Here is a 57,671-nt window from a genome sequence, read left to right as displayed (position 1 = left end):
TGCGCTCCCACAGGGTTATCGCCGCGTTCAACCACTACTTGCGGTCGCATACGACATCGCTTCCGAATACTTTCCGGCTTCGCACAGCAACCACTCGCGGAACGTGCGCAAACCGGCATGATCCTTCGCATGCTCGGGATAGACCAGGAAGTACGCCTCGGGGATCTGTTGGTAGCGATCGCCCAGCACCTTGAGCTGGCCGGCTTCGATCAGCGGACGCGCCAGCACCATGCGGCCCAGCGCCACGCCCATGCCTTCCATGGCGCCACGCTGCAGGGCGTCGGTATTGTCGAAGTGCGCCACGTAGCGACGCGGCAGCTCGGCATCGCCATCGGCGAACCAGTCACGCCAGCGGTCGCCCGGATCCCCCAGCAGCGGCCACTGGCTGAGGTCGTTAGGATCGAGTTCGCCCATGCGTTCCATCAGCGACGGCGCCGCCACCGGCGCGATCCATTCGCCGAACAGCCGTTCGGTGATCAGGCCGGGCCACGAGCCACGCCCATAGCGCACCGCAGCGTCCACCGGATCGCGTTCGAAATTCACCAGCTCCACGCTCGACTGCAGGTTGAGCTGCAGCTCCGGATGCGCGGCCACCAGTCGCGCCAGCCGCGGCACCAGCCAGCTCGACATCATGCCGGGAATGGCGCTGAGCGTGAGCACGTCGTCGCGGCGACAGCGGAAGCCGACCAGCGCCCGATCGATGCCCTCGAAATGCGGACCGACCGATTCCAGCAAGCGCCGGCCCTCGGCGGTGAGATGCACGCCACGCGGGCCACGTTCGAACAGCTTGCGCTCCAGCCGCTGCTCCAGCTGCTTGACCTGATGGCTGAGCGCGCTGACGGTAAGGTTGGCCTGTTCCGCGGCACGCGAAAGATTGCCCAGCCGGGCGACCTGGACGAACTGTTGGAGAAGATCCAGCGACACGCGTGCCATCTTGAATTTCCCTCAAGGCTGGCTTGCGAATATATCGCTTTTTCGCGGCCGGTGACGCCTTTACCTTGAGCTGGTGCTCAAGCGAGAGCGCCACGGGAGGATGTCATGAGCTCGATCTTCACGAACTTGCTGTTCATGCACGGCCACATCACCAACCTGGAACTGGCACGCCGCCTGGCAGAAGCGCCGGCGCCGACCGACAAGCCCACCGGCAAGCGCAAGCGCGCGTCCACAGCGGCCGCCACGGTACGCGGCCCGGAGGCGCCGTTGGCTCACGGCGGTTGCAGCCAGATCAGCGCTGCCGGCCCGCGAGCCGGCAGCGTGATCGTTACGGCCTTGCGGTGGGCAACTGCACGTTGACGGGTGCGCCGAGGTCCGCGGACGAGGGGCCTTCGGACACGCTGTACTGGCCGCCGCGAATGACCCATTCATGTTTGCCGGCATCGAAGTCGGCCAACAGGCGCGGCTCAAGAGGAATGGTGAGCGTGCGATGCTCGCCGGGCTTCAGGAAGACCTTGGCGTAACCGGCAAGACGCGCCGACTTGGCGCCGGGCACGTGCACATAGACCTGCGCCACGTCGGCACCGGCACGCGAGCCCGTGTTGGTCACGTCCACGGTCGCCTGCAGTTGCGTGCCCTTGGCATCGACCTTCAGGTCGCCGTGTTTGAACTGCGTGTACGAGAGACCGAAGCCGAACGGGAATAGCGGCTTGATGCCCTTGGCCTGGTACCAGCGATAACCCACATTGGCGCCTTCGATGGCGTAGTCGACCGTCTCGGGCGGCGTGCCGCCCGTCACTCCGGGAATATCCCGGCGTGGCAGTTGCGAGAGATCGCCGGGCCAGCTCACGGGCAATCGCCCCGAGGGATTCACCTTGCCCGACAGCAGGTTGGCAATCGCCTTGCCGCCGTCGCCGCCGGGGTACCATGTCTCCAACACCGCACCCACCCGTTCGAGCCATGGCATGGCGACCGGACCGCTGTTTTCCAGCACTACGATCGTATGCGGATTGGCCTTGGCGACGGCCTCGACCAGCGCGTCCTGGTTGTCCGGCAGTGACAGGTCGGCCGTGTCGATCGATTCGGCCTGCCACTTCTGCACGAACACCACCGCCACCTGCGATTTCGCGGCGAGCGCAGCGGCAGCGGCCACGTCATTGCCCTCGGCGTATTGCACGCTGGCCTTGGGCGCCGCATCGCGCAGCGCTTTCAGCGGCGCGTACGGGTGGTACATCACCGGACCCGGCCAGGTCGTGGGTGCAATGCCCGGCACGGCATTGCCGCCCATCGCCGTCACCAGCGACGAACCGCCACCGGCAAGCACGCCCTTGTCGGCATGCGCGCCGATCACGGCAATGGATTGCAGCTTGTTGACGTCCAGCGGGAGCAGTGCGTTCTCGTTGCGCAACAACACCGCGCCGTCTTCGAGCGTTTCACGCGCCACCTTGAGGTTGGCTTGGGAATCGATCGGCGCCTTGCCCGCGGGATACTGGAACAGGCCCGCCGCGAACATGCTGCGCAGGATGCGTTGCACCATGTCGTCGAGACGTGCCTGCTTCACCTCGCCCTTGGCGAGCGCGGCGCGCAGCGGTGCATCGAAATACACTTCCTTGTCGAACACCTCGCCCGCCGATTCCTGGTCGAGTCCCGCATTCACCGATTTCGCCGCACTGTGCACGCCGCCCCAATCGGACATCACGAAGCCGGGGTACTTCCAGTCGCGCTTGAGCACCTGGTTCATCAGGTAGTCGTTCTCGCACGCCCAGTCGCCGTTGATCTTGTTGTACGAACACATCACCGAACCGGGCTTGCCGATCTCGATCGCCAGTTCGAACGCGAGCAGGTCGGATTCGCGCATGGCCTGTTCGCCGATCTGTGCGCTGATGGTGTTGCGGCCCGTCTCCTGGTCGTTCAACGCGTAGTGCTTGATGGTGGAGATGACGTGCTGATCCTGGATGCCCCTGATCGCCTGGCCGACGATGGTGGCGGCCAGCAGCGGATCTTCGCCGGCGTACTCGAAATTGCGACCGTTGCGCGGCTCGCGGGTGAGGTTGATGCCGCCCGCCAGCAGCACGTTGAAACCCTTGCTGTGCGCTTCGCTGCCGATCATGGCGCCGCCGCGATAGGCCACCTGCGGATCCCAGCTTGCCGCGGTCACCGGACCGGCGGGCAGCGGGGTGGCGTGATCGCCGGGACGCATGCGGTCGGAGCTGGCCACGCCCAGGCCCGCATCGCTTTCTTCCAGCGCGGGAATGCCGAGTCGTTCGATCGGCGGCACGTAGCCCGCGGACGCGATGGCACCCTTCGGGAACGGCGCGGTGGCGGGACGATCGGGGCCGGCGTAATAGCTGCGGATCAGCTGGAATTTCTCGTCCTGCGTGAGTTGCGCAAGCAGGAGCTTGGCGCGCGCATCGGGCGAAAGCGTGTTGTCGTTCCATGGGCGGGTCGTTGTCTGCGACGCCGCCATACCGGCCCACATGCACAAACCCATCACAATGGCGCTCTTCAGAACCGTGCACCGCAGTGCTGCCGCCTTGCTTTTCATCCGTCCTCCTTCGCTGTCGCCGTCGGTCTACGCTCGCCTGGGCATCACAGACGGCGCGTATACTCGCGTCTCTCGGGACTTCGAGTATGCACCAAGAAGTTCTGTCCCACATCGAACACGGAGCACATCCATGCAACTGCGTCCTCTGGGCCGATCCTCGCTTTCCGTCGCACCGCTGGCCTTCGGCGGCAACGTCTTTGGCTGGAGCGCGGATGAGCAGCGCTCGTTCGAGCTGCTCGATGCGTTCGTCGATGCGGGCTTCAACCTGATCGATACGGCGGACGTCTACTCGGCGTGGGTGCCCGGCAATGGCGGTGGCGAATCGGAAACGATCATCGGCAAGTGGCTCAAGCGCAGCGGCAAGCGCGACAAGGTGGTGATCGCGACCAAGGTGGCGAAGTGGGCCGAGCATCCCGGCCTGTCGCCGATGAACATCAACCAGGCGGTGGAAGGCTCGCTCAAGCGCCTGCAGACCGACTACATCGATCTGTACCAGGCGCACGAGGACGACGCCACCGTGCCCTTGCACGAAACGCTGGGCGCGTTCGGCAAGCTGATCGAACAAGGCAAGGTCCGCGTGATCGGCGCATCGAACTACGGCGCTGATCGCTTTGGCGAGGCCTTGAAGGTATCGGCCGAACACCATTTGCCGCGTTACGAGACGCTGCAGCCCGAATACAACCTGGTCAGCCGGGGCGTCTACGAGAAAGAACTCGAACCGCTGGTGGTGGCCGAGACTATCGGTGTCATCAATTACTACGCGCTCGCCAGTGGTTTCCTGAGCGGAAAATATCGCAGTGAAACCGATCTCTCGAAGAGTGCGGCACGCAGCGGCTCGGTGCAGAAGCTCCTCAACAAGCACGGCTTCGGCGTGCTTGACGCGCTCGACAAGGTGGCCAAGGCGCATGGCGCGACGCCGGCGCAAGTGGCGCTGGCATGGTTGATCGCGCGGCCAAGCGTCACGGCGCCGATTGCCAGCGCCACCAGCGTTGCGCAGCTGAAGGAATTGCTGGGCGGCGTGGAGTTGCAGTTGAGCAGGGAAGACATCGTCGCGCTGGATCGGGCGAGCGCTTAGGCGATTCTCTCGTTGCCAAAGAAAAACGGCCGCGAAAGCGGCCGTTTTCTTACATGATGCGGTGCCTTTGTGGGAGCGCACTTGTGCGCGACAGCCACCTGGCAGCACCCGACTCGATGGGGCCGTCGCGCGCAAGTGCGCTCCCACAAGGGTGAGGGCGGGAGTGCGGTTACGGTTGCGGCGAAGCCACGCCTTCCGCATCGCTGCCATCCGGCGCTTCGACCTGGTAACCCTGCGCCTTCAGGCGGCTAAGCAAGCCCTTGGGCGAAAGCAGCTCTTCCATCGACAACATGGCGAAGGTCTGCGCATTCGTGTTGATGGCCTGTTCCGCCGCGCTCAGCCACATCGCTTCGGCCTTCTGCTTCACGTCGTTGAAACCGAGCTGCTTGGCGAAGCCCGCTTCGGTGACCGCGGCAATGCACGCCTCACGCTGGTCGTTCATCGGCAGGCTGCGCAACATGTCGATGTCGCCGGTGGCCCATGCATTCGCGCGCTCGGTGAGGCGCCCCAAGTCGCGTTCCACCGTGTCGAGCGTGCGGCCGAAGCACGAGCGATCGTCCATGGGCGACGACTTGAAGGTCTTCAGCGCCGTGCGCGGCTCTTCCACCATCATGGTGTAACGCACCGTTTCGAACTTCACGTTGTGCTTCTTGGCCAGGTCGCGCACGGTGTCCTTCACGCCACCCGACGAAGTGAGCCCATAGCGCTTGATCGCCTTGTCGTACAGTTCGACCGCCGCGAAGATCGGGCGCCAGTTCTCGATGCCGCTGTCGTTGCCGATGTATTGCTTCTTCAGCGTCAGCCAGCGCGCGTAGTCGGGTGCTGGCACCATCTGCTGCAGCGTCTGCCCGTCCGGATTCTTTCGCGCGCCCACCAGCGAGGGCAGCAGGAACAGCTTGCCGAAGAAGTTGGTCTTGGGCTTCAGCGCGATCGATGGCGGCCCCAGCACCTCCTGCGATTGCGCGATGGTCTGCTCGACCTCGTCGGTTTTCCATTGCATGCGATTGGGCAGCGGCGACAACGTACCGAGCACCCACATCACATGATCGCCCCTGCTGACCCGCCACAGACCGGGACCGGGCTGGATGCCGCTCACGGTCACCGCCTCCAGGTCCTGCACCTGGCCCGGCGCGCTGCTCGCCGGCGCGGGTGCGTTCTGCGCGGCAGCTGTGCCAGCCACGGCAAGCAAACCCGCAAGAAGGGCGGTGGATAACGATCGAGCCAGGCGGGTGGATGTCATCGCTTCGAATTCCTTGCAAGGTTGCATTGAGACACGCACGCGGCAGCCGGGTTCCTGGAGCACGGCCACACATTCGGCGAGCTGAAGCCGCCATCCGCGCGTCATTCTAGAACGGGTGCACATGTAGGCTGACGACAGACGTCGGATCGCTATGCAGCTGGCATTCGGTTTCGCAGCAACACAACGTTCATCCAGTGCCGCGCGCCGACGACGACTCCAGGCAGGGCGTGACTACGCGCTTCAACACGCCACTGTCGTCAGGCCAGCGAAAAACCACCTTCAGCGTCTTGCCACCTTTGGCTGCTGGCAGGTCTAGCGATAGCGTTCCGCCTCCGGCCAGCCCCTGGCGCACCAGCGCATCCACGTTGCCCGTGGATACGCCGAAGATGAACGGTGTGCCGACATTGAACGCACCGCCGTCGCCGTACCAGCCGCCGACGGCAAGCTTGATGGTTGGTGCTGCCGATTGAGTCACGCGCATCGGTCCGTGCGCCGTCGCATCGGGCCCCTCGTAGGGATCCGTATCGAAGCCAAGCGCCTTCGGATCGATCACCAGTTCCATCGACACATGGCCGCCATCGCTACGGCAGGCAAATGCCAGGGTCGCGTTCGCGGAGTATTGCTGATAACTGGCGGTGCCAGCGATGCGTGCGCGATACAGCGGCGCGGCCTGCTCAGGCTGTTCGAACAGCCAAAGATTGGCTGCACCCTGAGGGCTTGCGCTCAGCGCGAGTGAGGGGCACAGGGCCAACCATGGCAGCAGGCGCCAGATCCTTCGGGAACTCGTTGCGCAGCTTCGAATGCTGGATAGGGTCGGCACGGGCGTTGTTCTCCACTGGGCGAGTATCCGGACCTAGCGGTCGAACTGTCGTCCGGGGATAGACGTGCTTGCAGCGATCAAAGATCCGCGAATTAAGCGACGAGGCAAGCCCGTCATACACCAGCACCGCTGTAGGGACCGTCTTCATTTCTGAAGGGCCGACCGATCATTCGCAAAAATTAACGACTTCCCTGGATATACGCCAGAGATTGGGCGCGAGGCGCGATGGCCGGAGTGCACATCGTTTCGCTCCGTTCGTCGCGAAACCTCGACTGGTTTCAATTCATGGAGGAATTATGCGTCGCTACCCGAACCACCAACGAATCCTTGCAATTCTCATTGCCGCAAGCCTCGGCACCATCGCCGCGGACCGCGCCCAGGCGGCCGATACAGCAGCATTCTGGAAAGACCGCACGCCCACCAACCTGGCCGCCAAGACAGCCGCCGCCGTGGCGCCCGCAAGATACCGGGCCGTCGTACTCGATCTTGGCGCATTGAAGACCGAGCTCGGCGCTGCTGCAACGTCGATCCGGCAGGGCCGCAGCAATAACCTGGCTCTGCCCCTGCCCGAAGGCGGCGTCACCTACTTCACCTTGAGCGAATCGAATGTGCTGCCCGCCGCGCTTGCCAGTCGCTATCCGCAACTGAGGAGCTACAAGGGCGTCGACGAAAAGGGGCGCCACGTACGTCTCGACATCACGCCTTACGGTTTGCAGGCCATGGTTTATGGCGACGACGGCGGCGCCTGGATCGTGCAGCCGGCGGTGCAGTTGTCCGGCAAAGCCATCCGGGCCAGCGACCGCGGGGACGAGTACTGGAGTTTTCGCCGTGCGGATCTTTCCGCATCGGCGCCGTTCAACGAGCAGGGCTATCCGTCGGGCATGCTCAACCGCAGTGCCATGCGGCCCTACGTGGCGGCTTCCAAAACGCCAGAATCACGCGCCGGCGGCTCGGTGATGTACGACTACCGTTTGGCGATGGCTGCCACCAGCACTTATACGGAAAGCTTCGGCGGCACGGTGGCCGATGGTTTGGCGGCGATCGCCACCATGGTCAATCGCCTCAACGAGGTCTATGAGAATGACCTGGGCGTGCATTTCACGCTGATCGCCGATGCGGACAAGATCATCTACACCGCGCCCGCAAACGACCCCTATGCGGAGCTTGAACCCGGCGGCGAAGGCATCAACGAAGAGAACGTGACGAACCTGGCTCAGGTCATCGGCAACGCGAACTTCGATGTCGGCCACGTGGTGGCGGGCGAGGGTGGCGGCGGCATGGCCTGGATCGCCAGCACCTGCGATGACGAAGTGAAAGCCTATGGCAGCACGGGACGCACCAATCCCGTGGGCGATGCATTCGCGGTCGACTTCGTCGCGCACGAGCTGGGCCATTCGTTCGGTTCGTATCACACGCACAATGCGCAGCAGAGCACGCTGCCCGACAAGGCGGTCGAGCCGGGCGAGGGTTCGACGGTGATGGGCTACGCCGGCGTCATCGGCGGCGTCTTCTCCTATCAGCCGCACAGCGATCCGTACTTCAACGGCAGCAGCATCGATTCGATTCAGGACTGGATGGCCGGGGCGGGCGGCGTATGTGCAAAGCGCAAGCTGAACCTCGGTGCGGCACCGTGGATCGCGCCGGAATCGCTGCTGCCACCCGATATCTTCAGTTCTTCGGCCGGACGCTCCCGCTACACCCTGCCCGCGCGTACTCCCTTCGCGCTGACGGCGGCCGTCACCTCCAACAACGCGAGCAAGCTGACCTACACCTGGGAGCAGTTCGACTTTGGCCCCGCACAAGCCGGCAAACTGAAGGACGACGGACGTAGCCCCATCTTTCGCTCTTTCAAACCACACGCCAGCATCGAGCAGACGTTCCCCAGCCTGGCGGCCGTACTTGGCAATGAGCCATTGGGCAATGGGCAGGTGTATCCGGCGACCACGCGCCAGCTCAGCTTCCACCTCACGGTGCGCGACAATGCATTGCGCTCGGGCACAGCCAACACCGGCCCCCATACCGCGACCGGGAATATCTACCTCAATGTGCTCGACACTGGCAGCGCCTTCGCCGTCACCGCACCGAAGACGGCCGTCACCTGGAAGAGCGGCTCCGAACAGACCGTGACCTGGAATGTCGCCAAGACGGACAAGGCGCCCATCGCCTGTCCCAAGGTCGACGTGGGACTCTCGCTCGATGGCGGCTATACGTGGGGCACTGCGGCCTTGGCGCGCGTCGTACCCAATACGGGAAGCGCGAAGATCAAGCTGCCAGCCAATACGGTCAGCACCAAGGCGCGCATACGGGTGAGCTGCAGCAACAACGTGTTCTTTGCGGTGTCGCCGGTCAACCTCAACCTGTCGCGTTGACCGCCGGATAGCTGCGTTGCGCGAAAAGCAGAAGGGCGCCGAGGGCGCCCCTCTGTCGTGTTGCCTGGGCGACGGCCGACTCAGCCCTGCAACGGCGCCAGCGCGTCGTTGAAGGTCTTGCTCGGGCGCATGGCCTTGGTGATGAGCTCGACGTTCGCGTGGTAGTAACCCTTGATGTCGACGGCCTTGCCCTGCGCACCGTTGAGTTCGCCGATGATCTTGGCCTCGTTCTCGGTCAGCGCCTTGGCGATCGGCTCGAACTTTGCCTTGAGCTTGGCATCGTCGTTCTGCGCGGCGAGCGCCTGCGCCCAGTACATGGCGAGGTAGAAGTGGCTGCCACGGTTGTCGAGTTCACCGACCTTGCGTGCCGGCGATTTGTTGTTGTCGAGGATCTTGCCGTTCGCTTCGTCCAGCGTCTTGGCCAGCACGCGGGCATCGGCGTTGTCGTAGCGGTTGGCGAGATGTTCCAGCGAGGCGGCAATGGCGAGGAATTCGCCCAGCGAATCCCAGCGCAGATAGTCCTCTTCCACGAACTGCTGCACGTGCTTGGGCGCCGAACCGCCGGCACCCGTCTCGAACAGGCCGCCGCCGGCCATCAGCGGCACGATGGAGAGCATCTTGGCGCTGGTGCCCAGCTCCATGATCGGGAACAGGTCGGTGAGGTAATCGCGCAGCACGTTGCCGGTCACCGAGATGGTGTCCTGGCCCTTGCGGATGCGCTCGAGCGAGAATTTGGTGGCGTCGACCGGCGACAGCACGCGGATGTCGAGGCCCGACAGATCGTGATCCTTCAGGTACCGCTCGACCTTCTTGATCACCTGCGCATCATGCGCGCGGTTCGCATCGAGCCAGAACACGGCCGGCGTGTTGGACAGGCGTGCGCGCGAGACGGCGAGCTTCACCCAATCCTGGATCGGCGCGTCCTTGGTCTGGCACATGCGCCAGATGTCGCCCGCTTCCACCGGCTGCTCCAGCAGCACCTTGCCGGACTCGTCGATCACCTTCACCACGCCATCGCCGGCGATCTCGAAGGTCTTGTCGTGCGAGCCGTACTCCTCGGCAGCCTGCGCCATCAGGCCCACGTTGGGCACGCTGCCCATGGTGGCCGGATCGAATGCGCCGTTCGCCTTGCAGTCGTCGATGACGACCGCGTACACGCCGGCGTAGCTGCGATCGGGGATCACCGCCTTGGTGTCCTGCAGCTTGCCTTCGGTGTTCCACATCTTGCCGGAGTCGCGGATCATCGCCGGCATCGAGGCGTCGATGATGACGTCGCTGGGCACGTGCAGGTTGGTGATGCCCTTGTCCGAGTTGACCATGGCCAGCGCCGGGCGCTTGGCGTATTCGGCCTTGATGTCGGCGAGGATTTCGTCCTGCTTCGGCTGCGGCAGCTGGCCGAGGCGCGCGTACAAATCACCGATGCCATTGTTCGGTTCGAAGCCCACGCCCTTGAGCGTGTCGGCGTGCTTGCCCAGCACATCCTTGTAGAACTCGTTGACGGCAAAACCGAACATGATGGGGTCGGAGACCTTCATCATGGTGGCCTTCAGATGCAGCGAGAACAGCACGCCTTGTTTCTTGGCGTCTTCGATCTGTGCGTCGATGAAACTGGTAAGGGCCTTCTTGCTCATCACGGCGACGTCGATGATCTCGCCGTCCTTCAGCGCCGTCTTTTCCTTCAGCACGGTGCTCGAGCCGTCCTTGCCGAACCACTCGATCTTCACGTTGGTGGCTTTCTCCACCACCGTCGACTTCTCGCTGCCGTAGAAGTCGCCGCCGTCCATGTGGGAGACGTGGGTCTTCGAATCCTTGCTCCACGCACCCATCTTGTGCGGATGCTTGCGGGCGTAGTTCTTCACCGAGAGCGGGGCGCGGCGATCGGAGTTGCCTTCGCGCAGCACGGGGTTCACGGCGCTGCCCTTGACCTTGTCGTAGCGCGCCTTGACGTTCCACTCGCTGACGTCCTTGGGATCTTCCGGGTAGTCCGGCAGCGCATAGCCCTGGCTCTGCAGTTCCTTGATCGCGCTTTTCAGCTGCGGCATCGAGGCGCTGATGTTGGGGAGCTTGATGATGTTGGCGTCCGGCGTGGTCGCCAGCTGGCCGAGTTCGGTCAGATCGTCGGCGATCTTCTGGTTGTCCGGGAGGATGTCCGGGAACTGGGCGATGATGCGGCCGGCCAGCGAGATGTCGCGCGTTTCCACCTGGATGCCGGCGGTGGCGGTGAAGGCCTTGATGATCGGCAGCAGCGAATGCGTGGCCAGGTACGGGGCTTCGTCGGTGAGCGTGTAGATGATCTTTGGCGTGTTCGACATGGTCTGCTAGAGCCTCTCTTGCAACGGCAGTTCAGGATGGATGCACGCCACCGGCCCAGGGCCGCCTGGCGGGACACCCGCAGTTCTTGTGACGCCCGGCCTGGCTGAGCCAGTCGGACGATGCCCGCGAAATCTTCCCATTGTCGCGTTTTCACCGAAGCGGGAAAAGTTGCCAAGGGTCCGCGCCTCGCGGCACGAAGCCTTCAACCATGGGGACACTGGCCGGCGAAAACCAGTAGCCAGGCGCGACGTACGCTTACGTATGGCCGATTGCCGACAAGAAAAGGGCGCGGCATCGCCGCGCCCTTCGTTTGCCTCACGGCCCGCAGCCTTACTTCACCGAGAAGTCCTTGCTCCCCGCGGGCTGTCCGTTCAACGAGATCTCCACCTTGTAATTGCCCGCCGGCCAGCCGTCCGGCTTGCTGATCTGGAACGAGGTGGTGGCAGGGCCCGTCGGTGCGATGGACTTGCTGTCCTCCTTCACCGTCTGGCCGTCCTGGTAGGTCCATTTGGCACCGATGGTCGCGGTGCCGCTGCCGCTGGTGCTCACCGCGGCATAGATCGGATCCATCGGGGTGAAGCTGCTGGTCGCGGTGGTGACCTTCTGGTCCGCACCGACGGCATTGCCCAGGTCGATGGAGGCAACGCTGACGGCTGCAGGGGCCGTCGGCGCTGCGGCTGCCGGCGGCGGGGTGGCGTCCGCGGCGGGCGTGGCGGGCGTGGCGGCTTCTTCCTTCTTGCCGCAGGCGGCGAGGGCGAGGCTGGCTGCCAGCGCGAATACCATCACGGTGGAAATGCGGTTGAGCTTCATGCGTTGTCCTCCTATCAGGCCTTGGCCGGAATCTTCAGGACCTGACCCGGCTTGATCCGGTCAGGGTTGCTCAGCTGGTCGCGATTGGCGTCGAAGATCTGCTGCCACGCATTGGCGTTTCCGTAGAAATGCTTGGCGATCTTGGACAGGTTGTCGCCGGACTGGACCGTGTAGGTCTCGGCGGGCGCGTCGGGAGCGGTCGAGACGACCTCGCTCTGCACGTTGCTGAAATCGGCCTTGGGTGCATCGGGCGCCGTGGATTGGACGGTGCTTTTGACGTTTGAGAAATCAGGCTTGTTCGTTTCGTTGCCCATCGAACGCTCCTCCATCCCAAAAGGAGCGACCAGTGTTACCGGCGGCAGGGTTAACGAGCTGTGATCGTAACGGCCGGTTTCAACGACTTTTCCGCTACCGCAGGGCGCCCATCACGACCGTGACAGCGCCTGCTGGGTACGATGGAAGGCTCGGCGGCGGGCGCGCCAGCTGCTCCAGCGGTCGGACAGGCAGGAGAAAATGACATACAGCGCCGGCGTGCTCAGCAGGGTCAGGGATTGCGAGATCAGCAGGCCGCCGATCAGCGCGATACCCAGCGGGCGGCGCAGATCGGAGCCTTCGCCCAGGCCCACCGCGATGGGCACCGCGGCGAGAATGGCCACCATGGTGGTCATCATGATCGGACGGAAACGCACCATGCTCGCCTCGTAGGCGGCATCGGCCGGACTCAGCCCATGCTCGCGTCGGGACACCAGGGCGAAGTCGATCATCATGATCGCGTTCTTCTTGACGATGCCGATCAGTAACACGAGCGCGATCTGCGCGATCACCGACAGCTCGGTATCGGTGTACCACAGCGCCAGCAACGCGCCCACGCCCGCCGCCGGCAGCGTGGAGAGAATCGTCACCGGATGGATCAGGCTCTCGTACAACATGCCCAGCACGATGTAGACGGTGATGACCGCGCCGAGCAGCAGCCACAGCATGCCGCTCTGCGACTGCTGGAAGCGGCGGAAATCGCCGCCGATGTTGATGCGGATGTCGCCCGGCAGGCGCATCTGCGCACCGGTCTGCTGGATGATCTCCAACGCTTCGCCCATGCTCACGCCGGGGGCGAGGTTGAAGCTCATGCTCATCACGGTGTACTGGTTTTCGTGCGAGATCTGGGTCGGCGCCAGGCCGGGTTCCTGGTGCGCGAATGCGGTGAGCGGCACCATCTTGCCGCTGTTGCTGGAAACGTAGACCGAATTGATCGCAGCCGGCGTGGCCGTTTGATTCGGCAACGCGTTCACCACCACTTTGTATTGGTTGAGATCGGAATAGATGGTACTGATCTGGCGCTGGCCGAACGCGTTGTAGAGCGCGCCATCGATGGTGCCGATGCCTACGCCCAGGCGCGCCGCCTTGTCGCGGTCGATCACGATGTTCTGCTGCAGGCCGGCGTCGTCCACGTCGCTGCCCACGTCCTTGAGCTTGGGGTTCTTCTTCAGCTCGGCGACCAGCTTGGGCAACCACAGCGTCAATTCCTGCGGGTCGTCGCCCTGCAACGAGACCTGGTATTGCGCGCCCTGGCTGGTGCCGCCACCGCCGAAGCTGGGCAGATCCTGGATCGGACGCAAGCGCACATTGAGATCGGGATAGCGCGCCGCCTTGGCGCTCAATCGCGCCAGCACGGCGAAGGTGTCGTCCTTGCGGCCCTGCGCGTGCGTCTTCAATTCGATGTCGAACGTGCCCGACGCGCCCTGGCGGCTGCTGCCCAGGCGCGAACCGACGCGCGCCACGTCGTGATCCTTCTTCAGCATGTCGATCAGGCGTTGCTGGCGGCTCACCGCATCCTGGAACGACACCGTGGCACCCGAGGTCGCACGTCCGCGGATAAGCCCCGTGTCCTGCTGCGGGAACAGGCCGGTCTTCACCTGGCTGAACAAGAAGATGGTGACGACGATCAACACCAGCGGCGTCAGCGAGAACGCCAGCGCGTGCTTGATCGAGAACTTCAGGCAGCGCGAATACACGCCCAGCATGCCGGCCTGGAAACCTTCCAGCGCCTTGCCGATGCGCGTAGTCGGCTTGTCCTGCTCATGGCCGCTGAGGAATTGCCCGCACAGCGAGGTGGTGAGGGTGAGCGAGACCAGCGCCGAGACGATGATCGCCGCCACCAGCGTGATGGTGAATTCCTTGAAGAACAGTCCCGTGATGCCGCTCATGAACAATAGCGGCAGGAACACCGCCACCAGCGAGGCGGTGATCGAGACGATGGTGAAGCCGATCTCCTTGGCGCCCGCCAGCGCAGCTTCCATGCGCGTCATGCCCTGGTCGATATGGCGCACGATGTTCTCGATCACCACGATCGCATCGTCCACCACGAAGCCGATGGCAATCACCAGCGCCAGCAGGGTGAGGTTGTTGAGGGTGAAGCCGAGCACGTACATCACCATCGCGGCACCGGCGAGCGACAGCGGCACCGCGGCGGTGGCGATCAGCGTGGGTGCGAGGCGGCGCAGGAACACCGCCATGGTCAGCATCACCATCAGCAGGCTGATCAGCAGCGTGGCCTGCACTTCATGCAGCGACGCGCGGATGGTCGGCGTACCGTCGAAGTACGGCGTGAGCGTGGTGCCGGGCTGCAGGTAGTCGCGCAACAGCGGCACGGCGGCCTTCACGCGATCCACCGTGCCGATGATGTTGGCGGTCGACTGGCGATACACGTACATCAGGATCGCCGGCTTGCCCTGGAACCACGCGGCCTGATACGCGTCCTGCAAACCGTCGTACACCTTGGCCACGTCGGAGAGGCGCACCGGCGTACCGTTGTTGGAAGCGATCACCAGGTTGGCGAAGTCGGCCGCGCTATGCAGCGAATCGTTGGCGGTCACCGCCATGGTGGTCTTGCCGTCGGACAGGAAGCCCTGCGGCGAGGTGACGTTGGCGGCGGTAAGCGCATTGCGCAGCTGGTCGGGCGACAGGCCCAGCGCATTGAGCTGGCGCAGGTTGACGTCGACGCGGATGGCCGGCGTCGCGGCACCGAGGATGTCCACTTCCGACACGCCGTCGAGCTGGCGGATGCGCTGCGCGAGCAGCGAATCGGCGATGTCGTAGAGCTCGCGTGCCGACTGCGTTTCCGAGGTGAGCGCGAACGCGATGATCGGATCGTCGTTGGGGTTGGCCTTCTGGTAGCTCGGTGGCGCGTTGAGGCCGCTGGGCAGGTCCGACTGCGCGGCATTGATCGCCGCCTGCACGTCGCGCGCCGCGGAGTCCAGGTTGCGCCCCGCCTCGAACATCAGGAACACCTGCGTGCTGCCCAGCGAACTGGACGAGCGCATGGTGTCGATGCCGGGCACCTGGCCGAGGTGGCGCTCCAGCGGAGCGGCCACGGTGGAGGCCATGGTGTTGGCGCTCGCGCCGGCCTGGCTGGCCTGCACGAAGATCACCGGGAACTGCATGTTCGGCAGCGCGGCCACGCCCAGCAGCACGTAGCAGATCAGGCCCACCGCGAAGACGCCCATGGCAAGCAGCGAGGTACCGATCGGGCGGCGAATGAAGGGGCCGGAAATGTTCATGCCGTCAGGAAGCCAGGAGCAACGCGCGGGGCGCGAAGGTATTCAAAGAAGCCGCGCGCCACTCAAGAGACGCACGCACGAAGGTACGTATATACCGCACATTGACGCAAGAACGCATGACGGCCGGTTTGGTTGATGAGGTTTTGCGACGCGCAGACCCTTTCCTCGCCATCATTTCCGATGATGGCGGGGCCAGGAGACACGATGAAGAACAATTCGTCTCTTAGACGTCTAAATGCGTACTAGGTTCAGCGACTGCAGCTGCGCGTCCAGCGTGGCAATGGAATCCCACGGCAGGATTGGCGAGTTGCCGCGCTCGTCCGGCGGATTCTGCAACAGCCCGTCCGACCAACCGCCGCAACCCGTCAGCGGCAGCAACGGTCGATGATGCAGCCAGGCCAGGCACACTTCGGAGATCGTGCCGGCGCGGCCGCCGATCACCAGGCAGGCGTCGCCCGCCAATGCCATCAACAGGTTGCGCGCATCGCCCATGCCACAGGGAATGACGACGCTGGCGGGCCAATCCTCGGCCGGCATCGCGTCGGCGGGAAGGATGCTCACGACCAGACCGCCTGCGTCGATGGCTCGCTGAGCGGCATGCCGCGTGGCCGGACTGCCGCAACCGCTGACCACGGTGATGCCTGATTTCGCCAACAACTCGCCGGCCTGACCAGCCAGCTCATACGCCTTCGAGCCCGGCTCGGCGCTACCCAATACGCAGACTTGCGGCTTTCTCGACATGCTCATGCCTTCACTCCGGTGATGTGGAAGTCGGAAAATGAAAAGGGGCGCGCCATCATGGCGCGCCCCTCGATCTTCGTGGCCGCCGACCCGGTACCGGCCGGATCGTGCCTGCTGCCATTACATGGCGCCCCGCGTTTCCGCGCGCAGCAGCGCACGGCGTTCGCGACGCACGCGCAGCCAATCGGAGAAGCGCTCCATGTACAGGTAGATCACCGGCGTGGTGTACAGCGTCACCAGCTGCGAGAGCAGCAGGCCGCCGACGATGGAGACGCCCAGCGGACGGCGCAGCTCCGCGCCGATGCCGTTGCCCAAGGCCAGCGGCAAGGCACCGAGCATGGCCGCGGCGGTGGTCATCATGATCGGGCGGAAACGCAGCAGACACGCGCGACGGATCGCCTCGTGCGGCTTCATGCCTTCGCGCTGCGCCTCGATCGCGAAGTCGATCATCATGATCGCGTTCTTCTTCACGATACCGATCAACAGCACGATGCCCACGATGCCGTCCACCGACAGGCTCATGTCGCACAGGATCAGCGCCAGCAACGCACCGACACCCGCCGGCGGCAGCGTGGAGATGATCGTCAGCGGGTGGATGTAGCTCTCGTACAACACGCCCAGCACGATGTAGATCACCACGATGGAAGCGATCAGCAACAGCACTTCGTTGGTCAGCGAGGTGGAGAACTCCGCCGCCTTGCCGATGAACTGCCCACGCACCTGCGGCGGGAAGTTGAGCTTCTGCTCGACACCGCGAATCGCCTCCACCGCCTCGGACAGCGAATAGCCCGGCGCGAGGTTGAACGACACGGTCACCGCCGGCAGCTGCTGCTGATGGCTGACCACCAGCGGCGCGGTGGTGACTTCGGCCGTGGCCAGCGAGGCCAGCGGAATGGTGCCGCCGCCGCCGATGATCACGCCGGTGTTGGCCACGCCCAGACCCGTGCTGGTGGACGAATTGCTCGAAGCGACCTGGCCGAACGCGGTGGCGTTGCTGCCGGTCAGTGCGCCGCTGCCGTTGCTCTTCACCGTTAGCTGGTTGAGCAGCGCGGTGCTGGAGCGGAACTGCGGCGCCACTTCGAGCACCACGCGGTACTGGTTGAGCTGGGTGAAGATAGTGGAGATCTGGCGCTGGCCGAACGAGTCGTACAGCGTGTCGTCGATGGTCTGCACCGGCACGCCGAGCCGGCTTGCCTTCTCGCGGTCGATGGTCAACTTGAGCGAGCTGCCCTGGTCGGCGAGGTTGTTGTCCACGTCGGCCAGTTCGGGCAGTTCGCGCAGCGCCTGCGTCATCTGCGTGGCATAACCGGAAAGCTCGGTCGCGTTCACATCGGACATCGAGTACTGGTACTCGGTGGCCGACACGCGGCTATCCAGCGTGACGTCCTGCACCGGCTTGAGGTACAGCGCCACGCCCGGAATGCCGGCGGCTTCCTTCTGCAGGCGCGCCAGCACTTCGTCGAGGCCGTCGCGATCGCCGCGATCCTTCAGCACGATGCTGAGCTGGCCCTGGTTGAGCGTGGGATTGATCGAACCCGCACCGATGAACGCGGCCACGCCGGTCACCGCCTTGTCGCGGCGCAATGCATCGGCCACGGCCTTGGTGCGCACTTCCATCTGCGGGAACGCCACGTTCTGGTCGGCCTGCACCACGCCGGTGACCAGGCCCGTGTCCTGCTCGGGCAACAGGCCCTTGGGGATCACGATGTACAGGAACACGGTGAACACCACGGTGGCCGCGGCGATCAGCATGGTGAAACGCTGGTGGCCGAGCACCCAGTCGAGCGAGCTCTCGTACACGTTGACCAGGCGCGTCCACCAGGTCTTCTTGCCGGCGGCGGCGTGGCGCTCGTGCGCATCGTCGCCTTCGGGCAACGCATCGGGCTTGAGCAGGTAGGCGCACATCATCGGCGTCAGCGTCAACGACACCAGCATCGAGATGGCCACCGCGATGGTCAGCACCCAGGCGAATTCGTGGAACAGGCGGCCGGTGACGCCCGGCATCAGCAGCAGCGGCAGGAACACCGCGATCAGCGACACGGTCAGCGACAACACGGTGAAGCCGATTTCCCTTGCGCCGATCTCGGCGGCTTCCTTGCCGTCCTTGCCCTGTTCGATGTAGCGCACGATGTTCTCGATCATCACGATCGCATCGTCCACCACGAAGCCGGTGGCGACGGTGAGCGCCATCAGCGAAAGGTTGTCCAGCGACATGCCGGTGAAGGCCATCACGCCGAACGTGCCCATCAGCGACAGCGGCACCGCCACCGACGGAATGATGGTGGCCCACAGGCGCCGCAGGAACACGAAGATCACCGCCACCACCAGGAAGATGGTGAGGATCAGGGTGAACTGCACGTCCTCCACCGAGGCGCGGATGGTGATGGTGCGGTCGGCGAACACATCCAGATGGACGTCCGCCGGCAACACCGCCTGCAGCTGCGGCAGGATGCTGCGGATCTGCTCCACCGTCTGCACGATGTTGGCGCCCGGCTGGCGGCGGATGTCGAGCAGCACCGCCGGCTTGCCATTGGCCCACGCGGCGAGCTGGTCGTTCTCCACGCCGTCGACCACGCTGGCGACGTCGGACAGGCGCACCGGCGCGTTGTTCTTGTACGCGATGATGGTGCTCTGGTACTCGGCTGCCGTGGCTAGCTGATCGTTGGTACCGATGCTGTAGGACTGCGTGGCGCCGTTGAGCGTGCCCTTGGGCGCGTTCACGTTGGCCTCGGTGAGCGCGCTGCGCACGTCCTCCATGGTGAGGCCGAGGTTCGCCAGCTGCGACGGATTCACCTGCACGCGCACGGCCGGACGCACGTTGCCGGCAATCGACACCAGGCCCACGCCCTGCACCTGCGAGAGCTTCTGCGCCAGGATCGAGTCGGCGTAATTGTTTACGTCGCGCAGCGGCAGGCTGTCGGAGGTGAGCTTGAGCGTGATGATCGGCGCGTCGGCCGGATTCACGCGGTTGTAGACGGGCGGATACGGCAGCGTGCTCGGCAAGGTGCCGCGCGCCTGGTTGATGGCCGCCTGCACGTCCTGCGCCGCGATGTCGATGTCACGGTCCATCGCGAACTGCAGCACGATGGTCGAGAGACCCGCCGACGAATCGGAGGTCATCATCGAAAGGCCGGAGATCTGGCCGAAGTTGCGCTCCAGCGGCGTGGTGACCAGGGACGCCATGGTCGATGCGCTGGCGCCCGGGTACTGCGTGGTCACGACCAGGCTGGGCGCGTCGATTTCCGGCAGCGCCGACACCGGCAGCTCGCGGTAGCCGAGGATGCCGAGCAACAGCACCGCCACCATCAACAGCGAGGTGGCGATCGGTCGGCGAATGAAGAGTGTGGAGAAGCCCATGGGGTCAGCCGTCGATGTGTGTGGCGGGCGCCTGTCCTGCGGCGCCCCGTGTCGTTGATGGAGGGGTCGGGGACGAGTCGCGAGGGCGCAAGTTCATGCCTGTCTGCCCACTCGATGCGTGGCGAGCAGCCCGGTCGTCGCGCGCGCTCCACTCATCCCTCGTCCCTCGCCCTGCTCCAACCATCATCAGCCGCCGCGGCGACCGCCCTGGCGTCCCTGACCGTTCTTCTTGGCCTTGTCCACGTCGGCCGCGGTCGGCGCTGCCGGCACTTCGCCGGGCTTGAGCGCCTTGACCTTGCTGCCCGGCTTGAGGCGGAACTGGCCTTCGGTCACCACCAGATCGTTGAGCGCCAAGCCCGAACCGATCATCACGTGACTGTCGCCCACTTCGCCGGCCACCACGACCGGATTCATCTTGACCGTCTGGTCCTGCTGCACCAGGTACACGTAGTCGCCATCCGGACCACGCTGCACCGCCTGCGCCGGGATCACCAGGCCGCCCTTCACCGTGCGGACCTTCAGGCGCGTGTTGACGAACTGGCCCGGCCACAGCTCGCTCTTGGCGTTGTTGAACACCGAGCGCAGCCTGAAGGTGCCAGTGGTGGTGTCGATCTGGTTGTCGACCACATTGAGCGTGCCGTCGTCGGCAATGGTGTGCGCATCGGCGCGATCCAGCGCCAGCACTTCCAGCGGATCGCCCGAAGCGGCCGCATTGCGCACCATCTCCAGGTTCTGCTCCGGCAGGGTGAACATCACGTAGATCGGATGGATCTGGGTGAGCGTGACCACGGCGGTGGTGGTGGTCACCACGTTGCCCGGGTCGACGTTGCGGATGCCGGCCACGCCATCGATCGGCGAGACGATACGGGTGTAGTCGAGGTTGACCTTGGCCGCGCGCACGGCCGCCTTGTCGGCCGCCACCAGCCCGACCAGGTTGGCCACGTTGTTGCGGAAGGTGTCCATGTCCAGCTGGGCCACATAGCCCTTGGCCACCAGCGCGTCGTTGCGCTTGAGCGTGCTCTGCGCGGTGTTGAGCTGGGCCTCGTCCTGCTGCTGCTTGGCCGTGGCCTGGTCATAGGCGGCCTGGAACGGACGCGGGTCGATCTGCGCCAGCAGGTCGCCCTTCTTCACTTCCTGGCCTTCCTTGAAATTGATGCTCAGCATCTGCCCGCTGATCTGCGGGTTGATGGTGACGGTGTTGAGCGCCTGCACGGTGCCCAGCGCGGTGAGGTAGACCGGCACGTCCTGCTTCACCACCGGCTCGACCGTGACCGGCACCGGCGGCGTGTCCTTGTCCTTATCCTTGTCCGACGCGTCGCCCTGGCCCTCACTCTTGTGCTGGCCGCGGTGCTGGCCCTGTGCGCCTTGCTCGGCGGCGGGCTTGTGCAGCAGACGGAAGCCGACGGCTCCCACCACGATCACGACCACAACGATCAGCGCGATCTTCCAAAAACGCGACATGAAAAACTCCCAGAATGAAAGACAGGTCACCCGACCCCACCGGTGCGCTCGCAAGCGCGCCTGCCCTATGTTGTCGAGTGAAAGGATAGGGTCAGATCAACGAAAATAGACAATGCCAGTTGACAGGGGTGGCCCATGACCGATGGCAGGGTTTTGAAGCGTATCGCGTCCAGATGACGAAAGTTGCATGAAATCAGGCGGTTTTCGGGCGCGACACGCTGTCCGCCCGTTCCGACTAAAACTTGCCGCGGCCTTCGTCTATACTCGGCTAATTGTTGCCTGAACCAAAGCTAATTTGGCCCTTTGTGGCTGTCCTTTGATCTGTCCATTGAATTGGAGTCATTGCGTGAGCGGTTCCATGACGAAATCCGACCAGAGCTTTATGCGCAGCTTTTCGATGCTGATCGCGGGCCTGAGTGTTCTGACCCTGTTGCTGATCGGCGGCGCCTGGTGGATCTACGACCACGAGCCGAAGGAAATAAATCCCCAGACCACCGCACAGACGCAGGCCCGCATCGCGCCGGCCGGCGCGGTGTATGCCGGCGACACCGGCCGCGCCGCCATGCAGGCCGCGCAGGAAGCCGCCGCCAAGGCCGCCGCCTCGCAGGTCGCCTACGGTGGCAGCACCGACGGCAAGACGATCTACGACAACCTCTGCCACGCCTGCCACACCGCCGGCGTCGCCGGTGCGCCGAAGCTGGGCGACAAGGCCAACTGGGGTCCGCGCGTGGCCGAAGGCATCGACACCCTGGTCAAGCATGCGATCGAGGGCTACAAGGGCCCGGATGGCAACATGATGCCGGCCAAGGGCGGCAACCCGGCGCTCACCGATGAGCAGGTGAAGGCCGCGGTGCACTGGATTGTGGATCAGGCGAAGTAAAAAGCGCTCGGCCAGGCTTGTTCGATACAGAAGCGTCGCCTGCGGGCGGCGCTTTTTTTGCCCGTCATTCCGGCGCAGGCCGGAATCCAGCGCCTCAGGTTCCGATCGTCGGGACATCGTTGACGAGATGTAGCGTGCCGCAACAACCGAGCACAGCGTCTCTGGATTCCGGCCTGCGCCGGAATGACGAGCTAGAAGCGCAGGCCTCAGCACGAGGACTGTTGCGGCTTTGACGCTACTTCAGCAGCCGAATCGGGCCCGTCTTGTATGCCGCGACCGCTTCGTCGTTGGTCAGCAAGGTGATGCCTTCGACGGTCGCTTGCGCGATCAGCAGCCGGTCGAACGGGTCCTTGTGGTGGTCCGGCAGGGTGGCTACCGCCGCCGAATGCGCGCTGCTGATGGCCAGCTCGCTATAGCCGTTGTCCAGCAATCCCCGTCGAAACAGATGAGGGTCCACCCGGAAGTTCGGCCGCCCGAGCGCGTTCTTGATGGCCACTTCCCACACGCTGGCCGCACTGAACAGCAGCTGGTTGTCCTCGTCCTCGAGCAGGACGCGCGCCTTGTGCGAGAGCGACGCCCTGGACTTCCTGTCCTCGCCGGCAATTGACGCCCACAGCAGCAAGTGCGTATCGAGCAGGAGCTTCATTCGTCGCCGCCGAACATGGCGGCGATCTCGTCGTTGCCCAGTTCGTTGAACGCCTTGGCATCGGGCACGGTCACCTGGCCGGCCAGGAAGCCGATGCGCTTTTGCTTGGCCGGTGCGATGGTGTCTATGGGAACGATCCGGGCTACCGGCTTGCCGGCTTTGGCAATCACCACCGATTCGCCCCGGGTGGCTTTCTCCACCAGCCGGGATAAGTTGGTCTTGGCTTCGTGCATGTTCACGGTCGTGGCCATGGAGGGACTCGCATTTAGCTTAGCTAGACGGGCTTAGCTTATCACGTAGTCCCTTTGCTCACGTTCGCGTCAACCCACTCCTTCGCAAACCCTTGCAACTGCGGGAAAAACACCTCGAAATGCGCCTGCAGCGGACGCTCGAGCGAAGCGAGCACGGGCATCGCCTCGCCCACCGGATTGGCGCGGCTGAGGCGATGCGAAATGCCGTCGAAGGCGGCGGACATTTCCTCGGGACGCGCATAACCCGCCGGCAACGCATGCGCTTCCATGTAATGGCGAAAACGCAGCAGCCCAGGCGGCAGCAGCGACTCGTAGCGATGCAGCAGATGGCGCACGTCCAGCGAATAGGCTTCCAGCGGCTGGTCGCTCCAGCGCGGGAAATCGCGGGCCAGCAGGTGGTCGAACCACATGTCCAGCAGGATGCCGCCGTAACGGCGGAACGGCGGCGGCAACAGCGCACGCGCGTCGGCCACCACCGGATGGCTGTCGGTATAGACGTCGATGGCGCGATGCAGGCGGATGCCCGTGATGACGCCCGCAGGCAAGGCCGGATCGGGCTGGCCATGGACGAAATCGCCCATGAAGCCGCCTAGCCGCAAGAAGTCGTCGTCACCGGCCAGCAACGTGTGCGCAAGATGATTCATGCCGTTCTGCCCGAACGCCGGGGGCACGCGGCGGTTATCATCTTGCTTATGAACCCCGTGATCATCCCTACCCCACCCGACCGTTTTCCGGAGCAGGCCTCCAGCTTCGCGCTGGAAGGGCCCGCCGGCAAGCTCGAATCCGTGAGCGACGTGGCCGTGCCCGAAGAGGCCCGCCGCGGCACCGCCATCATCTGCCATCCGCACCCGCTGCAGGGCGGCACCATGCACAACAAGGTGGTGACGATGGTCGAGCGCTCGCTGCGCGAGTCGGGGCTGGATACGCTGCGCTTCAACTTCCGCGGCACCGGCGAATCGGAAGGGACCTACGACCATGGCAACGGCGAAGGCGACGACCTGGCGGCTGTGGCCGCCTGGGTGCGCCGGGTTCGTCCGCACGATGCGCTATGGCTGGCCGGTTTCTCCTTTGGCAGCTACGTCTCGATCCGCAATGCGGTGCGCCTGCGCGCCGATGCGCTGGTCAGCATCGCGCCGCCGGCCGGCCGCTGGCCGTTCGAGGAGATCGAACTGCCCACCTGTCCCTGGCTGATCGTGCAGGGCGAGGAGGACGAAGTGGTCGAGCCGCAGGCCGTGTTCGACTGGATCGACGGCATGGAGCACAAGCCCGAACTGGTACGCATGCCCGAGACCAGTCATTTCTTTCATCGCCGCCTGATGGACCTGCGCGGCGCCATCAAGCACGCCGTGCAGCCCTGGCTGCCACCGCTGCGTCAGGATTGATGCCGCTCGACCTCCCCCCGATCCGATGTCCCGCTTCCCCACGGGGCATCTGCAGAGTCCGCCGTACCCATGAGTAACCCCGCTCCTCTCGCGCCCAGTGCGCGTTATCACGAAGGCGTCAGCGCGCACCGCTGGGAAGCCGACCCGGCCCAGCAGGCGCTGTTGCCGGAATTCGACCGCATGCATGCGGCCCTGATCGAGGCCGCGGCCAACGGCAATGGCAACGGCTTGTTTGGACGTCTGAAATCCCTGCTCGGCAACGACCTGCGCGAAGGCGTGCAGGGCCTGTACCTGTGGGGCAGCGTGGGCCGCGGCAAGACCTTCCTGATGGACATGTTCGTAGCCAGCCTGCCGCAGGGCATGGCCTTGCGCCGCCACTACCACCGCTTCATGGGCGAAGTGCACGAGCAGTTGCGCGAACTGGGCGAGCGCCAGGATCCGCTGATCGAAGTGGCGGCCAACATCGCCTCGCGCTGCCGCGTGGTTTGCCTGGACGAATTCCTGGTCAACGACATCGGCGATGCGATGATCCTGGGCACGCTGCTGCAGTCGCTGTTCGAACGCGGCGTGACGCTGGTAACCACCTCCAACACGGCGCCGGAGAATCTCTACAAGGACGGCCTGCAGCGCGCGCGCTTCCTGCCGGCCATCGCGCTGATCGAGAAGCACTGCCGCGTGGTGCAGATGATCTCCTCGCACGACTGGCGCCTGCGCGCACTCACCCAGGCGGCGGTCTACCAGACGCCACCCGGGCCGGAGGCGGAACGTGCGCTGTCCCGCATCTTCACCACGCAAGCCGAAGGCGCGGTGCAGGATGGCGGCGAGATGATCATCAACGAGCGCGCCATTCCGGTGCGCAAGCGCGCCCGCAACATCTTCTGGTTCGACTTCGCCGCGTTGTGCGAGGGCCCGCGCGCGGTGGCCGACTACATCGCGCTGGCCAAGGCGGGACCGGCGGTGATCGTCTCCAACGTGCCGCAGTTCACCATCTACACCGACGATGCCGCACGCCGCTTCGTGCAGTTGGTCGACGAGTTCTACGACCGCCGCGTGAAGCTGATCCTTTCCGCCGCCGCGCCGATCACCGAGCTGTACGACGGCGAGCGGTTGCGCGCGGAATTCGGCCGCACCGAATCGCGCCTGATCGAGATGCAGAGCGAGGAATACCTCGCCAGCGAGCATCTGCCCTGAAGGCTGCGAATGACCCTGTGGGAGCGCACCCGGTGCGCGACTGCAACGACGAGACGCCGGTCGCGCACAGGGTGCGCTCCCACAGGAGACACTGTTAACGTGCCTTCAGTCCACCGACTGGAACTGCCATGTCCTTCCTGCTCGCCATCGCCCTGCAACTGAGCCCCGACGCCGGCGCGGATTTCCACGTGCGCGTCACCCAGGCCAAGCTGGCCGAAGGCGCGGCCACCGGGCCGGCCTACCAGAAGCAGATGTGGGAACGCATCGGCAACGCCACCACCGACGCGTACAAGGCCTGCCTGGCAAGCACCCAGCCGGCGGACAAATCGCCCTTCACGCTGGTGGCGGAGGTGGCCGCCGATGGTCGTCTCAGCCGCATCGCCGTGCAGCCGCAGACGGCGGTGGCGCAATGCATGGCCAGCCATTTCACCAGCTGGATGCTGCCCGCGCCACCGGCCAAGCCCGCGCCTTATCCGATCGAAGTGGACTTCAGCATCAAGCAGTGAGTGCGGTGTGACGCCGTCACGGCGCAGAAAATTACGTCACACCGCTCTACAGCTCAATGACAGATTGCGATTCGCGGAGAGGCTGGAGTAGCCTCGCCCAGGTATCGGGACGCCGGTCCTGAGGGGGCATTACGCGATGCGCACGACCACGGAATTGGGTCCGGGGCAGCTCGCGGCCGGGCATCGGGAAACACCGCCTGCCGTTGGCCCGTCCCCGGAGCATGTCGCCACGGCGGAAAATTTTGCGGTGCCCGGCTTCGACGCCGTGGTGCGCCTGCTCACGCGTTCGCTGGGCGTGCCGCTGGTGGCGCTGGTGCTCAACAGCGGCGCGGCCTATTGGTTCGCCGACGGCAACGAACTGCCGGCCGATGGCCCGCGCTCGTTGCATCCATTGTTCCTGCAGGCCGCTCGCAGCCTCGCCTCGCACGTCGTGCTCGATGCGCTGATCGACGATCGCCTGCGCGACGCGGCGTTGCCGTTGACGGCTGGGCCCGGTCCGATCCGTTTCTTCGCCAGCGAACCGGTGTGCACGCTCACCGGCCAGCACATCGGTGCGCTGTGCGTGATGGATCCGCAACCGCGCGCCGAATTGAGCGAGAGCGAACAGTCGGCGTTGCGCGATGCCGCCTCGCTGATCGGCACCGGCGTGGTCCTGCGCAGCTACCTCGGGCGCACCGATCCGATCACCCAGCTGCCCCACCGCTACGCCTTCTTCGACGACTTGCGCAAACACCTGCAGGAAGGCGTGCCGCACGCCTGGGTGATCGCCGTCGACGTGGCGCCGGTGCAGCGCTTCAACGCATTCATCCGCGCCATGGGCCACGCCTATGCGGACGAACTGATGCGCGCCGTCGCCGCACGCACACTTGAATGGGTGCCGCCGGAGACACGCTTGTATCAGGTCGGTGCAACGCGCTTTGCCGCCGTACTGCCCGATCACCACCTGCTCGACGACACCACGCGGCTGGACGACCTGGTGGCCCGGCTGCGCCGGCCGTTCGATTGCCTCGGCATTCCATTGACCATCCAGCCGGGCGTCGGCTTGTTGAAGATCAACGCCAGCGAGTTGCGCGGCGGCGATCCCTTGCGGCTGGTGATGAACGCCTCATTCGCCGCGCAACAGAGTCCGCGCGGCTGGGCGGTGTACAACCGCATGCAGGACGAACAGCAGCGGCAGGAATTCCTACTGGTAACCGAACTGGCCGCCGCGCTCAACGATCGCACCGAACTCGACCTGCACTACCAGCCGCGCGTCGACCTGGACACCGGCCGCTGCGTGGCGCTCGAAGCATTGGCGCGCTGGCATCACCCGACCCTGGGCAATATTCCGCCGGCACATTTCGTGGCGTTGGCCGAACGTGCCGGCCTGATGCACTCGCTTACGCAATGGGTGATGGAGCACAGCATCGCGCAGCTCGCGACATGGCACCGCGACGGTCACGACATCAAGTTGTCGCTGAATGTTTCCAGCAGCGACCTGGATGCCGATCTGGTCGGCCGTCTGCGCGACGTCGCCGAACGCCACAAGATCGGACTCGATTCGCTGGAGCTGGAGTTCACCGAAAGCACGCTGATGGAACACAGCGCGGTGACACGGCGGCACCTCACTGCCATCCGCCAGCTCGGCGCCGGCATCGCCATCGACGACTTCGGCACCGGCTACAGCAACCTGGCTGCGTTGCGGCAGATGCCCGCCACCAGTCTGAAGATCGACCAATCCTTCGTACGCGGCATGGGCACCAGCCCGCACGACGAGGCCATCGTACGCTCGGTGGCCCAGCTCGCCCGCAACATGGGTTTCCGGGTGGTGGTGGAGGGCGTGGAGACGTCGAGCATCTACGAGAGCGTGCTCGGCATGGCCTGCGACGAGGCCCAGGGCTTCCACATCGCCCATCCGATGCACGCCCGCGACGTCCCCGCATGGCTCGCCGCGCACCAGGGCATGCCCTCGCGCCGCGCGGTGCGCTGGAGCGAATGACGCCCCACCTGTGGGAGCGCACTTGTGCGCGACCGCGGAGCAACGGCGTTTCTCGGTCCTGTCGAAGAGCGTCGCACACAAGTGCGCTCCCACAGGAGTTCGCTGAGCGTCAGCTTGCTGCCAACCCAAGTTCCTCGGCCATCGCCTCGCGCATCAGGTACTTCTGCACCTTGCCCGTCACCGTCATCGGGAAGGCATCGACGAAACGCACATAGTGCGGCACCTTGAAGTACGCCAGGTGATGGCGGCAGTAGCTCTGGATCTCCCCCTCGCTGGATTCGCAACCTTCGCGCAGGCGCACCCACGCGCACACCTGCTCGCCGAACTTCTCGTCCGGCACGCCGAATACCTGCACGTCGAGCACCTTGGGATGGGTGTAGAGGAATTCCTCGATCTCGCGCGGATACACGTTCTCGCCGCCGCGGATGATCATGTCCTTCAGGCGCCCGACGATGGTGCAGTAGCCGTCGTCGTCGATCACCGCCAGATCGCCGGTATGCATCCAGCGGGCCTCGTCGATGGCTTCGCGCGTGCGTTCCTCGTCTTCCCAGTAGCCGAGCATCACCGAATAGCCGCGCGTGCATAGCTCGCCGGGCGTGCCGCGCGGCACGATGCAGCCGCGTTCGTCCACCAGTTTCACTTCCACATGCGGATGGATGCGGCCCACGCTGTCCACCCGGCGCGCCAGCGGATCGTGCGTGGTCGACTGGAAACTCACCGGGCTGGTTTCCGTCATGCCGTAGGCGATGGTGACTTCGCGCATGTGCATCTCATCGACCACACGGCGCATCACCTCGATCGGACAGGGTGAGCCGGCCATGATGCCGGTGCGCAGCGAGCTGAGATCGAAACGGGAAAATTCGGGATGTTCCAGTTCCGCGATGAACATCGTCGGCACGCCGTGCAGTCCGGTGCAACGTTCCTCCTGCACGGTTTCCAGCGTGGCGAGCACGTCGAAGCCTTCGCCCGGGATCACCATGCACGCGCCGTGCGTGACGCAGGCGAGATTGCCCAGCACCATGCCGAAGCAGTGATAGAACGGCACCGGAATGCACAGGCGATCGTGCTCGGTAAGGCGCATCGCTTCGCCGATGAAGAAACCGTTGTTGACGATGTTGTGATGCGTGAGCGTGGCACCCTTCGGTGCCCCGGTCGTGCCCGAAGTGAACTGGATATTCACCGGATCGTCGAAACCGAGCTCGCTTTCCACGGCACGCATCTGGGCCATGGCGTGTTCATCGGCACGCGTCGCCAGCTCGCGCCAGCTTCGCGTGCCGGGCGCCGCTTCGGTATCCAGCAGGATCACCTCGCGCAGCGACGGCAGGCGTTCCGCCTGCAACGCACCCACCTCGGCCACGGCCAGCTCCGGCGCCAGCTCCATCAGCATGTTCAAGTAATGCGAGGCCTTGAAGCGGCGAGGCAGCACCAGGGCGCGGCAGCGCACCTTGTTCAGTGCGTACTCCAGTTCGTGCACGCGGTAGGCGGGATTGATGTTGACCAGGATCACGCCGAGCTTCGGCGCCGCGAACTGCAGTACCACCCACTCGTAGCGGTTCGGCGCCCAGATGCCGATGCGGTCGCCCCGCTGCAATCCCAGCGAGAGCAGTCCGGCGGCGACGCGTTCGACTTCTGCATGGAACTGCCGGTAGTCGAGCCGGATGCCCTGGGAACGCACCACCAGCGCGGGCCGATCCGGATGCGTTGCCGCGATGCGGTCCAGCAAGGTGCCCACGGTATCGCCGAGCAGCGGTTGCGCACTGACACCATGGACGTAGCTGGCAGCGGGCATGAAGGCGCTCCGTGGTCGGGAAACGAGCATAGCACCGCGCTTCGCGGTCTTTTATGGGAGCGCACTTGTGCGCGACCGCGGAGTTCCGGTGCTCCTCGGTTAGGTGGAAAAACATCGCGCACAAGAGGCGCCCCCACAGGAAACCGGCGAAGCATCGCGCTAGGATCGGGTCTCCTTTCGCGGAGACACCCCATGCGCCTGACCTTGCTCGCCCTGGCCGTCGCCACCGTCGTTGCTGGCACCGCCCACGCCACCGATACCGCCCAACTCGTGCAAGGCGAACTGCCGCAGGTCACCGCGTGGCGTCGCGACATTCACCAGCATCCGGAATTGAGCAATCGCGAAACGCGCACGTCCGCGCTGGTCGCGGCACAACTGAAGAAGCTGGGATTGGAAGTGCACACGGGCATCGCGCATACCGGCGTGATCGCCATCCTCAAGGGCGGCAAGCCGGGTCCCAAACTCGCCATTCGCGCCGACATGGATGCGCTGCCGGTGACGGAGGACGTGGACGTGCCGTTCGCATCGAAGGCCAAGGGCGAATACCGCGGCAAGCAGGTCGGCGTGATGCATGCCTGCGGCCACGACGCCCACACCTCGATGTTGCTTGGACTGGCCACGGTGCTCGCCGGCATGAAGAAGGACCTGCCGGGCGAAGTGATGTTCGTGTTCCAGCCGGCCGAAGAAGGCGCGCCTCCGGGCGAGCAAGGCGGCGCCTCGTTGATGCTCAAGGAAGGCGTGTTCCGCGACTTCAAGCCCGATGCGATGTTCGGCATGCACGTGGTCAGCTCGCTCAACGTCGGCACCGTCGGCGTGCGCTCCGGCCCGGCCATGGCGGGCTCGGACTGGTTCAAGATGGTGGTGCATGGCAAGCAGACGCATGGCGCGATGCCGTGGAACGGCGTCGATCCCGTGGTCACCTCGGCGGAAATCATCAGCACGGCGCAGACCATCGTCAGCCGCAAGCTCAATATCGGCGACTATCCCGCCGTGCTCAGCTTCGGCATCGTGGAAGGCGGCGCGCGCTACAACATCGTGCCGGACCAGGTGGAGATGCAAGGCACGCTGCGCACCTTCGATGCCGGCATGCGCCAGCAGGCCATCGACAACCTCAAGGGCATCGCCGAACACGTCGCGGCGGCCAACGGCGCGACGGTGGAAACGCAGATTCCCGTGGGCGACAGCAACCCGGTGCTGATCAACAACCCGGCGCTCACCGCACGGGTGCGCGACAGCATCGGCAAGGCCATCGGCAGCGAGCACGTGATCGAGGCGAAGCCGTGGATGGCCTCGGAGGACTTCGCCTATTTCGCCAACGAGGTACCCAGCGTGTATTTCTGGGTCGGCTCCACGCCGGCCGGACAGGACGCGCTCAAGGCGCCCGCCAACCACTCGCCGAAGTTCTTCATGGACGAGGGCGCGTTGAAGATCGGCATGGAGTCGATGCTGCAGGCCACGCTCGATTACCTCAACGCGCCACGCTCCTGACCGGATCGGGGCGTCCCCCGATGCACGTTACGGCGTAGCTCACTGCACGCCGTAACTGCCCAGCACGATGGGCATCTTGCCGCCGAGAAATTCCACCCGGGCCGGAACCCCTGTCACATGATGGTGTTCGCGCGCCAGCCGGCGTGCGAGCTGGATCGCCATCGCGGGACACAATTGGCTGCGCACCAGCTGCTGGCCCATGGTGATGCACCACTGCCGGCCTTCGCGCTGACAGATCGAATAAACGGATTTCATCACACGATCCTCCTGCTCCTGTGGTGGCACGCCTGGCGTGCCGCTTCCCTCGATGCGTGCGCCGGAAGCGAACCTGTCGTAGTCGGCACCGTGGCGGCGGTCGGCGCTAGGGGGGCGCGCCGTAGAGGGTCACCGGTCCATGTATCCGCCACGATGCCGACTGCGACAGGCTCGTCGGCGCACATCTACGTTCTTGCCGTCCCCTTCAATTCCACGCGGCGATTGGGCGCCAGGCATTCGATCAGCCGCGCGCGCTGCTTGTCGTTGCACTGGACGACCGGATCGGCGGGGCCGCGTCCGCTCACCTGCATCGCGGCAGGCGATACACCGTGTGCCACCAGGTAGTCGCGCACCACTTCCGCGCGCCGTTGCGACAACGCGAGGTTGTAGCGCTCGCTGCCGATGCGGTCGGTGTAGCCGGTGATCATGATGTCCTGGATGTGGCTGGCTTCCTGCACGCGCGACAACAGCTGGTCGAGGTTGGCGCTGCCTTCGGCGGTGAGCGTGGCGCTGTCGAAACCGAACATGGCGTCGGACGACAGCGTGAGCGCCATCATTGGTGCCGCCGCGGGCGCGGGGGACGGTGGCGGAGGCGGCGGCGCAAGCAGGTTCTTGCACGAGTCCGGCTTCCAATAGAACGCCCGGGCGAGATGGTTCTTGTCGAACTGCACCTGGAACTGGCACTTGATCGTGCCGCCATCGGTTTCGCGGAACGCGAAGATGTAGTTCCAGCGGCGCACGCCGAACACGCCTTCGCTGAAATGCGGAGCGCCCAGCAGATCGTAGAGTTGATGCTTGGTCATGCCCGGCGCGAGCTTGCGCAGGTTCTCCACGTTGACGAACACGCCTTCGGGCATGGTGGCGCGCGCGGGATCGGGAAAGTCCACTCCCGCCTCCGCCGTCTGCGCATGGCTCGGTATGGTTCCGCTGATGGCCATCGCCACGGCTGCGGCCAACAGGGCCTGCAGCAGTCGCGATCTGTAGATGGTCTTTCGCATGACGATTCCCCTTGATCGCTATCCGAAGTTCGTTGGCGAGCGCCGCCTTACCACTGCATGCCCGCACCGATGGAGAAGCCCGCATCGCCGCGCGTGTCGGCACTGCCGGTGAGCTTGTAGACCCAGCGTCCGCCCTGCGAGATGGTCGACACGCCGACCGCAATGCTCGATTCGCCGCGGAAGGTGCCCGCCGCCACGGCTGCCATGCTCCGGCCCGGCTCGTAGGACTGCGGCAGTCCGGCCATCGCCATGCCGGCGGCGATGCCGGCGTTGGCGCGATTGCTGGCGCTCTGGATCTGCCCGTTCAACTGGTTGTAGCGCTGGTCGGTGTAGTTCTGCGCCCAGTTCTGCGCCTGCTGGATGCCGGCGTTCAACTGGCCCACGTTGGCCGCATCGCTGGTGGCCACGCCGTTGGCGACGTTGTGGATGGTCGTGCCCGCGTTGCCGTTGCCCAGCGTGACGCTGCTGTAGTTGGTGCTGCCGTCGGTGTTGGTGTCGTAGCGGACCGTTCCCTGCGTCGAGTTGTTGATGCTTGCCTGCATCTGGCCCAGGTTCACCGCATCGGTGGACGCGGAACCCGCCGCCACGTTGGTGATCTGCCGCTCGCTGCCGGCACTGCCCACCGAGACCGTGTTCGCGCGATCGGCCACCGAGCCGGAGCCCAGCGCAACGGAGTTGTCGGCCGAGGCGTTCGCACCATTGCCCACCGCCACTGCGTTGCTGCCGCTGGCTGTAGCCGTGGGACCGGCAGCGACGCTGTTGGCGCCCGTCGCACTGGCATCGGCCAGTGCCGAGTTGACGGTGTAGTACTTGACGTTGTTGTTGATGGTGGTGCTGCCACCCGGCTTGATGTTCTGGATCGCGTTGTACAGGCTGTAGTTGCTGTAGACGTTGGTGGTGTCCTGCGTCCAGTGCCACATCTGCGAGCCGTTGATGGCCTGCGTGCTGGTGGCGCTGATGCTGCCCTGGTGGAGGTTCTGCAGGATGCTTCCGCCGGTGACGCCGCCGTCGGTGCTGCTGGTGCTGTCCATCGTCACGGTGTTGTGCGTGCTGTCGTCGTACTGCACGGCGTTGCCGGTGGCGAAGGACACCGCTTCGAGCTGCGCGAGGTTCACCGCATCGGTCAGCGCGCTGCCGGCCGCGACGTTGGTGATCTGGCGCTCCTGTCCCGGCGCACCGATCGACACTTCGCCGGCTGAGTGCTGCAACGTGCTCATGCCGTAGGCGGCGTAGCTGTTCTGCCCACCGCGCGTGGCGGCCGAGGCGTAACCGAGCGCCACGCTGTTGGCGACGCTGGCGGTGGCATTGGCGCCGATGATGGTCTGCGCGTTCGCCGTACCTGCCGCGCTGTCGCCGATCACCACGGAGTGACCCAGTCGCGCGTTGTAGTCATCGGTGGGAACGCCCGACGGGTCGGTGGGATCGTTGGCGCCGTTGCCCGGGAAGGCCGTGGCCGCCGTCACCGCCGGCAAGGTGTGGCTGGCATTGGTGCCGATCACCACTTCCTTCGAACCATTGGCCGTGGCGCCGTCGCCCATCAGCACCTGGTAATCCTGCGCGGCATTCACCGCCCAGCACGATGCCTGTACCACGCCCAGCACATTGGCGCAGGTGGATGCCCAGGCTGGCGCACTGTTCGGCAGTGCCAGTCCGAGCACACCGCCCGGTGCGCCGTTGTTGATGTTGGTGATGTAGCTGTCCGAACTCACCGAGCCGATCAGCGTGAGATGGGAATTGCTGCCGGTGCCGCCAAGCGTGGTGCCACCGACCGTGGTGAGCACCGTACCGACCGGCGTGGCATTCACCAGCGGAATGCCGGCCACGCTCACCACCGAATAGCCCTGGGTGAAGTTCGCCGAATTCACCTGCAGGCCGCCATTGGTGACGTAACCGTTGCTGTTGTTGAACAGCGCATTGGTGGAAGAGCCGAGCAACTGGCCGGCCGTACCCACCACGCCGCCGTTGCCCACGATGAGTCCCGTCGGCGTGGCCGACGGCGGCGGCACCACCGGCACGCCAGCGGCGCCGCTGCCCCCGCCCGGCCCACCGACGCCGGAAGCTGCGGGCGTGACGCCCAGCAACGACGCAACGCCCGGCAAGGCCTTGTCGACAAGATTCGATGCGCCGGGAATCACGCCAAGCAGATTCTGACCGGACGTCTGACCATTGCCGGTGGCGCCCAGTTGCGCGCCCGGCACGCTGTTCACCGTGTCGGCCACGGTGTTGGTGAGGTTGCCCAACAGCGACGATGCCGTGCCACCCTGCCCCAGCACATTGGCCAGGCCCGTACCGTTCGGCTGCGACAACACCGCGCCCACGGTGGAGGTGACATCGCCTGCCGTCTTGTCCACATCGGGCAGCACCTTGCCAAGCGAAGCATCGCTTGAACCCAGGATGCCGCCGAGCCCGCTACCCGAGGCCGTACCAGCGACAGTACCCACCACGGTATTGAGCACGCCGGTGACCGGCTGCAGCACACCAGTGACAGCGCCGCCGATGGGCGTGCCGGCCGTCGCCGCGCCCACGATGCCCGTCACGGTGTTGGTCACGCCGGTGACGGTGGAAGGAAGATTCGAGATGGCACCGAGCGGACCGCCCGTGCTCACCGGATGCAGTACGGAGCCGACCGTCGAAGTCACGTCCGACACCACACCGCCGAGATTGCCCAGACCGTTGCCGCCCGTCACTGGCTTCAGCACCGAACCCACGGTTGAAGTCACGCCGGAAACCACGCCGCCCAAGCCATTGCCCGAACCGAGCACGCCACCGAGTCCGCTGCCCGAGCCGACACCGGCCACGGTGCCAACGACGCCGTTGACGGTCGACACCACCGGCTGCACGACACTCGTTACGGTGCCACCCAGAGGCGTACCCGCAGTGACGCCACCGACCACGCCCGTCACCGTATTCGTCACACCCGTCACCGTCGCCGGCAGGTTCGACACCAGGCCGCCCACGTTGCCAAGACCACCGTTGCCTCCAGTCACCGGCTGCAAGACTTTGCCGACCGTCGAGGTCACGCCGGCAACCACACCGCCCAAGCCATTGCCCGAACCGAGCACGCCTCCGAGGCCGCTGCCCGAGCCCACGCCCGCCACGGTGCCCACTACACCATTGACGGTCGATACCACCGGTTGCACGACACTCGTTACGGTGCCGCCCAGAGGCGTACCTGCAGTGACGCCAGCGACCAGGCCCGTCACCGTGTTCGTCACACCGGTCACCGTCGCCGGCAGGTTCGACACCAGGCCGCCCACATTGCCAAGACCGCCGCTGCCTGCACCGAGCACGCCTCCGAGGCCGCTGCCCGATCCCACGCCTGCCACGGTGCCAACGACGCCGTTGACGGTCGACACTACCGGTTGCACGACACTCGTTACGGTGCCTCCGAGAGGCGTGCCTGCAGTGGCACCACCGACCAGGCCCGTCACCGTATTCGTCACACCCGTCACTGTCGCCGGCAGGTTCGACACCATGCCGCCCACGTTGCCGAGGCCACCAGCCGAACCGGCGCCAACACCCGCCAGCGTCGTCGCCACGTTGTGCAGCGTTGATTCCACCGGCGGCAATACCGTATTCATCACGCTCGCGAGCGGTGTGCCGGCGGTGACGCCGCCGACGACACCATTCACCGCATGGCTCACGCCATCGACCGTGGCAGGCAGCGTCGACACCAGACCGTTCGCACCCAACACACCGCCGAGACCGCCCTGGGATCCCAGGCCCGCCACCGTGGTGGCGACGTTGTGCAGCGTCGAATCGACGGGAGGCAGGATGCCACTGGCGACACCCGCGAGCGGCGTGCCCGCGGTCACGCCACCGACGATGCCGCTCACCGCACCGGTCACGCCATCGACCGTAGCGGGCAGTTTCGACACCACGCCCGTCACGCTGCCGGACCCCAGTCCGCCGGTGATCGGTTGCAGTACGGGATCGAGCGCGGAAACCAGCTGACCGCCCACATGCAGATTGACGTTGGCGTTGACCAGCGGCGTGCTCGACAACACCGGCACGGAAACGCCGACATGCGCATGCGCGTCGACCAGATCGCCGTTGTTGGCCAGCACGGCGGCGCGAGCGCCGACGCTGGCATTCACCGGGGCAATCGCTGCGCCGGATGTTCCAAGCGGGATCGCAGGCGTACCCAGCTGCACACGACCATCCGCGCCGACCACTGCCGGCGCGCGATCGTCCACCAGCGAGCTGGTGACGTTCGCGTGCGTGGCCAACGTCACGGAGCGATTGCGATCCGCCACATCGTTCGACGAAGGCAATACAGCGGACACCAGGCCCTGGCCCAGCGCAGCCACATTCGCCGCGCCGGACACGGCGCCGACGCGCGAGCCCAGCTCGACCGGAACGGCAACGCCGGATTGGATCTGCTGCGCGGTCGGCATGATCGGCACCGCGGTCTTCACGCGCACGCCGGCGAGCATGGCCTTGCGCTGCACGGAAGCAGCCGGCGTCGGCGTCACATTGGCATGACCAGCCGCCGGCACGTTCACGACAGCGCGGTTGCCCAACGACGACGCATCGACGCCGAGCGCAACCGGCGCTGCCTGCGATGCGGGATGCTCATACTTGGCGGCCAGGCTCATCAGGTCGTTGAGCTTGGCGTCGTCGGCGCCTTCCGCGTGCGATGCGGTGTGATACGCCAGCGCACACAGCGCGAGGCCAGTCGCCAGGAACGCGCGTGCCGATGGCATAAAGCCGATCTGGCGGGAGGCGCGATGATGCTGCGTAGAAAGTTCAGACGCCGGCACCCACGCGCGCCGGGAGTCGGACCACACGAGACGGTAAATGCGATTCATTGAAGTGTCCCCTTTTGGCCGGCGCAGCCCACGTCATGTGTCCGCGCATACAGTCCATGCGAGCTGTACCGGCGCACGACATGTGCCACCGGCAACGCTTGGGGTTCATTACAACGATCGCAGCGGCTGCCCGATGTCCCAATCCGGCAACGGCATAAGCCGATCCGGCAAGGTCTAGGGCAAATACGGCAGCGGCCTGCACAAATCCGGCATCACGTGTGCGTTGCGTGACGAGAGGCGATGCGGAAACGACGAACGGCCAGCACGCGCGGCCGCGATGACTCAGGCCGCTTCGAACGGCGGTGCGCGCATCAAGGTATCGCGCGGGCGTTCGCCGAACACCCGGCGATAATGGTCGGCAAACCGCGAGAGGTCCCACAGGCCGCAACTGAGCGCCACCGATTTCACCGAGCGTCGGCTGGCATCGGACAGCGTGAGGTTCTTGCAGGCCGTGCACAGCCGCAGCATCGACAGATAGCGGTTCGGCGAGACGCCCAGCAGGTCGTCAAAGGCGTAGCGCAAGGCGCGCTCGCTGACACCGGCGGCGTTGCACAGCTCCGTTATATAGATGTCCCGGCGCAGATTGCGGCGCATGAACTCTTCGGCGCGCTGCACGGCGAGGTAGTGCGTGCGCCGGCCGCGTGAGCATGCCGGCCGGTCCTCGGCGCGGGCCGACAGCGCTGCGATGAGGTGGGATTCGAGCAGGCCATCGAGATCGATATCGTGCGGCGCACCTTCGTTTGGCGCCTGCAGTACGCGGTCGCGCACCGCATCGATCTTCGCGCGCAGCGCACGGGCGCGCTCGTCGTCGGACAACGTGAACAGCGACATCGCCCTGACCGGCACATCCGGCTGATGCGGGCTTAGCTCGAGGTACTTGTCCACCACGCGCTGCTGCGGCACCAGCACGCCGGTGATGCGGCTGCCGGAACCGAGCACGAACTCGCTGATGCCCTCGGGGAACACCGTGAAGGCCATGCCCGAGCCAAGCGACGTGCCATGGCACCAGCTGTCTTCCGAGGTGTGGTGCAGAAAGCCGAACAGACACCAGCCCTGCGGCAGCGCGAAGCGGCCGCGAAAGGCGAAGTTCACCTCGCCGGTGAAATAGATCGCCCGCTCCGACGCGATCGAATCAGCGTGCGCACGCGGTCCTTGCTTGCCCAGCAGTACCAGCTCCAGCTCACAGACCTTGAGGATGCCGCACAGCGTGACGAGATCGGGCGACTGCAGTCCGACGTCGTTCTCGATTTCCATTGATTGCCCCCTGAGGCATCCACTTCGAGGCGCCCGTTAATGTCGCCATTGATTATCACCGGCGACAAGGCTCATTAAAGAATCCATATGCATCGCCTCAATGCACATATTCGGCAATAGCTGTTTTGGCTGAAATGCCACCCTTCGGTTTGTGATGCACATCACATAATCGGTCTTCACGCCTGCCGTTTTTGTGCAAGCAGTCACGCATGCCCCAAAGAGACTGTGCTCGTACGTCACTCCGCCCAGGACGGTCGGACCGTACATTTTTAGGGGCCTTCCGATAAATCGTACGACGGTTTGGAGCGGGTCGTCCGCGCCATTTTTCCGTCGCCAACTGTCGTGAAATTGACTTCACAAAATCATCATTTTCACGCGAAATTGATTATTTCGATCTAAATGGTCGGAGAGCCCTTCGGGTCGATTGTAATTAATCGATCCAACTGGCCATTCGTATTATTGGACCGATAAAAGGCACGGCTCGTGCAATCGATTTAATAGTCCGAATGGACTATGGGCCAAATGCTCAATAGGGGCAGCCGCGGCCGATAAACAAAGAGGCGTGGCTGATCAGATACCAAAAAGTAGAGCGCGGGGCTCTACGGGAGACAAACCAATGAAGACGATGATTCGCAATTTTCTGGTGGAAGAGGACGGCATCACGGCGATCGAGTACGGGATTCTTGCGGCGATCGTAGCGGCGGCGGTGGTGGCCGCTTTCAAGACGCCTCTCTCGCAGCTTTTCGCAAAGGTGTTCACCGCGCTCGGCACTGTCGTGGACGGTGCCACCAGCTAAACGCGTGGAGAAAAGACGTCGCGGAGCGCGACGTCACCGATTCATCGGGGGCCGGCCAGGGACGGCCGCTCGGCTTCCATAGGGGGAAGGCATGGTCACGGTACTTTCGATGCTTGCAATCGTTCTGAGCGCGCCCGTCGTGCTGAGCGATCTGTATGCGCGCCGCGTACCCAATGCGTGGCTCGCCGCCACGCTGCTGACCGCTGTCGCCGCGACCTTGCTGCAACGGCTGCTTGGCGCCACGCCCGTCGTCTGGCCATCCCTGCCCGGGCTGGTCACCGGACTGGTCACCATGCTGCCCTTCTACGCCATCCGCTGGATGGGCGCGGGCGACGTGAAGTTTCTCGCCACGCTGGGCTTTCTGCTCGGCGTGCGTGCCTTGTTGCCGATCTGGATCATCGGCTGCCTGATGACCGGTGTGCATGCCGTCTGCATGCTGCTGTTTCGCCTGCCGCGCATTGCGTATGCGCCGGGCGTGAGCACGGTGCGCCAGCATCTGCATGCGTCGCCGCTGTGGCAGCGTTCCCTGCATGCACGGCAAGGCCGTGTGGGGCTGCCGCATGCCGCCTATCTCGGCATTGCCGCCATCGTCACCGTGCTCACTCCCGACCTGATGCATTGGGAGGGCGCATGATCATCCGTCATCGCGCGAACCCGACGCGACAGCGTGGCGTGGCGGCCATCGAATTCGCCTTTGTATTCCTGCTGGGCGTGCTGCCGTTGTTGCTGATCACGCTGACCGGCGTGCTGATCTTCGCCGCGCAGCAATCGCTGTCGCTGGCGTCGGCCGAGGGTGCGCGGGCCGCGCTGCAGTACGGCACCGTGGCGCAACGACAAAGCAATGCCTGCTACGCCGCGCAGCGCTCGATGGCCTGGCTGCTGGCCTTCTCCGGCGAAAGCGCGAATTGCGGCACGCCGGCCGCTCCCGGAGCTAGCTATGCGCCGGTCGCCATTTCCGCCGCCACGCCCTGCCCCAGCAATGCCGCCATGAAATGCATCACGGTGGTGGCGTCGTTCGACTACAACACGCACCCGTTCGTACCCGGCGCCTCGGCGCTGTACGGATGGCTGATGAAATCCAACCTCAGCAGCTCGGCCACCGTGCAGCTGGACCTGGGCACCTGACAAACCGGAGACACCTCCAGATGCACAACGTGTCACGCATCGCCGCCCTTGTGCTGGTTGTCCTCGCGACCGTGCTGGCGCTGGTCGCCTTCACCCTCGGCAAGCGGCGTCCGGAACAGGACGCGCCGCCACCGATGGCCGCCGCGCCCATCACGGCGCCAGCCGCACCGGTGACCCCGGCGAAAACAGCGCACGCCGTCGTCGCTGCGCAAGCCTTGCCGGCCGGCGAAGTAATTCCTGCGGCAGCGCTACGCGACGTGGCGGTTTCCACGGCGCCCGAGGGAAGTTATGGCCAGATCGAACTGCTGGTGGGCCAGGTGCCCCGTGTGGACATTCCCGAAGGCACCGTCGTGACCTCCGCCCTGCTCGCCAACCCGATTGCCATGCAGCTGCGCCCGGGCGAGCGCGCGCTGGCGGTGCCGGTCGATGAAGTCTCCGGCGTAGGCTACCGCGTGCAGCCCGGCGATTACGTCGACGTGGTGGTGACGTTGAAGATGGAAGAACTCAACCCTGCCTCCTTGGGCCGCCAACATACCGATAGCCGACTGCTTGCCGCTCGTTTGCGCGTGCTGGCCTACGGTGCGCGCGACTTGCCCAACGTCGGCCAGTCCACACCGGTCACCAGGAACGATGCCAACGAGGCAGCGGCGAAGATGGCCGTACTCGCGGTGCCCCTGGCGGAGGTCGATCCACTGGTGCTTGGCCTGCAGGCCGGCAAGGTGTCGCTTGCGCTGCGCCATCCCGGTGATCAAGGCATGCCGAGCGATCTGCTGTTTCCTTTGCCGCCTACCGTGCTGGCGCCACGCAGCGACCTCACCGCCGAACAACGTGCCTGGCTGCTCACGCCGGAGAACCGCGCTTTCGCCGGTATCCAGGACGCGGGCCTGCTGGGGCGCGCACGAACGAGCACACCATCGATCCAGCCACGGGCCCCAACGCAGGCTGGCCCGGAAATCATTCGCGGCACCAACGTCGCCTCCTCGCACGCGGCTCTGGCGGTGACTCCATGAGCCAGCGTCATTGGATCCTGCTGGCGATGGCCGCGCTGCCGCTGCTGGCGACGCATGCGGCCACCGTCAACGATGCGACGATTTCGCTGCAGGTGCACGAACAGCGTCCCTGGCACCTGCCGACGGACATCCAGCGCGTGGCGATTGCCGATCCTTCCGTCACCGACATCGTGATGCTGAAGGGCCAACGCGATGCGCTGCTGGTTGGCAAGAAGCCGGGCGAAACCACGCTGCTGCTATGGCGCCGTGGCGATGCCGCGCCACAACGACTGGCCGTGGAGGTGCGCAGCGCGGGACAGGCCGCACTGCAGAGCGACAGCGGCCTGCACATCGCCGTGCAAGACAACGAAGCCGTCCTGCGCGGCCAGGCCGACAGCATGCTCGAGCACGAACGCGGCGTGGCCGCGGCACAGAATGCGGTAGGCGACAAGGGCGCGGTAATCGATGCCTCCAGTGTCGCCAGCGGCGGCGTGGTGCAGGTGGAAGTGAAGGTGGTCGAGTTCGACAAGACGGTGATGAGCCAGATCGGCATCAACTTCAACGCCACCAACAACGGTTTTCGCTACGGCTTCACTTCGCCGCTGGGTCCGACCACCACCACGGGCGGCGCCATTTCCTCGGCCTTCAACCTGGTGATGGGACATACCAGCGCCAACGGTCAGCACGCCTGGAACGCGAACCTCAATCTGCTGCAGAGCGATGGCATGGCGCGCGTGCTCGCCGAACCGACGCTGGTGGCGTTGTCGGGTCAGAGCGCCAGTTTTCTGTCGGGCGGCGAGCTGCCGATTCCCGAGCCGCAGGGCCTGGGCACCACCACGATCGTCTACAAGCCCTTCGGCATCGGTCTCACGGTGACGCCCACCGTGCTCGCGCCGGATCGCATCGCGCTCAAGGTAGCGCCCGAAGCAAGCGATCTGGACTACACCAATGCCGTGGTGTTGAACGGCGTATCCGTACCGGCCATCAGCACGCGGCGCGCCGACACCACGGTGGAACTGGGCGATGGCGAGACCTTCATCATCGGCGGACTGGTGAGCCAGAACATCACCAGCCAGGTGGACAAGATCCCGCTGCTGGGCGACATCCCGATCCTCGGCTCGTTCTTCCGCGACCTCAAATACAGCCGCCAGGATAAGGAGCTGGTGCTGATCGTGACGCCGCACCTGGTGCGTCCGATCGCCAAGGACACCAGGCTGCCGCTGCCCGGCGAGCGCGAGCAGCGCAACAACCTGCCGGTGTGGGGCTCGTGGCTGCTCAATCCGGCCGGGTCCGATCAACTGCCGGGCTTCTCGCGCTGAGGACAAAAGCCATGCAAGCAAACCCCACGGTGGTGACCTTGACCAAGCCGGCGTTGGACTCGACGCTGCTGCTCTACTCGCCCGACGAAAACAATGCGCAGCGTTTCTCCGCGCGCCTGCGCCAGCTGGTCACGCTGGCGTGGTGCGACAGCCACCAGTTCGCCGCCAGCCGCCGCGCGCTGGAGGAACATCAGCCGCGCCTGGTCCTGCTCGATTTCTCCAAGGGCTATACCGACGCTTCCGCCGAGATCGCGCGCCAGCTGATGGCGATCGATCCGGGCCTGGTGCTGCTGGGGATCGGCTCGGCGGCATCGGATCGGGGCGCGGGCGTGCTCTGCGCGATGCGTGCAGGGCTGAAGGATTTCATCGACATCGATGCGGGCGACGAGGAGATCCTCGATCAGCTCCGCACGTCGCTGGAGCAGCTGCGCCATGCAGCGGACGGACAACCCGCGCGCGCACCCAGGCGCGGACAGCTGGTACTACTCTGCGGCGTGCGGCCGGGCCTGGGCACCAGCACGCTGGCAGCGCACCTGGGCGCCATGGCGGCGGCGATCAAACCGTCGGCAGCTGCCCCCGCCAGCGGCAACAGCGTCATGCTGTTCGATCTGGGTCACTCGAGCGGCGATATCGGGCTCTATCTGGGCACCGGCGGCGACTTCCATTTCGACGACGCGCTGCGCCACGCCAGCCGCATCGATGCCACCCTGGTACGCACGGCCGTGCCGCATCACAGCAGCGGCGCCGCCGTGCTGGCACAACCCCGCGAACGCAACATCAGCCTGGCCGGCGCCGAGGTCGTGCCCCTGCTGGAACGGTTGCTGGGCATGTACGACCTGGTGCTGTGCGACCTGGACAGCCGCGCGCTGGACGATGTCGCGCACAGCCTGCTGAAGATGGCCGATGCGATCTGGCTGGTCACCGACCAGGCGCTCGGTTCGATGGTGGCGCTCGACACCTGCCTGCGCCAACTCGAACGCGCGCAGGCGCGCGACCTGCGGGTGTCGCTGCTGGTGAACCGCTACGACGAGGCCTGCGGCCTCAGCGCCGCACGCATGGCCGAGCGCTTCAGCCTGCCGCTGCTGGCCACCTTGCCGGAACGCTCGCGCACCCTGCGCGCCGCCGCCAACCGCGGCTCGCTGTTGCATGAAATCGCCGCGAACGACGCCTATGTGCGTGCGCTCGCTCCGCTCCTCGCCCGTTTCCGGCTGCGCACGAAGCGCGACGCCGGCAAGCGCGGCTGGAGGACCTTGCTCAACCCGATACGGGGGAACTTATGGAAACGCCACTGAATTCTTCCAGTGCGTTGCTCGCTGCCGCACTGCGCCGTGCCGACGTCTCTTCGCGGCTGGATGGCCCTGCGTTGCCTTTCGAACAGACCCAGCAGTTCCAGGATGTGCTGTCGGCGGCGCACGAATTCCTGTTGAACCGCATCGAAGACCAGCGCATCGATATCGCATCGTGGTCGCGCACCACGGTCACCAAGTACGTGGAAACGGAGACCGCCAGCTTCGTGCAGGAGTGGCGCATCCCGGTCAACGAGTCGGAGATGCAACAGGTCTCCGGCGCGCTGGTGAAGGAACTCACCGGCTTCGGTCCGCTGGACGACCTGCTGCTGGATGCCGCGGTCGAAGACATCCTGATCAACGGCCACGACGATGTCTACGTGTCACGCCAGGGCGTGCTGAAGCGCGAGAACATCCGCTTCAGCGACAATCATCACCTGCTGCGCATCGTGCGCCGCATCCTCGCGCCGCTGGGCCGCCGGCTGGACGACTCCAACCCGATGGTGGATGCCCGCCTGCCCAACGGCGGCCGTCTCAACGCCATCATCGAGCCGCTCTCGGTCGCCGGCCCGTGCGTGTCCATCCGCAAGTTCCGCAAGGATCCGTTCACGCCTGACGAACTGCAGGAAAAGGGCACGTTCGATCGCGCGATCCGATCGTTCCTCGAAGCGGCCGTGCTCGGCCGTTGCAACGTGATCGTGTCGGGCGGCACCAGTTCGGGCAAGACCTCGCTGCTCAATGCGCTGGCCAGCTTCATCCCCGCGCACGAACGCGTGATCACGGTGGAAGACACCGCCGAACTCGCGCTCAACCATCCGCATGTGGTGCGGCTGGAAAGCCGGCTCGGCAGTTTCGACGGCGAAGGCGCGGTGAGCATCCGCGACCTGGTGCGCAACAGCCTGCGCATGCGTCCGGACCGGATCGTGGTGGGCGAGGTGCGCGGCGTCGAAGTACTGGAGATGCTGCAGGCGATGAACACCGGCCACGACGGCTCGATGTCGACCATCCACGCCAACTCGCCCCGCGATGCGTTGTACCGGCTGGAAATGCTGGCGGGCTTTGCCGGCTTCCAGGGCAGCGAGACCAGCTTGCGCCGGCAGATCGCCAGCGCGGTGGATTTCATCGTGCAGATCGCGCGACTGAGTAGCGGCCGCCGGGTGATTTCGTCGATCACCGAAGTGACCGGCGTGGGCGACAACGTGATCACCACGCAGGACATGTACCGCCACGATCCCTTCGTCGACCGCGACGGCAAGGAGATCGACCGCTGGATGAGTCTCGGCCTGCAGCCGCATACCAGCAAGCTCGAACCGTTCCGGCAGCTGCTGCGCGAAGCGAACGGGCCGTTCGCATGATCCAGGCGCTGTCGCTGGCCGCGCTCGCACTGCTGCTGCTCGCTGGCGCGATCGAGCTGTGGTGGGGCAGCGCATTGCGCCTGCAGCAGCGCAAGAGTCTGGAGAGCATCGAGCAACGGCTGGTGACGCGAGGGCAAACCGATCCTCGCGCACCGCCGCCGCTGCCGGCACCGCGCAAGCCGGGCCTGCTGCAGCGGGCAGACAGTGTGCTCACGCGCGCGGCGCTTCCGACCCGCCGGTCGATCTATCTCGCACTGGCCGCTCCCGGCATCGCACTCACCTTGCTGGCCTGGTGGCGCATCGGCAGCGCCTGGGGCATGCCGCTGATGCTTGCCCTGTACGGCGCGGCCGTATGGCTGTGGCTGCGCCGCCGCATCGAGAAGCAGCAACAGCTCTTGCTGGCGCAGCTGCCGGATTTCCTCGACGGCATGATCCGCATGACCAGCGTGGGCAACAGCCTGCCGATGGCATTCCAGAGCACCAGCAAGTCGGTGGCGATGCCTTTGCGCGGCGTGCTCGATCGCACGCTGTCGTCGATGCACGCCGGCGCCGATCTCGACCAGGCGCTGGCGATGGCGTCGCGTCCTTATGCGCTGGAAGAACTCTCGCTGCTGCATGCCGTGTTCGGCATCGGCATGCGCGTGGGCGGCCGGGCTGATCACATCCTGCAGCGCATGAGTGACTTTATGCGCGACCACGCGCACGCGCGCTCCGAGCTGAAGGCGATCACCGCCGAAACGCGGATGTCGGCCTGGGTGCTGGCCTTGCTGCCGGTGGCCGTGTCCACGGTGATGACGCTGCTCGATCCGTCGTTCTTCAAACCGATGTTCACCGAAGCGCTGGGCCACAAGATCCTGCTCATCGCGCTCGGGCTGGAGTTGACCGGCGGCCTGTTGCTGTACCGGTTGGCCAAATCGCTGTAGCAGCGCGTGGCGCTGTCGTCTCTTTCGCTGTTCGCTGGGGGTGCGTCGTGGAAGTGGGTTGGATCATGATTGCCGCACTGGTGGCGCTATCGGCGGGCGGCGGCTTGTTCGCCAGCGAGGCGCTGCGCCACTACCGCCAGCGCCAGCAGGAAAGCCGGCTGATCGACCGGGCGTTGCTCGGCCCGCGCGCAGGCAACCCCGGCGATACGCCGGCCGAGCCCCAGGAAGACGCCTGGACGCTGTTGTTGCACACGCTGGCTGCGCTGGGCCGCCGTTTCGAGACCGGACGGCTGGGCCGTGCGCTGATCACGCCGGAAGACCGGCTGCTGCTGGGACAGATCAACCGCAACACCGGCCAGGGACGGGCGATGTTTCTCGGCCTGCGCCTCGCGCTGGCCATGGCGGTGCCGCTGCCGGTAATGCTATGGCTGGCGCCCAGCGGCTTCAGCGCCTTCGTGGTGTTGCTTGGCGCCGCGGCATTCGGCCTGATCGCACCCAAGCTCGTGCTGGGCAGCCTGGCCAAGCGGCTGCGCAAACGCGCCGACGACGAACTGCCCTTGCTGGTCGATCTGCTGCGGCTGCTGCAGGGCGTGGGTTTCAGCGTGGACCAGAGCCTGCAGATGGTCGCCGACCGTTTCCAGGAAGCGATGCCGCTGATGAGCCGCGAGGTCGGCGACGCCAACGCACTGTACCTGCGCGGCCGCACGCGCATGCAGTCGCTGCATCGCCTGTGCGAGTTCGACAACGACGGCCTGAAGAGCCTCGTGCAGATCCTCGTGCAGGTGCATGAGCACGGCGGCGCCGTGCAAGAACCTCTGCGTCAGTTCGGCGATCGCCTGCGCGAGCAACGCAAGCTGCACATGAAGGAACTGAGCGGCAAGCTCTCCGTGAAGATGACCGTGGTGATGATGCTCACGTTGATTCCGGCACTGATGCTGGTGCTGGCCGGGCCGGCTGCGATCTCGCTGATCACCACCATGACCAAGCTGGGAGGACACTGACCATGCGCACTTCCCTGCCTCGCTGGCTGTTTGCCTCAATCGCCTGCGTGCTGCTTGCAGCGTGCGGCAAGACGCTCGGCGGCTATCCCAACCACACGCCCACGGCATCACTGGTCGCGCCGGGCAACAGTGCCCGCGACGACAAGTCGGTCTATATGGACCTGATTCGCCAGATGCAGCAGCAAGGGGCCTATTACGCGTCGCTCGCACACATCGACGCGTATCGCCAGCGTTTCGGCAACACGCCGGAACTGCGTCGCCGACAGGCCGATGCGCTGCGTGCCACCGGTCAATTGGATGCCGCGCGCGTCATCTATCGCAGCCTTCTCAGCGGCGAGCAGGCCGCTGCCGCGTGGCATGGGCTGGGCCTGGTCGAGGCGCAGTCGGGTCATGCGACGGCGGCCGACGAAGCGCTGCTGAAGGCCACCGAACTGGAGCCGGTCAACGCCGCGTACCTGAGCGATCTGGGCTATGCACGCTTGTGCGATGGACAGACGGCCGCCGCGAAGGACCCGCTCGCGATGGCCGCCGAGCTGGATCCCACCAATGCGAAGGTCATCGCGAACCTGGCGCTATGGGCCATGCTGACAGGTGACACCACGCGGGCCGACGCCATCATGCAGCGCGGCGAGCTGCCTGCGAGCAGCCAGGACGACGTGCATCGTCTCGCCGTGCAGCTCGCATCGCGCCGCACGCGCTCGGCGACGCCTGGCGCGCAAGCCGCCAGCGCACCGGCACGCCCAGCGAACAGCACCGCCGGCACGGATGTACCCGCCAGCATGTTGCAACGCTTCACCACGGATGGCACCGCTTACGAGGCACGCCCATGACGATTTCGCTTCGCATCTCCCGACAGGTTGTCATCGCGTTGGCGTTGACATGTTCGGCCGGCATCGCCGCCCATGCACAGCAAGCGCCGATCACCGGCCAGATGCTGGCGCCCACGGCGCCGCCCGCCACCGTCGACAGCCCGCCGCCTGCCGCCGCGCCCGCGCCAACGGCAACCGATAGTGCGAACGAGGAAACGCAGGTAGGCGACACCACGCACCAGTTGCTCGGCATGCAAGCGCAGGGCACGCATGCCGGCAAGCATCTGCCGATACCGGGCCCGGAGGCGTCGGCGAGCTACCAGCGCTACCTGAAGAGCTTCGAGCATCCGATTCCGGAGTTCTATGACGCGGCGGTCAGCAAGAGTGCCGATGCGTCGTCCACCTCCAGCTCGCCCTGACCCGTATGCGGCGCGCGCAAAGCGGTTCCACGGCCGTAGCGATGCTGTTGATGATGTTGGGCCTGATCACCATGCTCGGCCTGGTGGAAGTGGGCTATCTGTACTGGGCCAAGCGCGACACGCAGAAGGTGGCCGACCTGGCGGCCCTCGCCGGTGCGCAGCAGCTCAACGCGTGCACGTCGGGCAACGGCAACAACACCGCCGCCACAGGCAACGCGACGACGGAAAATGGATTCACCGGCCAGCTCAGCGTCAACTGCGGCACCTGGAACCCGGCCAACGGGAGCAGCGATCACTTCGCCGGCACGACCGGCACGCCCAATGCGGTGAAAGTGGTAGCGCAGCGTTCGGTGCTGCCCATCTGGGGCATGGCGGGCAAACTGCCCAACGTCAGCGCCGAAGCGGTGGCGAGCGGCTTGCAGCCCGTGGCGGTTTTCAGCATCGGCAGCACGTTGGTGGACGTCAGCGGAAAATCGCCGCTCGGCCAATTGCTCACCGGCATTGGACTCAACATCCCCGAGGCGACGCTGGTCGGCTACAACGGACTGGCCACGGCCACCGTCACGCCCTCGGGTCTGCTCAACCAGCTCGGCGTGAGCGTGCCGGCCAACCTCGATGTCGGCGGCGTCAACCAGTTGCTCGCCTCGTCGGTGCAGGCACACGCGTTGATCGACGTGCTCAATGCCGTGGTGAATGCGGCCGGCCAACAGCAGTTGCTCAGCGCCAACGCCACCCTGGTCAACGCGGTCACCGCCGCCGTCGGCACTGCACCGGGCAAGGTCACGCTGGGTTCCAGTGGATCGACCAGCGGCTTGTTCGCACAGATCACGGCGCCCGACAGCAGCGTGCAGACGGCGCTCAATGCCCAGGTGAATGCGTTGCAGCTGATCAGCGGCGCGGTCGGCGTGGCCACCGGGCAACACGCCCTGAAGGGTGCCGTCGCTGTGCCGAATATTCTTGGCTTCAGCATCAGCAGCGCCTTCAGCGTGATCGAGCCGCCGTCGATCGGCATTGGTGGCGTGGGTACGAGCGCGTCCACGGCGCAGGTGCGCGCCTTCATCAACGTGCAGTTCTCGACCAACAACATCCCGTTGCTGGGCACGCTGGTGAGCTCGCTGGCCAAGACGTCGATCAGCCTCAACCTGCCCATTGCGATCGACCTGGTCTACGCCAAGGCGACGCTCAACAGCCTGTGCACGGAGAACAGCAGCCCGTATCACGCCACCTTCGGCGTGCAATCATCGGTGTTGAAGATGTGCGTGGGCGGCATATCGCAAAGCAGCGCATTCAGCACCGCGGGAAGTTGCGATCAGATCCCCGCGGTCAGTGGCGCTCCCTTGCTGAATGTGACGGTCGCCGGCGCAACCGTGGCCAGCGTGGTCAACCCGTTCGTGATCACCGGTTTGCCGGCGAATGGCAGCGGCACGCTGGCCGCGGGCGAATCGGCGAACATTCCCAGCGGCGGCACCCCGCTCGACATCGGCACCACCGTCACCAATGTCTTCAACGCACTGACTACCGCGTTGCTCAACCAAACGGCGACATCCACGCCATCATCGATCTCCACGCCGCTGGCGACCGACCTGTGGAACAACAATGCGGGCGCCCACACCGGTCTCACGCCCAACCTCAACCAGCTCTCGGCAGCCTTGACCCAGCTGTCGGGCACCACCACGGGCCTGCAGAGTTTTCTGCAGAACACCGGCGGACAGGTCGGCAACATTCTCGGCAGCACGCTGACGCTCAATGTGCCGGGCATTCTTACCGGCACCAGCAACCTGCTCGGCGGCGTGGTCAACCTGTTGGGCAACGTGCTCACCCAGACGGGTTGCGCGGCGGGTTTCCAGAACAGTTGCATCGCGGCCATCCAGACCGCCATGAATGGCGGCACCACCTCGTTGCCCAACAGCCTGGTAGCCGTGCTCGGTTTCGTGGTGCAGACCCTGCAGGGGCCGCTCAACCAGCTCGGCTCGCAGGTGCTGACGCCGGCGCTGAGGGACATCCTGGGCATCAAACTGGGTGTCAGCACGGTGAGTCTGCAGTCGCTGCAGTGTCACGGTGTGCAGTTGGTCTACTAGCGATGCATCGCCTCTTGACCCCCACAAACAGACCCTTAGACTGTCCCGGTTGGCTTGGCAAAGGGCTGGAAATACGCGCAGCAGCGCTTTCCAGGGCGGGCCACGATCAAAGGGGAATTTCAGGATGAAGGCTTTGACTCGCAGCGCGAGCCCACGGCGGGTGTTGTTCGCGATCGGCACCCTGGTGCTCATGGCCACTTCGGCGTGCGCGAGCGCACCCGCGACGAGCAACAACCCGATGCCGCCCGCACCCGAGCCGGCCGCTTCCACCCAGTCCAAGGTGCCGCTGAGCACGGTGGAAAGCCTTCGCCAGTTGATTGACAACCATCAGCTCACCGAAGTGCGCACCACGTACAACAGCACCTATGGCGCGAGCCTGCTGTTCCGTCCGGAAACCCTGGGCTATTACGTGGTGCTGTTCCACGGCAAGGAATTCTGGCGCGTGATGCAGACCGATTCCTTCGACGACGCCGAGAGCCTCTATCGCACCTTCGTGTCGCAGACGCAGACGCTGGGCCAGGTCGAAATCGACACCATGCGCCTGGATGCCGGCAACAAGTACGCCGAGCACATGATTGCGGTGAACCAGGCGAAGCTGCGCAGCCTGCAGCAGGACGCGAACAACCAGCAGCAGCAAGCGCAGCAGGTGGCCGCCCAGCAGGAGCAGGCCCATCAGCAGGCGGTGGCGCTGAGCAGCGATCTGCACAACACCAATGCACAGCTCGATGCGGTGAAGCAGCAGATCCGCGCCCTGGAAACGATGCAGTCCAATCCGAACCTGGTGCTGCCCACGCCGGCGCCTGCCACCACCGCGGCGCCGACCCCGCAGCCGAACCAGCCGCCCGCCGCGTCGCCCTGAGCGAGCCGACCTGGCCGTCCGAACCGCCGCATCCTCACGGATAGCGGCGGTTTTTCTTTTTGCGGCGTGAGCGGCGAAGAAAAAGCCGACTGGCAACAACGACATCGGAAGCATTCCCGGCCTGATCCAGGCTGCCTTGCGTACGATCCTGCGAAGGATCGCCGTCGCATTTGGTCAGCGAAAAGCAAGCCAACCAGTACTTTTGTCACGGTCGCCGCGTGACCTTGATACGCATACTCGGGACTTACATCGATCCAATACCGGGGAATTGCATGCGCCGTCTCTTGACCTTGCTGATGGCAGGCAGCCTTGTGCTGTCGCCGTGTTTCGTCACCCTGGCCAAGGATGCGCCGCCGGACAAAGACAAAAAGGCCGCCAGCAAGGACGAGGACGTCCAGGCACCGAGCACCGAGACCGCCGTGCGCACCAAGCACAGCGTGAGCATCAACGGCCATTCGGTGTCCTACACCGCCACGGCCGGCACGGTGATCATCCGCGACGACAAGGGCGAGCCGCAGGCCAGCGTGTTCTACGTGGCCTATACGGTGGACGGCAAGGCGGAGAAGCGCCCGGTCACCTTCCTCTACAACGGCGGCCCGGGTTCCTCCTCGATGTGGCTGCACATGGGCTCGTTCGGCCCGGTGCGCATCGCCACCGACAGCCCCGCCGCCACCGCGCCGGCGCCGTACAAGCTGGTGTCCAACAGCGACAGCCTGCTCGACAAGACCGACCTGGTCTTCATCGATGCGGTGGGCACCGGTTATTCGCGACCGCTCGGCAAGGCCGAGGGCAAGGATTTCTGGGGCGTTGACCAGGACGTGTCGGCGTTCTCGCGTGCCATCCAGCGCTACGTGACGATCAACAACCGCTGGAACTCGCCGAAGTTCCTCTACGGCGAAAGCTACGGCACCACGCGCTCCGGCGCGCTGGTGGATGCGCTGCAGGACAAGGGCATGTCGTTCAACGGCGTGATCATCATGTCCTCCATCCTCAACTACGGCATGCGCATGCCGGGCTATGACGCGATGTACATCGGCTACGTGCCGAGTTACGCCGCCGCTGCCTGGTATCACAACAAGCTCGCCAACAAGCCGGCCGACCTGAAGTCGTACATCGACCAGGTACGCGCCTTTGCCAGCGGTCGCTATGCAAGCGCGCTGGCCAAGGGCCAGGACATCTCGCCGACCGAAGCCGACGCCGTGGCGCGCCAGCTGGCGGCGTATACCGGCCTGTCGGTGGAGTACATCAAGGAGTCCAACCTGCGTGTGGACCCGTCGCGCTTCCGCAAGGAACTGCTGCGCAACGAACGCCGCACCATCGGCCGCTACGACGCGCGCTTCGAAGGCGTGGACGAAGACGCGGCCGGCGAAGTGCCCGACTACGATGCTTCCGACACCGGCATCAGCGGCGCGTTCGTCACTGCGTTCAACGATTACATCGTCAACCAGCTGAACTACCACAGCGACCTCGACTATCGCCCCACCTTCGGCGACATCAACAAGTCGTGGGACTGGAAGCATCAGGCGGCCGGCATCAAGCGTCCGCTGTTGATGGCCTATGTGGCCGGCGACCTGGCGCATGCGATGCGCACCAACCCGCATCTGCAGCTGCTCTCGGTGAACGGCTACTACGATTTCGCCACGCCGTTCTTCAACACCGAGTTCGACATCTCGCACATGAACCTGGAACCGTCGCTGCGCGGCAACGTGCATTTCCTGTACTACCCGTCGGGCCACATGATCTACCTCAACACCGAAGCGCTGCAGCAGCTCAAGGGCGACCTGGCACGCTACTACGACGCCACCACCCACTCCTGATTGGACCCGGAGACGACTGACATGCGCCAGCTTCCGCTTGCTTCGCTCGCCCTTGCCACGCTGTTGGCCCTGGGCACCCTGCCGCTGCACGCCGCCGATACGCCCAAGGATGCCGCCAAGACCGAACAGGGCGACAAGGACAAAGACAAGAACGCCGACGAGCACACCCAGCCCACGCCGCCCGAGCGCAGCGTGGTGACCAAGCACAGCGTACGCGTGGGCAACCGCAGCATCGACTACACCGCCACCGCTGGACGCCTGACCATCCGCGACGACAAGGGCAAGCCCACGGTGAGCTTCTTCTACGTCGCCTACACGGCCGACGGTGGCAAGAACAGCAAGCGTCCGGTGACGTTCTTCTACAACGGCGGCCCGGGTTCGTCGTCCATGTGGCTGCACATGGGCTCGTTCGGTCCGGTGCGCGTGGCCAACGATGGCGACAAGCCGATTCCGCCGGCACCGTACCGCTGGGTGCCGAACGAGCAGAGCCTGCTCGACAAGACCGACCTGGTCTTCATCGACGCGCCGGGCACCGGTTACTCGCAGCTGGTGGGCAAGACCGAAGGCAAGGACGTGTGGGGCGTGGACCAGGACGCGGAGGCGTTCACCAAGTTCATCACCCGCTATGTGAGCGTGAACAACCGCTGGAATTCGCCGAAGTTCCTGTTCGGCGAAAGCTACGGCACCACGCGCTCCGCCGTGCTGGTGAAGTCGCTGCAGGACGCGGGCATGGAGTTCAACGGCGTCGTGCTGATGTCCTCCATCCTCGATTTCTCGGTGGCCGCGCCGGGCATCGACCACGGCTACATCGTGAACCTGCCGACCGAGGCGGCGATTGCCTGGTACCACAACAAGGTGCCGAACAAGCCGGCCGATATCGGCACGTTCCTCGCCGAAGTGCGCCGCTTTGCCTCCAGCGATTACACGCTGGCGCTGGCCAAGGGCGACACCATCGATCCGGCCGAAGCCGATCGCGTGGCCAACCAGATGAGCCGTTACCTCGGCCTGTCGCCGCAATACATCAAGGAAGCCAACCTGCGCGTGAATCCCAGCCGCTTCCGCAAGGAACTGCTGCGCAATGAGCGCCTTACCGTTGGCCGTCTGGACGGCCGTTTCCAGGGCATCGATCCGGACGCCGCCGGCGAAACGCCCGATGGCGATACCGCCAGCGACGCCATCACCGGCGCCTACGTGGCGGTGTTCAACCAGTACGCCGCGACCGAACTGAAGTTCACCGAGGATCGCGCCTACCTGCCCAACAACTACGGCGCCATCGGCCGCAACTGGGACTGGAAGCGCAAGAAGAACGGCGGCTGGCTGCAGGCCACCTACGTGGCCGACGACCTGGCCGATGCCATGCGCCGCAATCCGCACCTGAAGGTGTTCTCGGCCAATGGTTATTACGACCTGGCCACGCCGTTCTACGCCACCGAGTTCGACCTCACCCACCTCGGGCTGGAGCCGGCCGAACGCAAGAATGTCACGTTCGGTTTTTATCCTTCGGGTCACATGATTTATCTTGACCAGACGTCCTTGCAGCAGACCAAGGCCGATCTGTCCCGTTTCTATGATGACGCCGCACCGTGACCAAGCTTCCTCCCCCGCCTCTCCCCGAATCATCTGACGAACAACCCGACGACCCCTCGCGACGCCGCCTGCTGGGCGGCCTCGCGCTGGGCGGTGCCGCGCTGGCCATCGCCGGCACCGAGACGCTCGCTGCCGGCGCGAAGCCGGCAGCGTCGACGATGGCCCCCGCGGCCATCGACGAAGCGCTGCGCAAGGACATCCAGCAGGTCGTGGTGATCTACCTGGAGAACCGTAGCTTCAACAACCTGTTCGCCAATTTCCCCGGCGTGGAGCAGCCGCTCGGCGCGCTGAAGCCCGACGCCTACCTGCAACGCGACCGCGACGGCAGCGTGCTGAAGGAGCTGCCGCCGATCTGGCACGGCCTGGCGCCGCACAAGCAGACGGTGAACCACCGCGACTACCAGGTGATGCAGGACCATCTCACTGGCCTGCCGAATGCACCGTGGGCGTTGCGCACGGGCGACGGCGAACCGTTGCCGCATGGCGTGGTGACGCGCGATCTCATTCATGCGTTCTACGAGAACCAGCGCCAGATCAACGGCGGCAAGAACGACGGCTTCGTGGCCTGGGGCGACACCGGCGCAATGGTGATGGGCCACTACGACGACAGCGCGTCCAACCTGCGCCTGTGGCAGCTCGCGCGGCAATACACGCTGTGCGACAACTGGTTCATGGGCGCATTCGGCGGCTCCTTCCTCAACCATCAGTACCTGGTCGCCGCACAACCGCCGTTCTATCCGAATGCAGACCACAGCCCGGCTCAATTCAACATCGCCGTGACCGAAAGCGGCAAGGCGGACGATCCGCGCCTGAAGCTCGCCGAAGATTCACCGCACAGCGCGATGGATGGCAAAGCCAAGCCGATCTCGCGCAGCCAACTCACGCCCGACTTCTGGGCCGTGAACACCATGATGCCGCCGTATCAGCCCACCAGCACGCAGTCGGGCACGAATCCGCTGATGGCCTCCGAGGACAGTCCGAACACGCTGCCGCCGCAGCTGCACAAGACCATCGGCGATGCGCTTTCCGCCAAGGGCGTGGACTGGGCGTGGTACGCCGGTGCCTGGCAGCTAGCACTCGATGGCAAAGGCGACGGCGACGAACACCAGTTCCCGCAGCGTCCGAACTTCCAGATCCATCACCAGCCGCTGAACTACTTCAAGAGCTTCGCGCCCGGCACCGACGCACGCGCTAAGCACCTGCGCGACGCCGGCGTGGGCGAGACCTCGAAGACCAATCGTTTCCTCGCCGACATCGAAGCCAATCGCTTGCCCACAGTGAGCTTCTACAAGCCGCAGGGCGACCTCAACATGCACGCCGGCTATTCGGACGTGGATACCGGCGACCGCCACGTGATGGCGATTGTCGATGCGTTGCAGAAATCGCCATCGTGGAAGCACACGATGGTCATCATCACCGTGGACGAGAACGGCGGCTGGTGGGATCACGTGGCGCCGCCCAAGGGCGACCGCTGGGGCCCGGGTTCACGCATCCCCGCCCTGGTGGTATCGCCGTTCGCCAAGAAGGGCCACGTCGACCACACGATCTACGACACCGGCTCGATCGCGCGCTTCCTCACGCGCCGCTTCGGCCTGGAGAAGTTGCCCGGCCTGAGCATGCGCGAGCAAGCGATGATCGCAGCGGGCGGCCCGCCTCCCGGCGATCTGACCAACGCGCTGGAACTGAGCGCCTGAAGACGGACGGCGCGCGAACGAACTGCTCACATTCCCGGTGACATACTTCGCGCGCCTTTTCAGGGAGCGAGAATCATGCGCCGCACTGTTCTGACCGCCATCGCACTCACCACCGTCCTCGCCGCTGGCGTCCACGCACAGAGCGGCCTTGGCAGCCTGACCCAGCAGGCCCAGATCGCCAACAAGAACTTCGACATCGCCGACAAGAACAAGGACGGCCTGTTGACCAAGGAAGAAGCGGAGAAGGGCCCGGTGCCGTTCATCCGCGCGCATTTCGATGCCATCGACAAGGATCACAAGGGCACGGTGTCGAAGCAAGATGTGCTCGATTACGTGAAGTCGCTGCAACAAGGACATCGGCATCCGGCAGCGGCGGCGTCGACTCACTGATTTTTTGTTGAGACGGCAAAGCCGCTCTCTCGCCCGGATGTCGCGATCCCGTGACCGGGCCGCTTACGACGCGAAGCTAGTCCCGTGGGACGCAGCGGGCGTTTCGATCGGCTGCCGCCGCTCGAGTCACTTTTCTTTGCCGGCCCACGCATACGCAGGAGCGCATGCGAACGGCGAAGCCGGCCCGAAGGGCGGAGGGCAGGATGCCCGGAGTAAAGAAAAGTAACCCAAAGAAATGGCCTTTCAAGCTGGCAGCATCGTGTTGAATCCAAGCACGAACGCTCGCAGCGCGTCCCACCGGATCTCCATGGGAGGTTACCCCAGGGGTACTTCAATGCGCTGCGCAACGCGCCCGAATCGCTGAGGACTTAAAGCGGAGCTCGCTTCGCATCGCCCTTGGCTTGTACGCGATGTACCGCACCTCTCCCGCTCCCCTCCGGGGAGAGGGCCGGGGTGAGGGGCGGGTGCTCGCGGGAACCTGTGTGCTTTCTGTGGGAGCGCACTTGTGCGCGACAGCCACGCATGGATGTACCGCTCCGTCGGCTTGTCGCGCACAAGTGCGCTCCCACAGTAGCCC

Annotated in this window: 45 protein-coding genes; 26 read left to right on the top strand and 19 right to left on the bottom strand. The window is 65.2% G+C overall.

Features of this window, described 5'->3' with window-relative positions:
- Positions 1-27 precede the first annotated feature (27 nt).
- Positions 28-933, bottom strand: coding sequence for a LysR substrate-binding domain-containing protein (locus ISP20_RS20950; protein WP_204638166.1), 906 nt, complete (start codon positions 931-933; stop codon positions 28-30).
- Positions 934-1,038: 105 nt separating this feature from the next.
- Between ISP20_RS20950 and ISP20_RS20945 the strand changes: the two genes are divergently transcribed.
- Positions 1,039-1,293: a hypothetical protein gene (locus tag ISP20_RS20945; RefSeq protein ID WP_239536246.1), complete on the top strand. Its 255-nt coding sequence runs from the start codon at positions 1,039-1,041 to the stop codon at positions 1,291-1,293.
- Here ISP20_RS20945 and ISP20_RS20940 read toward each other — a convergent pair.
- Entirely contained in the window at positions 1,262-3,478 is a 2,217-nt protein-coding gene (locus ISP20_RS20940; protein WP_204638165.1) for a beta-glucosidase family protein, read from the bottom strand. The two genes, ISP20_RS20945 and ISP20_RS20940, sit on opposite strands and share 32 nt — an antisense overlap.
- A gap of 130 nt (positions 3,479-3,608) precedes the next feature.
- On the opposite strand from ISP20_RS20940, the gene ISP20_RS20935 reads away from it, so the two are divergent.
- On the top strand, positions 3,609-4,553 hold the full coding sequence (locus ISP20_RS20935; protein ID WP_204638164.1) for an aldo/keto reductase: 945 nt from the start codon (positions 3,609-3,611) through the stop codon (positions 4,551-4,553).
- Positions 4,554-4,722: 169 nt separating this feature from the next.
- On the opposite strand, the gene ISP20_RS20930 is transcribed toward ISP20_RS20935, so the two are convergent.
- Complete coding sequence (locus ISP20_RS20930; protein WP_204638163.1) at positions 4,723-5,793, bottom strand: TraB/GumN family protein; 1,071 nt, start codon at positions 5,791-5,793, stop codon at positions 4,723-4,725.
- A 187-nt stretch (positions 5,794-5,980) separates the two neighbouring features.
- Positions 5,981-6,613: a nitroreductase family protein gene (locus tag ISP20_RS20925; RefSeq protein ID WP_204638162.1), complete on the bottom strand. Its 633-nt coding sequence runs from the start codon at positions 6,611-6,613 to the stop codon at positions 5,981-5,983.
- Between the two features lie 296 nt (positions 6,614-6,909).
- On the opposite strand from ISP20_RS20925, the gene ISP20_RS20920 reads away from it, so the two are divergent.
- On the top strand, positions 6,910-8,982 hold the full coding sequence (locus tag ISP20_RS20920) for a reprolysin-like metallopeptidase (RefSeq protein ID WP_204638161.1): 2,073 nt from the start codon (positions 6,910-6,912) through the stop codon (positions 8,980-8,982).
- Between the two features lie 80 nt (positions 8,983-9,062).
- Here the strand turns inward: ISP20_RS20920 and ISP20_RS20915 are convergent, their stop codons facing one another.
- The 7 genes from ISP20_RS20915 to ISP20_RS20885 form a co-directional block, all read right to left on the bottom strand.
- Positions 9,063-11,294: an NADP-dependent isocitrate dehydrogenase gene (locus tag ISP20_RS20915; protein ID WP_204638160.1), complete on the bottom strand. Its 2,232-nt coding sequence runs from the start codon at positions 11,292-11,294 to the stop codon at positions 9,063-9,065.
- Between the two features lie 331 nt (positions 11,295-11,625).
- Positions 11,626-12,105 carry a hypothetical protein gene (locus tag ISP20_RS20910; RefSeq protein WP_204638159.1) on the bottom strand — a complete coding sequence of 160 codons (480 nt, stop codon included), beginning with the start codon at positions 12,103-12,105 and terminating at the stop codon, positions 11,626-11,628.
- A 14-nt stretch (positions 12,106-12,119) separates the two neighbouring features.
- Positions 12,120-12,419: a LysM peptidoglycan-binding domain-containing protein gene (locus ISP20_RS20905; protein WP_204638158.1), complete on the bottom strand. Its 300-nt coding sequence runs from the start codon at positions 12,417-12,419 to the stop codon at positions 12,120-12,122.
- 111 nt (positions 12,420-12,530) lie between these two features.
- A complete protein-coding gene (locus ISP20_RS20900) occupies positions 12,531-15,659 on the bottom strand; it encodes an efflux RND transporter permease subunit (RefSeq protein WP_204638157.1) in 3,129 nt (1,042 codons plus the stop codon).
- Positions 15,660-15,890: 231 nt separating this feature from the next.
- Positions 15,891-16,406: an SLOG cluster 4 domain-containing protein gene (locus tag ISP20_RS20895; RefSeq protein WP_239536244.1), complete on the bottom strand. Its 516-nt coding sequence runs from the start codon at positions 16,404-16,406 to the stop codon at positions 15,891-15,893.
- A 114-nt stretch (positions 16,407-16,520) separates the two neighbouring features.
- The gene (locus ISP20_RS20890; protein ID WP_204638156.1) at positions 16,521-19,757 is read right to left on the bottom strand and encodes an efflux RND transporter permease subunit; all 3,237 of its coding nucleotides are present in this window, start codon (positions 19,755-19,757) and stop codon (positions 16,521-16,523) included.
- A 186-nt stretch (positions 19,758-19,943) separates the two neighbouring features.
- On the bottom strand, positions 19,944-21,218 hold the full coding sequence (locus ISP20_RS20885; protein WP_204638155.1) for an efflux RND transporter periplasmic adaptor subunit: 1,275 nt from the start codon (positions 21,216-21,218) through the stop codon (positions 19,944-19,946).
- 358 nt (positions 21,219-21,576) lie between these two features.
- Between ISP20_RS20885 and ISP20_RS20880 the strand changes: the two genes are divergently transcribed.
- Positions 21,577-22,098: a c-type cytochrome gene (locus tag ISP20_RS20880; protein WP_204638154.1), complete on the top strand. Its 522-nt coding sequence runs from the start codon at positions 21,577-21,579 to the stop codon at positions 22,096-22,098.
- 235 nt (positions 22,099-22,333) lie between these two features.
- Here the strand turns inward: ISP20_RS20880 and ISP20_RS20875 are convergent, their stop codons facing one another.
- From ISP20_RS20875 to ISP20_RS20865, 3 genes are read right to left on the bottom strand one after another with little or no spacing between them, the layout of a single operon-like run.
- Positions 22,334-22,744, bottom strand: a complete 411-nt coding sequence (locus ISP20_RS20875) for a type II toxin-antitoxin system VapC family toxin (RefSeq protein ID WP_204638153.1) — start codon at positions 22,742-22,744, stop codon at positions 22,334-22,336.
- Positions 22,741-22,995 (bottom strand): type II toxin-antitoxin system Phd/YefM family antitoxin, encoded by a 255-nt coding sequence (locus ISP20_RS20870; protein WP_204638152.1) that lies wholly within the window; start codon positions 22,993-22,995, stop codon positions 22,741-22,743. Before ISP20_RS20870 ends, ISP20_RS20875 begins: the two co-directional genes overlap by 4 nt.
- A gap of 41 nt (positions 22,996-23,036) precedes the next feature.
- Entirely contained in the window at positions 23,037-23,639 is a 603-nt protein-coding gene (locus tag ISP20_RS20865; protein ID WP_204638151.1) for an acyl carrier protein phosphodiesterase, read from the bottom strand.
- A 48-nt stretch (positions 23,640-23,687) separates the two neighbouring features.
- On the opposite strand from ISP20_RS20865, the gene ISP20_RS20860 reads away from it, so the two are divergent.
- The 4 genes from ISP20_RS20860 to ISP20_RS20845 all read left to right on the top strand — a co-directional run bounded on the left by ISP20_RS20860 (position 23,688) and on the right by ISP20_RS20845 (position 28,052).
- Positions 23,688-24,377 carry an alpha/beta hydrolase gene (locus ISP20_RS20860; RefSeq protein ID WP_204638150.1) on the top strand — a complete coding sequence of 230 codons (690 nt, stop codon included), beginning with the start codon at positions 23,688-23,690 and terminating at the stop codon, positions 24,375-24,377.
- A 69-nt stretch (positions 24,378-24,446) separates the two neighbouring features.
- Positions 24,447-25,568, top strand: coding sequence for a cell division protein ZapE (gene zapE / locus ISP20_RS20855; protein WP_204638149.1), 1,122 nt, complete (start codon positions 24,447-24,449; stop codon positions 25,566-25,568).
- Positions 25,569-25,696: 128 nt separating this feature from the next.
- Positions 25,697-26,074, top strand: a complete 378-nt coding sequence (locus tag ISP20_RS20850) for a peptidase C13 (RefSeq protein WP_204638148.1) — start codon at positions 25,697-25,699, stop codon at positions 26,072-26,074.
- A 136-nt stretch (positions 26,075-26,210) separates the two neighbouring features.
- Complete coding sequence (locus ISP20_RS20845; RefSeq protein ID WP_204638147.1) at positions 26,211-28,052, top strand: sensor domain-containing phosphodiesterase; 1,842 nt, start codon at positions 26,211-26,213, stop codon at positions 28,050-28,052.
- A 109-nt stretch (positions 28,053-28,161) separates the two neighbouring features.
- On the opposite strand, the gene ISP20_RS20840 is transcribed toward ISP20_RS20845, so the two are convergent.
- Positions 28,162-29,841 (bottom strand): AMP-binding protein, encoded by a 1,680-nt coding sequence (locus ISP20_RS20840; RefSeq protein WP_204638146.1) that lies wholly within the window; start codon positions 29,839-29,841, stop codon positions 28,162-28,164.
- 192 nt (positions 29,842-30,033) lie between these two features.
- Between ISP20_RS20840 and ISP20_RS20835 the strand changes: the two genes are divergently transcribed.
- Positions 30,034-31,329, top strand: a complete 1,296-nt coding sequence (locus ISP20_RS20835) for an amidohydrolase (RefSeq protein ID WP_204638145.1) — start codon at positions 30,034-30,036, stop codon at positions 31,327-31,329.
- Positions 31,330-31,368: 39 nt separating this feature from the next.
- On the opposite strand, the gene ISP20_RS20830 is transcribed toward ISP20_RS20835, so the two are convergent.
- The 4 genes from ISP20_RS20830 to ISP20_RS20815 all read right to left on the bottom strand — a co-directional run bounded on the left by ISP20_RS20830 (position 31,369) and on the right by ISP20_RS20815 (position 38,647).
- A complete protein-coding gene (locus tag ISP20_RS20830; protein WP_204638144.1) occupies positions 31,369-31,584 on the bottom strand; it encodes a hypothetical protein in 216 nt (71 codons plus the stop codon).
- Positions 31,585-31,769: 185 nt separating this feature from the next.
- On the bottom strand, positions 31,770-32,582 hold the full coding sequence (locus ISP20_RS20825; RefSeq protein WP_204638143.1) for an OmpA family protein: 813 nt from the start codon (positions 32,580-32,582) through the stop codon (positions 31,770-31,772).
- A 47-nt stretch (positions 32,583-32,629) separates the two neighbouring features.
- Positions 32,630-37,393, bottom strand: coding sequence for a YadA-like family protein (locus ISP20_RS20820; RefSeq protein ID WP_204638142.1), 4,764 nt, complete (start codon positions 37,391-37,393; stop codon positions 32,630-32,632).
- A 282-nt stretch (positions 37,394-37,675) separates the two neighbouring features.
- Positions 37,676-38,647, bottom strand: a complete 972-nt coding sequence (locus ISP20_RS20815; protein WP_204638141.1) for an AraC family transcriptional regulator — start codon at positions 38,645-38,647, stop codon at positions 37,676-37,678.
- Positions 38,648-39,263: 616 nt separating this feature from the next.
- Here ISP20_RS20815 and ISP20_RS20810 point away from each other — a divergent pair.
- From ISP20_RS20810 to ISP20_RS20730, 17 genes are all read left to right on the top strand, one after another.
- The gene (locus ISP20_RS20810) at positions 39,264-39,443 is read left to right on the top strand and encodes a Flp family type IVb pilin (RefSeq protein ID WP_204638140.1); all 180 of its coding nucleotides are present in this window, start codon (positions 39,264-39,266) and stop codon (positions 39,441-39,443) included.
- Between the two features lie 109 nt (positions 39,444-39,552).
- On the top strand, positions 39,553-40,077 hold the full coding sequence (locus ISP20_RS20805; RefSeq protein ID WP_204638139.1) for an A24 family peptidase: 525 nt from the start codon (positions 39,553-39,555) through the stop codon (positions 40,075-40,077).
- Positions 40,074-40,568, top strand: coding sequence for a TadE/TadG family type IV pilus assembly protein (locus ISP20_RS20800; RefSeq protein ID WP_204638138.1), 495 nt, complete (start codon positions 40,074-40,076; stop codon positions 40,566-40,568). The genes ISP20_RS20805 and ISP20_RS20800 overlap by 4 nt, the downstream gene beginning before the upstream one ends.
- 20 nt (positions 40,569-40,588) lie before the next feature.
- Positions 40,589-41,578, top strand: coding sequence for a Flp pilus assembly protein CpaB (gene cpaB, locus ISP20_RS20795; protein ID WP_204638137.1), 990 nt, complete (start codon positions 40,589-40,591; stop codon positions 41,576-41,578).
- On the top strand, positions 41,575-42,876 hold the full coding sequence (locus ISP20_RS20790; RefSeq protein ID WP_204638136.1) for a type II and III secretion system protein family protein: 1,302 nt from the start codon (positions 41,575-41,577) through the stop codon (positions 42,874-42,876). Before cpaB ends, ISP20_RS20790 begins: the two co-directional genes overlap by 4 nt.
- An 11-nt stretch (positions 42,877-42,887) precedes the next feature.
- Positions 42,888-44,168 carry a CpaE/TadZ family protein gene (locus tag ISP20_RS20785; RefSeq protein WP_204638135.1) on the top strand — a complete coding sequence of 427 codons (1,281 nt, stop codon included), beginning with the start codon at positions 42,888-42,890 and terminating at the stop codon, positions 44,166-44,168.
- Positions 44,153-45,517, top strand: a complete 1,365-nt coding sequence (locus ISP20_RS20780; protein WP_204638134.1) for a TadA family conjugal transfer-associated ATPase — start codon at positions 44,153-44,155, stop codon at positions 45,515-45,517. The genes ISP20_RS20785 and ISP20_RS20780 overlap by 16 nt, the downstream gene beginning before the upstream one ends.
- Complete coding sequence (locus ISP20_RS20775) at positions 45,514-46,440, top strand: type II secretion system F family protein (protein WP_204638133.1); 927 nt, start codon at positions 45,514-45,516, stop codon at positions 46,438-46,440. The genes ISP20_RS20780 and ISP20_RS20775 overlap by 4 nt, the downstream gene beginning before the upstream one ends.
- 65 nt (positions 46,441-46,505) lie before the next feature.
- On the top strand, positions 46,506-47,441 hold the full coding sequence (locus ISP20_RS20770) for a type II secretion system F family protein (protein ID WP_204638132.1): 936 nt from the start codon (positions 46,506-46,508) through the stop codon (positions 47,439-47,441).
- Between the two features lie 2 nt (positions 47,442-47,443).
- A complete protein-coding gene (locus ISP20_RS20765) occupies positions 47,444-48,271 on the top strand; it encodes a tetratricopeptide repeat protein (RefSeq protein WP_204638131.1) in 828 nt (275 codons plus the stop codon).
- The gene (locus tag ISP20_RS20760) at positions 48,268-48,669 is read left to right on the top strand and encodes a DUF3613 domain-containing protein (protein ID WP_204638130.1); all 402 of its coding nucleotides are present in this window, start codon (positions 48,268-48,270) and stop codon (positions 48,667-48,669) included. Before ISP20_RS20765 ends, ISP20_RS20760 begins: the two co-directional genes overlap by 4 nt.
- A gap of 5 nt (positions 48,670-48,674) precedes the next feature.
- Complete coding sequence (locus ISP20_RS20755; protein ID WP_275586832.1) at positions 48,675-50,747, top strand: TadG family pilus assembly protein; 2,073 nt, start codon at positions 48,675-48,677, stop codon at positions 50,745-50,747.
- 124 nt (positions 50,748-50,871) lie between these two features.
- Positions 50,872-51,606 carry a DUF2968 domain-containing protein gene (locus tag ISP20_RS20750; RefSeq protein ID WP_204638128.1) on the top strand — a complete coding sequence of 245 codons (735 nt, stop codon included), beginning with the start codon at positions 50,872-50,874 and terminating at the stop codon, positions 51,604-51,606.
- Positions 51,607-51,878: 272 nt separating this feature from the next.
- Positions 51,879-53,423: a S10 family peptidase gene (locus ISP20_RS20745; RefSeq protein ID WP_204638127.1), complete on the top strand. Its 1,545-nt coding sequence runs from the start codon at positions 51,879-51,881 to the stop codon at positions 53,421-53,423.
- A gap of 21 nt (positions 53,424-53,444) precedes the next feature.
- A complete protein-coding gene (locus tag ISP20_RS20740) occupies positions 53,445-55,010 on the top strand; it encodes a S10 family peptidase (protein ID WP_204638126.1) in 1,566 nt (521 codons plus the stop codon).
- Positions 55,007-56,704: an acid phosphatase gene (acpA, locus tag ISP20_RS20735; RefSeq protein ID WP_204638125.1), complete on the top strand. Its 1,698-nt coding sequence runs from the start codon at positions 55,007-55,009 to the stop codon at positions 56,702-56,704. The genes ISP20_RS20740 and acpA overlap by 4 nt, the downstream gene beginning before the upstream one ends.
- Before the next feature lie 75 nt (positions 56,705-56,779).
- The gene (locus tag ISP20_RS20730) at positions 56,780-57,094 is read left to right on the top strand and encodes an EF-hand domain-containing protein (protein WP_204638124.1); all 315 of its coding nucleotides are present in this window, start codon (positions 56,780-56,782) and stop codon (positions 57,092-57,094) included.
- Positions 57,095-57,671 lie beyond the last annotated feature (577 nt).

The organism is Dyella kyungheensis (assembly GCF_016905005.1).
In the GTDB taxonomy this organism is placed as follows: domain Bacteria; phylum Pseudomonadota; class Gammaproteobacteria; order Xanthomonadales; family Rhodanobacteraceae; genus Dyella; species Dyella kyungheensis.
Note: the sequence above shows the minus strand (reverse complement) of the source record. Positions and strands in the feature narration are given on the sequence as shown.

Bases quoted from the DNA above. Each gene is read 5' to 3' on its own strand.
- ISP20_RS20950 (WP_204638166.1), bottom strand. From the start codon at position 933: ATGGCACGCGTGTCGCTGGATCTTCTCCAACAGTTCGTCCAGGTCGCC.
- ISP20_RS20945 (WP_239536246.1), top strand. From the start codon at position 1,039: ATGAGCTCGATCTTCACGAACTTGCTGTTCATGCACGGCCACATCACC.
- ISP20_RS20940 (WP_204638165.1), bottom strand. From the start codon at position 3,478: ATGAAAAGCAAGGCGGCAGCACTGCGGTGCACGGTTCTGAAGAGCGCC.
- ISP20_RS20935 (WP_204638164.1), top strand. From the start codon at position 3,609: ATGCAACTGCGTCCTCTGGGCCGATCCTCGCTTTCCGTCGCACCGCTG.
- ISP20_RS20930 (WP_204638163.1), bottom strand. From the start codon at position 5,793: ATGACATCCACCCGCCTGGCTCGATCGTTATCCACCGCCCTTCTTGCG.
- ISP20_RS20920 (WP_204638161.1), top strand. From the start codon at position 6,910: ATGCGTCGCTACCCGAACCACCAACGAATCCTTGCAATTCTCATTGCC.
- ISP20_RS20915 (WP_204638160.1), bottom strand. From the start codon at position 11,294: ATGTCGAACACGCCAAAGATCATCTACACGCTCACCGACGAAGCCCCG.
- ISP20_RS20910 (WP_204638159.1), bottom strand. From the start codon at position 12,105: ATGAAGCTCAACCGCATTTCCACCGTGATGGTATTCGCGCTGGCAGCC.
- ISP20_RS20905 (WP_204638158.1), bottom strand. From the start codon at position 12,419: ATGGGCAACGAAACGAACAAGCCTGATTTCTCAAACGTCAAAAGCACC.
- ISP20_RS20900 (WP_204638157.1), bottom strand. From the start codon at position 15,659: ATGAACATTTCCGGCCCCTTCATTCGCCGCCCGATCGGTACCTCGCTG.
- ISP20_RS20895 (WP_239536244.1), bottom strand. From the start codon at position 16,406: ATGAGCATGTCGAGAAAGCCGCAAGTCTGCGTATTGGGTAGCGCCGAG.
- ISP20_RS20890 (WP_204638156.1), bottom strand. From the start codon at position 19,757: ATGGGCTTCTCCACACTCTTCATTCGCCGACCGATCGCCACCTCGCTG.
- ISP20_RS20885 (WP_204638155.1), bottom strand. From the start codon at position 21,218: ATGTCGCGTTTTTGGAAGATCGCGCTGATCGTTGTGGTCGTGATCGTG.
- ISP20_RS20880 (WP_204638154.1), top strand. From the start codon at position 21,577: ATGACGAAATCCGACCAGAGCTTTATGCGCAGCTTTTCGATGCTGATC.
- ISP20_RS20875 (WP_204638153.1), bottom strand. From the start codon at position 22,744: ATGAAGCTCCTGCTCGATACGCACTTGCTGCTGTGGGCGTCAATTGCC.
- ISP20_RS20870 (WP_204638152.1), bottom strand. From the start codon at position 22,995: ATGGCCACGACCGTGAACATGCACGAAGCCAAGACCAACTTATCCCGG.
- ISP20_RS20865 (WP_204638151.1), bottom strand. From the start codon at position 23,639: ATGAATCATCTTGCGCACACGTTGCTGGCCGGTGACGACGACTTCTTG.
- ISP20_RS20860 (WP_204638150.1), top strand. From the start codon at position 23,688: ATGAACCCCGTGATCATCCCTACCCCACCCGACCGTTTTCCGGAGCAG.
- zapE (WP_204638149.1), top strand. From the start codon at position 24,447: ATGAGTAACCCCGCTCCTCTCGCGCCCAGTGCGCGTTATCACGAAGGC.
- ISP20_RS20850 (WP_204638148.1), top strand. From the start codon at position 25,697: ATGTCCTTCCTGCTCGCCATCGCCCTGCAACTGAGCCCCGACGCCGGC.
- ISP20_RS20845 (WP_204638147.1), top strand. From the start codon at position 26,211: ATGCGCACGACCACGGAATTGGGTCCGGGGCAGCTCGCGGCCGGGCAT.
- ISP20_RS20840 (WP_204638146.1), bottom strand. From the start codon at position 29,841: ATGCCCGCTGCCAGCTACGTCCATGGTGTCAGTGCGCAACCGCTGCTC.
- ISP20_RS20835 (WP_204638145.1), top strand. From the start codon at position 30,034: ATGCGCCTGACCTTGCTCGCCCTGGCCGTCGCCACCGTCGTTGCTGGC.
- ISP20_RS20830 (WP_204638144.1), bottom strand. From the start codon at position 31,584: ATGAAATCCGTTTATTCGATCTGTCAGCGCGAAGGCCGGCAGTGGTGC.
- ISP20_RS20825 (WP_204638143.1), bottom strand. From the start codon at position 32,582: ATGCGAAAGACCATCTACAGATCGCGACTGCTGCAGGCCCTGTTGGCC.
- ISP20_RS20820 (WP_204638142.1), bottom strand. From the start codon at position 37,393: ATGAATCGCATTTACCGTCTCGTGTGGTCCGACTCCCGGCGCGCGTGG.
- ISP20_RS20815 (WP_204638141.1), bottom strand. From the start codon at position 38,647: ATGGAAATCGAGAACGACGTCGGACTGCAGTCGCCCGATCTCGTCACG.
- ISP20_RS20810 (WP_204638140.1), top strand. From the start codon at position 39,264: ATGAAGACGATGATTCGCAATTTTCTGGTGGAAGAGGACGGCATCACG.
- ISP20_RS20805 (WP_204638139.1), top strand. From the start codon at position 39,553: ATGCTTGCAATCGTTCTGAGCGCGCCCGTCGTGCTGAGCGATCTGTAT.
- ISP20_RS20800 (WP_204638138.1), top strand. From the start codon at position 40,074: ATGATCATCCGTCATCGCGCGAACCCGACGCGACAGCGTGGCGTGGCG.
- cpaB (WP_204638137.1), top strand. From the start codon at position 40,589: ATGCACAACGTGTCACGCATCGCCGCCCTTGTGCTGGTTGTCCTCGCG.
- ISP20_RS20790 (WP_204638136.1), top strand. From the start codon at position 41,575: ATGAGCCAGCGTCATTGGATCCTGCTGGCGATGGCCGCGCTGCCGCTG.
- ISP20_RS20785 (WP_204638135.1), top strand. From the start codon at position 42,888: ATGCAAGCAAACCCCACGGTGGTGACCTTGACCAAGCCGGCGTTGGAC.
- ISP20_RS20780 (WP_204638134.1), top strand. From the start codon at position 44,153: ATGGAAACGCCACTGAATTCTTCCAGTGCGTTGCTCGCTGCCGCACTG.
- ISP20_RS20775 (WP_204638133.1), top strand. From the start codon at position 45,514: ATGATCCAGGCGCTGTCGCTGGCCGCGCTCGCACTGCTGCTGCTCGCT.
- ISP20_RS20770 (WP_204638132.1), top strand. From the start codon at position 46,506: ATGATTGCCGCACTGGTGGCGCTATCGGCGGGCGGCGGCTTGTTCGCC.
- ISP20_RS20765 (WP_204638131.1), top strand. From the start codon at position 47,444: ATGCGCACTTCCCTGCCTCGCTGGCTGTTTGCCTCAATCGCCTGCGTG.
- ISP20_RS20760 (WP_204638130.1), top strand. From the start codon at position 48,268: ATGACGATTTCGCTTCGCATCTCCCGACAGGTTGTCATCGCGTTGGCG.
- ISP20_RS20755 (WP_275586832.1), top strand. From the start codon at position 48,675: ATGCGGCGCGCGCAAAGCGGTTCCACGGCCGTAGCGATGCTGTTGATG.
- ISP20_RS20750 (WP_204638128.1), top strand. From the start codon at position 50,872: ATGAAGGCTTTGACTCGCAGCGCGAGCCCACGGCGGGTGTTGTTCGCG.
- ISP20_RS20745 (WP_204638127.1), top strand. From the start codon at position 51,879: ATGCGCCGTCTCTTGACCTTGCTGATGGCAGGCAGCCTTGTGCTGTCG.
- ISP20_RS20740 (WP_204638126.1), top strand. From the start codon at position 53,445: ATGCGCCAGCTTCCGCTTGCTTCGCTCGCCCTTGCCACGCTGTTGGCC.
- ISP20_RS20730 (WP_204638124.1), top strand. From the start codon at position 56,780: ATGCGCCGCACTGTTCTGACCGCCATCGCACTCACCACCGTCCTCGCC.